The sequence below is a fragment of the Exiguobacterium sp. genome (assembly GCF_020832205.1).
In the GTDB taxonomy this organism is placed as follows: domain Bacteria; phylum Bacillota; class Bacilli; order Exiguobacteriales; family Exiguobacteriaceae; genus Exiguobacterium.
In genome coordinates this window covers 56,761-113,353 of record NZ_JAFIFD010000042.1, presented here as the reverse complement: position 1 = coordinate 113,353, position 56,593 = coordinate 56,761, and the positions used below count along the sequence as shown (strand labels likewise).

General features: G+C 54.7%; 61 protein-coding genes (2 of these 61 running past the window's edge). 11 read left to right on the top strand and 50 right to left on the bottom strand.

What is annotated here, in order from left to right:
• From JJU47_RS11610 to JJU47_RS11595, 4 genes are all read right to left on the bottom strand, one after another.
• A protein-coding gene (locus tag JJU47_RS11610; protein ID WP_228619551.1) for an ABC transporter substrate-binding protein crosses the window boundary here: on the bottom strand, nt 1-405 show its 5' end (the start). It extends 771 nt beyond the left edge of the window; only the first 405 of its 1,176 coding nucleotides appear in the window; the start codon lies at nt 403-405; the stop codon falls past the left edge of the window.
• An 18-nt stretch (nt 406-423) separates the two neighbouring features.
• Nucleotides 424-1,170, bottom strand: a complete 747-nt coding sequence (locus JJU47_RS11605; RefSeq protein ID WP_228619548.1) for an SDR family NAD(P)-dependent oxidoreductase — start codon at nt 1,168-1,170, stop codon at nt 424-426.
• Complete coding sequence (locus tag JJU47_RS11600) at nt 1,167-2,144, bottom strand: MBL fold metallo-hydrolase (protein WP_228619545.1); 978 nt, start codon at nt 2,142-2,144, stop codon at nt 1,167-1,169. Before JJU47_RS11600 ends, JJU47_RS11605 begins: the two co-directional genes overlap by 4 nt.
• Nucleotides 2,145-2,246: 102 nt before the next feature.
• Nucleotides 2,247-3,683 (bottom strand): NADP-dependent glyceraldehyde-3-phosphate dehydrogenase, encoded by a 1,437-nt coding sequence (locus tag JJU47_RS11595; protein ID WP_228619576.1) that lies wholly within the window; start codon nt 3,681-3,683, stop codon nt 2,247-2,249.
• Between the two features lie 228 nt (nt 3,684-3,911).
• Between JJU47_RS11595 and JJU47_RS11590 the strand changes: the two genes are divergently transcribed.
• The gene (locus JJU47_RS11590) at nt 3,912-4,787 is read left to right on the top strand and encodes a chemotaxis protein CheV (RefSeq protein WP_029334835.1); all 876 of its coding nucleotides are present in this window, start codon (nt 3,912-3,914) and stop codon (nt 4,785-4,787) included.
• Nucleotides 4,788-4,829: 42 nt separating this feature from the next.
• Here the strand turns inward: JJU47_RS11590 and JJU47_RS11585 are convergent, their stop codons facing one another.
• Nucleotides 4,830-5,207, bottom strand: a complete 378-nt coding sequence (locus tag JJU47_RS11585) for an Hpt domain-containing protein (RefSeq protein ID WP_029334834.1) — start codon at nt 5,205-5,207, stop codon at nt 4,830-4,832.
• A 140-nt stretch (nt 5,208-5,347) separates the two neighbouring features.
• Between JJU47_RS11585 and JJU47_RS11580 the strand changes: the two genes are divergently transcribed.
• Nucleotides 5,348-6,283, top strand: a complete 936-nt coding sequence (locus JJU47_RS11580) for a magnesium transporter CorA family protein (RefSeq protein WP_029334833.1) — start codon at nt 5,348-5,350, stop codon at nt 6,281-6,283.
• A gap of 70 nt (nt 6,284-6,353) precedes the next feature.
• Here JJU47_RS11580 and JJU47_RS11575 read toward each other — a convergent pair whose 3' ends face one another.
• Nucleotides 6,354-7,466, bottom strand: coding sequence for a PP2C family protein-serine/threonine phosphatase (locus JJU47_RS11575; protein WP_029334832.1), 1,113 nt, complete (start codon nt 7,464-7,466; stop codon nt 6,354-6,356).
• Nucleotides 7,467-7,627: 161 nt separating this feature from the next.
• Between JJU47_RS11575 and ytzI the strand changes: the two genes are divergently transcribed.
• Entirely contained in the window at nt 7,628-7,807 is a 180-nt protein-coding gene (gene ytzI / locus JJU47_RS11570; RefSeq protein ID WP_228619542.1) for a YtzI protein, read from the top strand.
• A 14-nt stretch (nt 7,808-7,821) separates the two neighbouring features.
• Here ytzI and JJU47_RS11565 read toward each other — a convergent pair whose 3' ends face one another.
• A complete protein-coding gene (locus JJU47_RS11565) occupies nt 7,822-9,948 on the bottom strand; it encodes a DNA topoisomerase III (RefSeq protein WP_228619540.1) in 2,127 nt (708 codons plus the stop codon).
• 124 nt (nt 9,949-10,072) lie between these two features.
• Here JJU47_RS11565 and JJU47_RS11560 point away from each other — a divergent pair, with 124 nt between their 5' ends.
• A complete protein-coding gene (locus tag JJU47_RS11560) occupies nt 10,073-10,942 on the top strand; it encodes a DMT family transporter (protein ID WP_029334829.1) in 870 nt (289 codons plus the stop codon).
• Here JJU47_RS11560 and JJU47_RS11555 read toward each other — a convergent pair.
• From JJU47_RS11555 to JJU47_RS11545, 3 genes are all read right to left on the bottom strand, one after another.
• Complete coding sequence (locus JJU47_RS11555) at nt 10,937-12,316, bottom strand: MATE family efflux transporter (protein ID WP_228619539.1); 1,380 nt, start codon at nt 12,314-12,316, stop codon at nt 10,937-10,939. The genes JJU47_RS11560 and JJU47_RS11555 overlap by 6 nt on opposite strands.
• An 81-nt stretch (nt 12,317-12,397) precedes the next feature.
• Nucleotides 12,398-13,648 (bottom strand): peptidase U32 family protein, encoded by a 1,251-nt coding sequence (locus JJU47_RS11550; protein ID WP_228619537.1) that lies wholly within the window; start codon nt 13,646-13,648, stop codon nt 12,398-12,400.
• A gap of 10 nt (nt 13,649-13,658) precedes the next feature.
• Nucleotides 13,659-14,561, bottom strand: a complete 903-nt coding sequence (locus JJU47_RS11545) for a peptidase U32 family protein (RefSeq protein WP_081828294.1) — start codon at nt 14,559-14,561, stop codon at nt 13,659-13,661.
• Nucleotides 14,562-14,711: 150 nt separating this feature from the next.
• On the opposite strand from JJU47_RS11545, the gene JJU47_RS11540 reads away from it, so the two are divergent.
• Entirely contained in the window at nt 14,712-15,506 is a 795-nt protein-coding gene (locus tag JJU47_RS11540; RefSeq protein WP_228619535.1) for an SDR family NAD(P)-dependent oxidoreductase, read from the top strand.
• Between the two features lie 40 nt (nt 15,507-15,546).
• Here the strand turns inward: JJU47_RS11540 and JJU47_RS11535 are convergent, their stop codons facing one another.
• From JJU47_RS11535 to rnz, 7 genes are read right to left on the bottom strand one after another with little or no spacing between them, the layout of a single operon-like run.
• Nucleotides 15,547-15,870, bottom strand: coding sequence for a hypothetical protein (locus JJU47_RS11535; RefSeq protein ID WP_029334824.1), 324 nt, complete (start codon nt 15,868-15,870; stop codon nt 15,547-15,549).
• Nucleotides 15,871-15,898: 28 nt separating this feature from the next.
• Nucleotides 15,899-16,444, bottom strand: a complete 546-nt coding sequence (locus tag JJU47_RS11530; protein WP_029334823.1) for a hypothetical protein — start codon at nt 16,442-16,444, stop codon at nt 15,899-15,901.
• A complete protein-coding gene (locus tag JJU47_RS11525; RefSeq protein WP_228619533.1) occupies nt 16,417-17,376 on the bottom strand; it encodes an ATP-binding cassette domain-containing protein in 960 nt (319 codons plus the stop codon). The genes JJU47_RS11530 and JJU47_RS11525 overlap by 28 nt, the downstream gene beginning before the upstream one ends.
• Nucleotides 17,339-18,013, bottom strand: coding sequence for a hypothetical protein (locus tag JJU47_RS11520; RefSeq protein ID WP_029334821.1), 675 nt, complete (start codon nt 18,011-18,013; stop codon nt 17,339-17,341). Before JJU47_RS11520 ends, JJU47_RS11525 begins: the two co-directional genes overlap by 38 nt.
• The gene (locus tag JJU47_RS11515) at nt 17,991-18,401 is read right to left on the bottom strand and encodes a DUF4430 domain-containing protein (protein ID WP_029334820.1); all 411 of its coding nucleotides are present in this window, start codon (nt 18,399-18,401) and stop codon (nt 17,991-17,993) included. The genes JJU47_RS11520 and JJU47_RS11515 overlap by 23 nt, the downstream gene beginning before the upstream one ends.
• Nucleotides 18,398-19,312 carry a hypothetical protein gene (locus JJU47_RS11510; protein ID WP_228619530.1) on the bottom strand — a complete coding sequence of 305 codons (915 nt, stop codon included), beginning with the start codon at nt 19,310-19,312 and terminating at the stop codon, nt 18,398-18,400. Before JJU47_RS11510 ends, JJU47_RS11515 begins: the two co-directional genes overlap by 4 nt.
• Complete coding sequence (rnz, locus tag JJU47_RS11505) at nt 19,290-20,195, bottom strand: ribonuclease Z (protein WP_228619528.1); 906 nt, start codon at nt 20,193-20,195, stop codon at nt 19,290-19,292. Before rnz ends, JJU47_RS11510 begins: the two co-directional genes overlap by 23 nt.
• Nucleotides 20,196-20,270: 75 nt before the next feature.
• Here rnz and JJU47_RS11500 point away from each other — a divergent pair, with 75 nt between their 5' ends.
• The gene (locus JJU47_RS11500) at nt 20,271-20,444 is read left to right on the top strand and encodes a hypothetical protein (protein ID WP_228619526.1); all 174 of its coding nucleotides are present in this window, start codon (nt 20,271-20,273) and stop codon (nt 20,442-20,444) included.
• Nucleotides 20,445-20,489: 45 nt separating this feature from the next.
• Here the strand turns inward: JJU47_RS11500 and JJU47_RS11495 are convergent, their stop codons facing one another.
• Together JJU47_RS11495 and JJU47_RS11490 are read right to left on the bottom strand one after the other, a co-directional pair.
• Nucleotides 20,490-21,620, bottom strand: coding sequence for a M20/M25/M40 family metallo-hydrolase (locus JJU47_RS11495; RefSeq protein WP_029334818.1), 1,131 nt, complete (start codon nt 21,618-21,620; stop codon nt 20,490-20,492).
• A 171-nt stretch (nt 21,621-21,791) separates the two neighbouring features.
• Entirely contained in the window at nt 21,792-22,790 is a 999-nt protein-coding gene (locus JJU47_RS11490) for an aromatic acid exporter family protein (RefSeq protein ID WP_228619524.1), read from the bottom strand.
• Between the two features lie 79 nt (nt 22,791-22,869).
• On the opposite strand from JJU47_RS11490, the gene JJU47_RS11485 reads away from it, so the two are divergent.
• Nucleotides 22,870-23,943, top strand: a complete 1,074-nt coding sequence (locus JJU47_RS11485; RefSeq protein WP_228619521.1) for an N-acetylglucosaminidase — start codon at nt 22,870-22,872, stop codon at nt 23,941-23,943.
• Between the two features lie 92 nt (nt 23,944-24,035).
• Nucleotides 24,036-24,806 (top strand): 2,4-dienoyl-CoA reductase, encoded by a 771-nt coding sequence (fadH, locus tag JJU47_RS11480; RefSeq protein ID WP_228619573.1) that lies wholly within the window; start codon nt 24,036-24,038, stop codon nt 24,804-24,806.
• A 37-nt stretch (nt 24,807-24,843) separates the two neighbouring features.
• On the opposite strand, the gene JJU47_RS11475 is transcribed toward fadH, so the two are convergent.
• The 8 genes from JJU47_RS11475 to JJU47_RS11440 all read right to left on the bottom strand — a co-directional run bounded on the left by JJU47_RS11475 (nt 24,844) and on the right by JJU47_RS11440 (nt 30,594).
• Nucleotides 24,844-25,422: an HD domain-containing protein gene (locus JJU47_RS11475; protein ID WP_228619518.1), complete on the bottom strand. Its 579-nt coding sequence runs from the start codon at nt 25,420-25,422 to the stop codon at nt 24,844-24,846.
• A gap of 2 nt (nt 25,423-25,424) precedes the next feature.
• Complete coding sequence (locus JJU47_RS11470; RefSeq protein WP_029334813.1) at nt 25,425-26,099, bottom strand: metal-dependent hydrolase; 675 nt, start codon at nt 26,097-26,099, stop codon at nt 25,425-25,427.
• 39 nt (nt 26,100-26,138) lie between these two features.
• On the bottom strand, nt 26,139-26,861 hold the full coding sequence (locus tag JJU47_RS11465; RefSeq protein ID WP_228619516.1) for an amino acid ABC transporter ATP-binding protein: 723 nt from the start codon (nt 26,859-26,861) through the stop codon (nt 26,139-26,141).
• Nucleotides 26,858-27,517: an amino acid ABC transporter permease gene (locus JJU47_RS11460; RefSeq protein WP_029334811.1), complete on the bottom strand. Its 660-nt coding sequence runs from the start codon at nt 27,515-27,517 to the stop codon at nt 26,858-26,860. Before JJU47_RS11460 ends, JJU47_RS11465 begins: the two co-directional genes overlap by 4 nt.
• 56 nt (nt 27,518-27,573) lie before the next feature.
• Nucleotides 27,574-28,365 carry a transporter substrate-binding domain-containing protein gene (locus tag JJU47_RS11455; RefSeq protein WP_029334810.1) on the bottom strand — a complete coding sequence of 264 codons (792 nt, stop codon included), beginning with the start codon at nt 28,363-28,365 and terminating at the stop codon, nt 27,574-27,576.
• A 183-nt stretch (nt 28,366-28,548) separates the two neighbouring features.
• Entirely contained in the window at nt 28,549-28,890 is a 342-nt protein-coding gene (locus JJU47_RS11450) for a DUF952 domain-containing protein (protein ID WP_228619513.1), read from the bottom strand.
• A 56-nt stretch (nt 28,891-28,946) separates the two neighbouring features.
• The gene (locus tag JJU47_RS11445; protein ID WP_228619511.1) at nt 28,947-29,375 is read right to left on the bottom strand and encodes a BrxA/BrxB family bacilliredoxin; all 429 of its coding nucleotides are present in this window, start codon (nt 29,373-29,375) and stop codon (nt 28,947-28,949) included.
• Between the two features lie 34 nt (nt 29,376-29,409).
• Nucleotides 29,410-30,594 (bottom strand): class I SAM-dependent methyltransferase, encoded by a 1,185-nt coding sequence (locus JJU47_RS11440; protein ID WP_409630264.1) that lies wholly within the window; start codon nt 30,592-30,594, stop codon nt 29,410-29,412.
• Between the two features lie 97 nt (nt 30,595-30,691).
• Between JJU47_RS11440 and JJU47_RS11435 the strand changes: the two genes are divergently transcribed.
• Entirely contained in the window at nt 30,692-31,465 is a 774-nt protein-coding gene (locus tag JJU47_RS11435) for a sporulation protein (protein ID WP_228619506.1), read from the top strand.
• A gap of 376 nt (nt 31,466-31,841) precedes the next feature.
• On the opposite strand, the gene JJU47_RS11430 is transcribed toward JJU47_RS11435, so the two are convergent.
• The 8 genes from JJU47_RS11430 to JJU47_RS11395 form a co-directional block, all read right to left on the bottom strand.
• The gene (locus tag JJU47_RS11430) at nt 31,842-33,155 is read right to left on the bottom strand and encodes a dihydrolipoamide acetyltransferase family protein (RefSeq protein ID WP_228619503.1); all 1,314 of its coding nucleotides are present in this window, start codon (nt 33,153-33,155) and stop codon (nt 31,842-31,844) included.
• Nucleotides 33,156-33,166: 11 nt separating this feature from the next.
• Nucleotides 33,167-34,144, bottom strand: a complete 978-nt coding sequence (locus JJU47_RS11425) for an alpha-ketoacid dehydrogenase subunit beta (protein ID WP_228619501.1) — start codon at nt 34,142-34,144, stop codon at nt 33,167-33,169.
• On the bottom strand, nt 34,144-35,142 hold the full coding sequence (locus JJU47_RS11420; protein ID WP_228619571.1) for a thiamine pyrophosphate-dependent dehydrogenase E1 component subunit alpha: 999 nt from the start codon (nt 35,140-35,142) through the stop codon (nt 34,144-34,146). The genes JJU47_RS11425 and JJU47_RS11420 overlap by 1 nt, the downstream gene beginning before the upstream one ends.
• A gap of 22 nt (nt 35,143-35,164) precedes the next feature.
• Nucleotides 35,165-36,574: a dihydrolipoyl dehydrogenase gene (gene lpdA / locus JJU47_RS11415; protein WP_228619498.1), complete on the bottom strand. Its 1,410-nt coding sequence runs from the start codon at nt 36,572-36,574 to the stop codon at nt 35,165-35,167.
• The gene (gene buk, locus JJU47_RS11410; RefSeq protein WP_228619496.1) at nt 36,558-37,649 is read right to left on the bottom strand and encodes a butyrate kinase; all 1,092 of its coding nucleotides are present in this window, start codon (nt 37,647-37,649) and stop codon (nt 36,558-36,560) included. The genes lpdA and buk overlap by 17 nt, the downstream gene beginning before the upstream one ends.
• Before the next feature lies 1 nt (nt 37,650).
• Nucleotides 37,651-38,772, bottom strand: coding sequence for a Glu/Leu/Phe/Val family dehydrogenase (locus JJU47_RS11405; protein WP_228619494.1), 1,122 nt, complete (start codon nt 38,770-38,772; stop codon nt 37,651-37,653).
• 23 nt (nt 38,773-38,795) lie between these two features.
• A complete protein-coding gene (gene yqiS, locus JJU47_RS11400; RefSeq protein WP_228619568.1) occupies nt 38,796-39,728 on the bottom strand; it encodes a phosphate butyryltransferase in 933 nt (310 codons plus the stop codon).
• 86 nt (nt 39,729-39,814) lie between these two features.
• Complete coding sequence (locus tag JJU47_RS11395) at nt 39,815-41,452, bottom strand: sigma 54-interacting transcriptional regulator (RefSeq protein ID WP_228619492.1); 1,638 nt, start codon at nt 41,450-41,452, stop codon at nt 39,815-39,817.
• A 130-nt stretch (nt 41,453-41,582) separates the two neighbouring features.
• On the opposite strand from JJU47_RS11395, the gene JJU47_RS11390 reads away from it, so the two are divergent.
• On the top strand, nt 41,583-41,831 hold the full coding sequence (locus JJU47_RS11390) for a DUF2627 family protein (protein WP_228619490.1): 249 nt from the start codon (nt 41,583-41,585) through the stop codon (nt 41,829-41,831).
• 630 nt (nt 41,832-42,461) lie between these two features.
• Here the strand turns inward: JJU47_RS11390 and spo0A are convergent.
• The 15 genes from spo0A to aroQ all read right to left on the bottom strand — a co-directional run bounded on the left by spo0A (nt 42,462) and on the right by aroQ (nt 56,166).
• Nucleotides 42,462-43,193: a sporulation transcription factor Spo0A gene (gene spo0A / locus JJU47_RS11385; RefSeq protein ID WP_228619488.1), complete on the bottom strand. Its 732-nt coding sequence runs from the start codon at nt 43,191-43,193 to the stop codon at nt 42,462-42,464.
• A complete protein-coding gene (recN, locus tag JJU47_RS11380) occupies nt 43,194-44,891 on the bottom strand; it encodes a DNA repair protein RecN (protein WP_228619485.1) in 1,698 nt (565 codons plus the stop codon).
• Between the two features lie 13 nt (nt 44,892-44,904).
• Complete coding sequence (gene ahrC, locus JJU47_RS11375; RefSeq protein WP_024371524.1) at nt 44,905-45,354, bottom strand: transcriptional regulator AhrC/ArgR; 450 nt, start codon at nt 45,352-45,354, stop codon at nt 44,905-44,907.
• A gap of 144 nt (nt 45,355-45,498) precedes the next feature.
• Complete coding sequence (locus JJU47_RS11370; protein ID WP_228619481.1) at nt 45,499-46,320, bottom strand: TlyA family RNA methyltransferase; 822 nt, start codon at nt 46,318-46,320, stop codon at nt 45,499-45,501.
• 6 nt (nt 46,321-46,326) lie between these two features.
• Nucleotides 46,327-48,216 (bottom strand): 1-deoxy-D-xylulose-5-phosphate synthase, encoded by a 1,890-nt coding sequence (dxs, locus tag JJU47_RS11365; RefSeq protein ID WP_228619479.1) that lies wholly within the window; start codon nt 48,214-48,216, stop codon nt 46,327-46,329.
• Nucleotides 48,217-48,338: 122 nt separating this feature from the next.
• Nucleotides 48,339-49,217, bottom strand: coding sequence for a polyprenyl synthetase family protein (locus JJU47_RS11360; protein WP_228619476.1), 879 nt, complete (start codon nt 49,215-49,217; stop codon nt 48,339-48,341).
• On the bottom strand, nt 49,214-49,447 hold the full coding sequence (gene xseB / locus JJU47_RS11355; protein ID WP_483298128.1) for an exodeoxyribonuclease VII small subunit: 234 nt from the start codon (nt 49,445-49,447) through the stop codon (nt 49,214-49,216). Before xseB ends, JJU47_RS11360 begins: the two co-directional genes overlap by 4 nt.
• Entirely contained in the window at nt 49,413-50,762 is a 1,350-nt protein-coding gene (gene xseA, locus JJU47_RS11350; RefSeq protein WP_228619471.1) for an exodeoxyribonuclease VII large subunit, read from the bottom strand. Before xseA ends, xseB begins: the two co-directional genes overlap by 35 nt.
• Entirely contained in the window at nt 50,755-51,591 is an 837-nt protein-coding gene (locus tag JJU47_RS11345) for a bifunctional 5,10-methylenetetrahydrofolate dehydrogenase/5,10-methenyltetrahydrofolate cyclohydrolase (protein ID WP_228619469.1), read from the bottom strand. Before JJU47_RS11345 ends, xseA begins: the two co-directional genes overlap by 8 nt.
• Before the next feature lie 63 nt (nt 51,592-51,654).
• Nucleotides 51,655-52,038 (bottom strand): transcription antitermination factor NusB, encoded by a 384-nt coding sequence (nusB, locus tag JJU47_RS11340; protein WP_228619466.1) that lies wholly within the window; start codon nt 52,036-52,038, stop codon nt 51,655-51,657.
• A 113-nt stretch (nt 52,039-52,151) separates the two neighbouring features.
• A complete protein-coding gene (gene accC, locus JJU47_RS11335) occupies nt 52,152-53,495 on the bottom strand; it encodes an acetyl-CoA carboxylase biotin carboxylase subunit (protein WP_228619464.1) in 1,344 nt (447 codons plus the stop codon).
• A 7-nt stretch (nt 53,496-53,502) separates the two neighbouring features.
• Complete coding sequence (gene accB / locus JJU47_RS11330; RefSeq protein ID WP_228619461.1) at nt 53,503-53,955, bottom strand: acetyl-CoA carboxylase biotin carboxyl carrier protein; 453 nt, start codon at nt 53,953-53,955, stop codon at nt 53,503-53,505.
• A 114-nt stretch (nt 53,956-54,069) separates the two neighbouring features.
• On the bottom strand, nt 54,070-54,636 hold the full coding sequence (gene efp / locus JJU47_RS11325; protein ID WP_024371514.1) for an elongation factor P: 567 nt from the start codon (nt 54,634-54,636) through the stop codon (nt 54,070-54,072).
• Between the two features lie 29 nt (nt 54,637-54,665).
• Nucleotides 54,666-55,733 (bottom strand): M24 family metallopeptidase, encoded by a 1,068-nt coding sequence (locus JJU47_RS11320; RefSeq protein WP_366511961.1) that lies wholly within the window; start codon nt 55,731-55,733, stop codon nt 54,666-54,668.
• On the bottom strand, nt 55,729-56,166 hold the full coding sequence (gene aroQ, locus JJU47_RS11315) for a type II 3-dehydroquinate dehydratase (RefSeq protein ID WP_228619456.1): 438 nt from the start codon (nt 56,164-56,166) through the stop codon (nt 55,729-55,731). Before aroQ ends, JJU47_RS11320 begins: the two co-directional genes overlap by 5 nt.
• A gap of 139 nt (nt 56,167-56,305) precedes the next feature.
• On the opposite strand from aroQ, the gene JJU47_RS11310 reads away from it, so the two are divergent.
• Nucleotides 56,306-56,593: the start of a DUF1385 domain-containing protein gene (locus tag JJU47_RS11310; RefSeq protein ID WP_228619454.1), read on the top strand. It continues 654 nt past the right edge of the window; the window shows 288 of its 942 coding nt (coding positions 1-288); its start codon is at nt 56,306-56,308; the stop codon falls past the right edge of the window.

Here is a 56,593-nt window from a genome sequence, read left to right as displayed (position 1 = left end):
ATTCAACAAAGCGGCGTTCGGGATGGCGTCGAGAATATCTTCTCGTAACAAGTCCGCCTCGGCCGCGTTTCGGAAGTTATCCCCGTTGATCCACATGAGGTCGATCGTTCCGTTCGCCCGCTCCGCACGCTTGTCGAGTGACACTTGACGGACGAATTCGGCCGTGTCCATCGGCACTCGGTTCAATTCAATATCGTATGCCGCCTCGAGCCGAGGTGCGACGAATTCATCGAGATATCGATTGATCCCGTCATCGCCTCCCCATAAGTAAAAGTTCACGGTCGTCTGTGCCGCTTCTTCAGCCGCCTGTTCGAACGTCGGCGCCAGTTCGGCCCGTTCCGTCCCGCATGCGGCTAACATGAGTAACGCCGTCAGCCAAGCACAGCGTTTCACTATTCGAATCATACGTCTCCCCCTTGCCGTTTACTTTTTATCAAATCCCCGTTTTGCCAGCCGCTCGAACCAGACCGGGCACATTGCGTACACCTTTCCGCCGAGATTCATCCACCACGGGGCGTTCACTTCCCGTTCCGACCGTTCGTACGCTGTCACGACGCGACGGGCCAATCGTTCCGGAGACAACATGATTCGTTTGACGCTCTGCTCGTACCGTCCGCTCTTGTCGGCCCGCTCGAAGAACGGCGTCGCGATCGGGCCAGGATTGACCGTCAATACGTGGACGCCTTTCGGTTTCAACTCGAGCCGGAGCGCGTTCGAGAATTGAAGGAGGGCGGCTTTCGACCCGGCATAGACGGCCGACTTCGGGGTCGGTACTTTCGCCGCCTGCGAACAGACGTTGATAATCGTCCCGCCTTGCCTCATCCGTCTCGCGCAGTCACGTGACACAATCATCGGCGCGACGGCGTTCAATCGCATCATTTCTTCGATGACGTCTGTCGATTGGTCGATGACCTGGTCGAACTCTCCGACGCCGGCGTTGTTCACCCATCCATCGATCGGACCGAAAGAACGTTCGACACAATCGACGAGCGTCTCTGCTTCAACCGTGACATCGGCGACGATCCAGTCAGCGGACAATCTCGTCCCGAGTTCTCGCAACCGCTCCTCGCTTCGCGCCACTAACGTCAACTTGTACCCTCGTTCATAAAAAGAATGCGCCAAGGCGGCACCAAAGCCGCTCGACGCACCTGTGATCACGATATGTTTCATTGCACCACTTCCTCCGTCCGTTCGTATACCCATTTTCGATCCACGAGCTGTCGTTTAATATGTCCCCGTTCTTCTAACAATGTCAGACGGGCGAATACTTCGCTGAAGACGAGCGGCATCGCCCGGCGCATCTTGCGGCCGTACAACCGCATCGACCAGTCAAACACGCTCAAACCGTCGACCCAATCGTCAAGCAGTTGCTCACTGCGGTCGTACCGCTGCCCGATTCGGTCCTCGATGAGCGGGTGCGGATGCAGGATCGGGTCGCCGTGACCGCTGACGACGAGCTTCAAGTCGAGCGCCTTTAGTTTTCTGAGCGAGTCGAGATAGAGGAGCACCGGTGAGGCGAATCCTTCCCCTTCATATGGCTGTTCGATGAGCGGGTTCGGTTCCACCCCATCAATCAAATGATCCCCGGCGATGAGGACGTTTCCCGGACCAATCAGCCCGAGTTGGTCACTCGCATGGCCCGGCAGATGAATTGTTTTCCACGCCCCGTCCGAAGTTAACGCCTGTCCGTCTTCAAACGTCATCGACACGGTCGTCGGGCCGATCCAGCGCAACGCCTCCCGGTAGTCAGGCAATTTGGCGACGATCGACTCAGGCGTCCCGAACCAATGCGCCAAGTCGTGCAAAAATTGATTGCCTCGTTTAATGAAGTTCGGTGTCTGCTCCAAATAGCGGACGAGCTTTTCGTGACCGTACACCGGGATCGAGGCGTCACGCAATCGCCATGCTTGGCCGGCGTGGTCCGCATGGTGGTGTGTCAAAAATAAAAAATCGATATCGTCGAGCGACAACTCGAGTTCGTGCAATTGCGCGTTCAGCGATGCCCACGCTTCTTCCGTGTCCGGCCCGCAATCGACCATGAAAAAACGATTCATATGTTCGACGATATATACGTTTACATTTCCGACCTCAAACGGTGTCGGAAGATCAATTCTTGCCAATTGGCTTGAAATCCAGTTCGCCACGTCCCCACAACCCCTTCCACCTATCTTCACTCATTATACCTGTCTGAAAGAACGGATTTCAATGACACAAAAAAAGGAGAGGATTTCTCCTCTCCGAACAGATTATAAGTTGATGACGGTCACTTTATCACGCGTCATCGTCTCAAGGCTGCGTCCAATCCCTTGAACGCCTAGGCCTGATTGCTTCACGCCGATGAACGGGAAGTGGTCTGGCCCGCGCTCGGTGCGGCCATTCACTTGGACCGTTCCGACTTCGAGTTTGTCGGCGACCGTGAAGGCGCTGTTCACGTTTTGTGTGAACACGCTCGCTTGGAGACCGAATTCAGACTCGTTCGTCAGCTCGATCATCTCATCGATTGACTTGACGCGGATGACCGGCAAGACCGGTCCGAACGGCTCCTCCCATGCCACACGCATCTCACGTGTCACATGGTCGAGCAATGTCGGGTGAAGCAGGTTGCCGTCGCGTTCGTTGCCGTGCACGACCGTCGCCCGCTTATTGACCGCATCGTCGATCAGTCCTTGGACGTAATCCGCTGATTTTTCATCGATGAGCGGCACGATGAAGCTGTTATCAGTCGGTGAACCGACCGAAAGCTTCTCAACGCGCTCTTTCAACATGGCGACGAGTTCGTCGGCCTGATGCTCGAGCACGAACACCCGCTTGATCGCCGTACAACGTTGTCCCGAGTACGAGAACGCACCGCTGACGATTTGATCGGCCGCGAGCGTGAGGTCCGCGTCTTCTAAGACGAGCGCCGGATCTTTCCCGCCGAGCTCGAGGACGACCGGTACCATCGACGCCTGTTGCGACAAGTGTTGCCCCGTGCCCGTCCCACCAGTGAACGTGATCATGTCAATGCCCGGGTGTGACGTCAAGTAGTCTCCGATGACAGAGCCGCGTCCTGTGACGAGGTTCAAGAGACCGCTCGGAAGGCCGGCGTCTTGGAGCGCCTCGACCATCTTGACGCCACTGATCGCGCCTTGAGTCGCCGGTTTAAAGACGACCGCGTTACCAGTGATGAGCGCCGGAGCGATCTTAGCAGCTGCCAAGTTGACCGGATAGTTGAACGGGGAGATGGCAAGAACGACACCAAGTGCCTCTTTTTTAATGATCGCCATCTTGTTCTTCGAACCGCCAGGGAACGAATCTCCTTGCATGAAGCCACCTGTGAAGCGTAGACCTTCTTCAGCCGTGTAGCGGATGATCTCAGCCGTCCGGATGACTTCTTTTTTTGCGTCAGCCAAGTTTTTCCCGACTTCGCGCATGATGATCTGACCAATCTCATCGACACGCTCTTCGAGTTTATCGGCCCATGCGTACAAGAGTTCGGCGCGCTTGTTGACCGGAAGCGCTGCCCATTCTTGTTGTGCACGTTTGGCGCCGTGGATCGCCTCGTCAACTTCGTCCCGCGACATTGCCTGGACGTGTCCGACGACTTCGTTTGTATAAGGTGAAACGAGTTCAATCGTCTCGTTTGATGTAGATTCCTGCCATTGTCCATTGATTAAATATGGATACGTGTTCATACTCATAATTTCTATCTGCCTCCTGAGTAAGCTTTGATATCTCGTTGCCACCCCCATTGTATGCAAAATTAAAACCGATGAACAACTATAAAGATTCAGTTTATGTAATGTAAACGGTTACGTGATAACTTTTTGTGAATTCCGTCCCGAGATTGACACTTTTCAACTGAAGAGTTCGGGCACGTTGACCGATAGATAGGATGAGAGCACGTGAACTAGGAGGGACTACCATTGAGCATGGATCATAATATTTTACTTGAGGCAGGCACGAACGAACTCGAGATCGTCATTTTCCAATCGGGACCGTTCATTTTCGGAATCAATGTCATGAAAGTACGTGAGATCATCACGATGCTTCCGCTCACCCCGCTCCCGGGAACGCCGGAAGCGATCATGGGGCTGATCGAACTCCGCGGCGAAGTGATGACGGTCATCGATCTTCCGATGGTCATCGGTCATCCGCGTGAAGTCGGAGAAGGCGATCGGTTGATCGTCTGCGAATTCAATGGAGAAAAATCAGTGCTGCGCGTCGACCAAGTGACCGAGATCAAACGCATCTCATGGGAACAGATCGATACGCCGTCCGATCTCGCCCGCGGTGTACAAGGCATCACGAACGGTGTCGTCAAGACAGGCGACCAGATGATCATCTTGCTCGACTACGAGCGCATCGCCCTCGAGTTGTCCCGAAAAGACATCATGGCGCGCGAGTCGGTGAAACGGCTCGGTGCCCGCGAGCGCTCGAACAAACAAATTTGGCTCGCTGAAGACTCGGAGATGCTCCGTTCGCTCATCATCGATACGCTCGATGAGGCCGGTTATTTCAATACGACCATCTTCAACAACGGGAAAGAGGCGTTCGATGCGTTCGAAGCAGCCGACGTCGACTGCGACTTGCTCATCACCGACATCGAGATGCCGCAAATGGACGGTCTTCACTTGACGAAACGGCTTCGGGACATGGACCGGTTTGCTGAATTGCCGATCGTCATTTTCTCTTCCCTTATTTCTGACGATTTGAAGCATAAAGGGGAAGCCGTCGGCGCCAACGCGCAAATCACGAAGCCCGAGATCGGGAAGTTGATCGCGACGCTCGACGAGTTTTTCGCATAATCGACAAAGGGTTCCGCAACTGAAATGCGGAACCCTTTTGCGTTATGCCATTTGATCGAAGTGGGCATCCCACTCCATCGTGAATCGATCCATTTGCTGTTCGATCGTCTCGAGCACCGGACCGAGTCCAGTCGCATCGCCTGCTTCTCCTGCTTGTTCAAGCGTATGGAACTGTTCAGCTGTTTGGTCGAGGCCGACCGAATAGGACGCGCCTTTCAACAGATGGGCGAGCTGCTCGACTTGGACGTGGTCCTCGTTGCGGACGGCACGTTTCAACTCGGGAAACTTGTCCTCAAATTGGACGACATACGTTTGGGCGATTTTTTTCAAGAAATCTTTATTCCCACCAGCGATTTGATGGAGCTCCGCCAACTTTTCTTCGTTAAACAGAGCGTGTTTGGGCGTTTGTGACAACTCCATCCCTCCTTTGTCAGCGTGTCATAACCATTCTTCCCCACTGTAGCACGTTTTCGATAGAAAACAAAAAATCTCCTCCTTACCGATTGCGCTCACCTACGCGCCTACCTATAATAAGGTTGAGCTAAGGTAGGAGGAGAACTATGCTAACGATTTACCGGACCGACGCGTCAGGACATGTCGACGAGATTGAAGACTTTGACAAAGGAAGTTGGATCCAACTCGTCAATCCGACGAAAGACGAGGCCGATCAAGTGATTGCCGCCTCGGGCATCCCGGAAGACTTCGTCTATGACCCGCTCGATAGTGAAGAGAAACCACGGTTTGAAAAAGATGATGAAGGACTCCTCATGATCATCGACGTGCCGTACGTTGAAGAAGACGATACAGGAAGAGCCTATAATACGATCCCGCTCGGTATCATCGTGACGGGGAGACATTTCATCACCGTCTGTTCGCGCGACCTTGACGTGCTGAACTTGTTTGCCAACGGAAAGGCTCGCTTGTTCCGAACGAACTATCGCAGCCGGTTCGTGTTTCAAATTTTACACCGCGTCAGTATGACGTACTTGCGGTTCTTACGGCAAATTGACCGCCGGATGGATGAACTCGAGCAAGAGTTGCAACGGTCGATGCGAAATCAAGAGATTTTCCAACTGATGAACTTGCAAAAATCCCTCGTCTACTTCATGACGTCGCTCAAAGCAAACGATAGCGTCCTCGACCGCATCGTCAAGACGCCGAGCCTTGAAAAGCATGAAGAAGACGAGGAACTGCTCGACGACGTCTTCGTCGAACACCGTCAAGCGATGGAGATGGCGTCGATTTATAACGACATCATCAGCATCAAGATGGAAGCGTTCGGTTCGATCATCTCTAACAACGTCAACTTCGTCATGAAGTTTTTGGCGTCGATCACGATTGTCTTGAGCATCCCGACGATGATTTCCGGAATTTTCGGGATGAACGTCGAAGTGCCGTTCGAAGGACAAGAAGTCGGCTTCATCTTCGCCATCGCGCTCATGCTCGGCTTTTCGAGTCTCGCGTTTTATATTTTATGGCGGAAACGATATTTCTAGCCCGTCGCCAGACAGCAAAAAAGACAAGTGGAACGCCGCGGCGTTCCACTTGTCTTTTTTGGCGGCTCGATCACATTAACTTGACCGTGACGAGACAAAGGTCGTCATCGATCTCGATTTTTGGCACGAGACGCTCCGCGACGTGATCGGCATAACCGAGTCCGTACGTGGCGATATCTTTCTCTAACCAGCGAATCCCGTCATCGATGTCTTTGCTGTAGCATTCCATCAAGCCGTCCGTATACATGTGCATCACCATGCCGGGCTCGATATCGATTTCTTTCGCTTCATAGTTCGGTTCTTCGAACATACCGACCGGGACGCCGGTCGTCTCGAGACGACAGACCCCGGCCGGTGACGTGACGATGACCGGCGGATGTCCGGCATTGACGTACTCGATGCGGCCGTTCGTCGTATCGATATAGCAGTAGACGGCTGTGAAATAACTCTGCATGTCGTCACCTGAGAACAAGAACGTCATCTGTCGGTTCAATTCCGTCATGACATCGACCGGGTATTGAACGTTTCCGACGAGCCCCGGCAAGATGGAGCGGATTCCCATCGTGATCAACGCCGACGACACCCCGTGTCCCATCACGTCAAAGATGATGACGCCGTAACGGTCCGGCGCGACCTGGAACCACGCGTACATATCCCCCGCCAATTTTTTAGACGGCAAATAGAGCGCGCGCATATCGATCTCAGCGTTTTGAATCGGCGGCGTCAACGCACTTTGTTGAATTTTTTGCGCCAAATCGAGATCGTACTGTAACCGCGCCTCATACTTCTTCCGTTCGTCAACTGCCGCCTTGTAGCGGAGGGCTGAACGGATTCGGGCGAGCAGTTCCGTGATCTTAATCGGTTTTGTCGTATAGTCTGACGCCTCGGCGTCGAGTCCTTCCGCGATCTGTTTCTCCTCGGTGCGCCCGGACACCATGATGACCGGCAACTCTTCATAGCCCGCCATATGGCGAATCCGCTTGCACGTCTCGATACCTGAAATACCTGGCATCTCGACATCGAGCAGGACGAGGTCATACAGCGACGGTGCTTGCGGATCCATGAGGAGTTCGAGAGCATCTTCCCCGCTCGAGACCACAACTGTCTCGTAATCGTGTTGATGCAGGAGCTGTTCGAGAACCATCGTATTGACCGGTTCGTCATCCACAATCATAATCGCCATCGTCATCCCTACCTTCTCAGTCAATGTTTATCTGCATATTATTGTATCATATCTAATCCACGGACCGCGTATTTCAAACTTGTGACAGTATGGCGAGCATCGACTGTAGAGATGCGGTCCTATTTTTGGCATACTAAGAGTATGAAAGCGAGGGATGCGTGATGGGTTGGTTGTTCGCCGTGAGCGGGTTGATCATATTGCTCGTCTTAATCGCCTCGGTCGTCGTCATTCAAAAAGGGTATGCCTATAAGGACAATAAAGACGACATCGTCCTCGATTATGATGAGATCAATCGCCAGATTTTTGAAAGAGAGCAAGCAGACAAACAAGACCGCCCATGAGGACGGTCTTGTTTTCATTTGAATTCGAATCGGAGCGCACCTTCCTCGAGATAGAGGGCGGCATTGAACGTCTTTTCACCTTTTGTAAACGTATGGATGTTCGAGCGGCCCCCGCCAATCATTTGTGTCAACTCATCTTTCGATAAGCCGACACCGAGCACTTGTTTCGACATCGTGAATTTGCACCCTTCCCGATAGCCGCTGCATCCGATGAACTTCGGATGCTCGACAAGTCCTTTCCCGCAGCTCGGGCAGACGCCAAACGATGGTTTTGGGCGACTCGGTCCTTTCTTCGACCCACGTCTTGGCTCGATCGTGTACCCTTCCGGATTCGCCGACGTGACACGTGTTTTCGCTTCGTCGACGAGATGGACTGCCATCTTCTTCGCTTGGTCGATGAACTCGGCGGCCGAGGCCGACCCTTGTCCGATCTCATGGAGCCGTTTCTCCCACTTCGCCGTCATCGCTGGTGAAGCGAGGATACTGTCCCCTAATACATCAACGAGCAGCCGGCCTTTATCGGTCGGGACGAGCTCTTTCTTTTGAAGCATGACGTACCCGCGCTTTTTCAAGCCGTCGATGATATTGGCGCGCGTCGCTTCCGTCCCAAGCCCTTCGACTTCTTTCATGATATGGATCAACTCATCGTCGTCGAGCTTACGCCCCGCCACTTTCATCGCCAAGATGAGGGCGCCTTCCGTATAACGTTTCGGCGGCTCGGTCTGTTTCGAAAGCACTTCCACGTTTCGTTCGGTCAGCGTCTCGCCTCTCTCAAGCAGCGGCAATTCGACGTCTTTTGACTTCATTTCCACGACTTGACGATAACCGGGAGTGACGACGACCGTCCCTTTCGCCCGGTACAAGTCTTTTCCGTCCAACAAATCAACCGTCGTCTTTTGCAGTTTGGCCGGAGGGGCGAACGCGGCGAGGAACCGGCGCGTGATCAAATCATACAATTTCGCCTCGTCCCCGCTCAACCGCATCACGTCACCGCATGCCTCCGTCGGGATGATCGCATAGTGGTCACTCACTTTTTTGGCGTTGACGTAACGTTTGTTCGACGCCGGATTCTCGGTCAATACGGGAGCGAGTTCCGCATACGCCGAAGACTTTAAGAGACGGGCTTTTGTCACCGGGAACAACGACGCCTCATCTGGCGTCACGAATCCTGAGTCCGTCCGAGGATAGCTGATCCAGCCTTTCGTATACAATTTTTGGGCCACATCGAGCGTCTTTTTCGCACCGAATCCGAACCGTTTTCCGGCTTCGGCTTGCAGCCCCGATAAACTGAACCAAAACGGTGGCTGCTCGATTTTTTCTTCGGTATCAATCGATTGAACGACAGCTTGACCCGACGCGCGTTTGACGACGTCGTCCGCTTCTTGCCGGGTTTTTAATTTCGTCGTTTTCCCGACCGTGTATTTCGCCTTGAACGTCGACCGCGACTTTTGGAACGTCGCTTCGACTTCAAAATACGGTTCTGGGACGAACTGTTTGATTTCACGCTCACGCTCGACGATGAGAGCGAGTGTCGGCGTCTGGACACGTCCGAGCGAGAAGACGTCTTCGATTCCAATCGTCTTAAGTAACGTCGTATAAGCGCGTGAGGCGTTCATCCCGACGAGCCAATCGGCGCACGCCCGGCTCATTGCCTCGTAATAGTACGGTACCGTCTCTTCTCCCGGCAGCAGGTTGGCGAAGCCACGGTCGACCGCCTGTTCGGTCAAACTTGAGATCCATAGGCGTGTGAGCGGTTTTTTATTCCCGGCCAAACGCAAGATGAGCCGGACAATCGCCTCACCTTCGCGTTCGGCATCCGATGCGATGATGATGTCGGTGATTGATTTGTCGTGCAGCCACCGCTTGATCGTTTGGAACGGCTTCGACTTCCCTTTGGAAATCCGGTAGTCAAACCGGTCCGGCACAATCGGTAACGCCTCGTATTTCCATGACTTCCATTCCGGACGATAATAAGCCGGTTCTTGTAGCTCACACAAGTGCCCGACCGCCCAAACGACGATCGCGCCCTCTGGAAAACGTGAACATGGCGAGATTTCAATTTCTTCTTTCCGTTTTTTGGACGGATATGGGGCCGCAAGCTTTTGCGCCTGTGATGGTTTCTCGGCAATGATTAGTCTCATATCGTTCCTTTCTTGTGTGACGCCTCCGCAATTCTTCGCGTCACGATCCGAGTTTTTGTTGGTCGCTCTGTCATTTTACTATATCATTAGGAGGATTACATACATACAAAAGGGGGACCATCGTTTGTCTTATTTGATTCTTTTCGCTGCTGTCTTCTTCTTGTCGACGAGCGTCCTCTTCGTCAAATGGACGTCCGCTCCGGCTGAGACGGCCGCTTTTTACCGCATGCTCTTCTCAAGCCTCATGTTGTTGCCGTTTCTCGACTATCGCTCGCTCATCTCGTTACGGACGAACACGCGGTACGCCATCGGGCTCAGCGGTATATTGCTCGCTTTCCACTTTTGGTTATGGTTTTTATCGCTCGACTATACGACCGTCGCCAGTTCAACGTTGTTCGTCACGTCGAGTCCAATCTTCGTGTTGATCGGGAACGCCCTGTTCTTTAAAAAACGACCTACCCCAAGAGGGCTCACGTTCGCACTCATCGCCGTTCTCGGCGGCATGCTCGTCGCGGCCGGCGATTTCCAGCTCGGTCGGGACGCGCTCATCGGTGACGCCCTCGCCTTGGCGGCCGCCATCTTGATTGCCGGCTATTGGCTCGTCGGTCAACACGTGCGGACCGAGATGAAGACGAACGACTATTCGTTTAGCGTCTACATCGTCGCAACGTTCGTCCTCGGTTTCATGTTGCTCGTTCGCGACACGACGTTTGTGGCTTTCGAAACGGTCAACTGGTGGTACTTTATCGCCCTCGCCTTTTTCCCGACGCTTCTCGGGCATAACTTGTTCAACTATGCGCTCGCCCGCGTGAGCGCGACCGTCGTCAGCATCACCATTCTCGGAGAAGCGCTCTGGGGGATGTTGTTTGGCTTCGTCTTCTTCGAAGAACGTCTCGGCCCGTTCCAATGGATCGGAGCGGCCGTCCTGCTCGGCGGGATTTATTTGTTCCTAAAAGAAGACGCCCGTTCAGCCAGAACGGACGCCGCTTCATAAATTGGTTGCTTGTTTGACTTCTTCTTCGGCCGGCCGGAATAAAAGTTTCCGGTCCCAAATCGCCATGCCGACCGCCGTCAAAAACGTCATGGCGTCAGCGATCGGGAAAGCGAGCCAGACGCCGAACACACCGAAGAACGACGGCAAGATGAAGACGAGCGGAATCGTGTAGAGCGTCTGCCGCGACAGCGACAAGAACATCGCCACTCGGGCTTTCCCGAGCGATTGGTAAATGCCGTTGACGAGCATTTGCACGCTCGGCAAGAACGAGACGGCGAACAAGACATGAATCGCCGTCACACCGCCGGCAATGAGCTGTTGGTCGGTCGTGAACATGCGCATGAGCGGGTTCGGGAACAGCTGGAGCGTCAGCCAAATCAAGACGGCGATGGCGAGTCCGGCTCGAAGCGCCGTCCAAATCGTCTCGCGCATCCGCTCGAACTGTCTCGCCCCATAGTTGTAGCCGACGATCGGCTGCATCCCTTGGACGATGCCCATGATCGGCATACCGACGAGCGCCATGAACTTATTGATGATCGCAAAGATGGCGAGCTCTTCGGTGCCGCCATACGTCCCGAGCATGACGTTGACACAAACGAATAAAATCGATTGGGACACCATCATGATGAACGAGGACGAACCGATGGCCATGATCTCTTTTAATTCGCCGACCCGCAACCGAAACTTCCGCCACTGGAAGTCGAGCGCGGTTCGGCGATTTTTTGAAAAGAAGAAGCGCAACATGAGAATCGAACCGACGACTTGGGCGAGCGCCGTCGACCAGGCTGCCCCGTAAATCCCCCATCCGAACGTGAAGATGAAGAGCGGCGTGGTGACCAAGTTGACGACGACCGTCGTCAGCATGACTTTCATCTGGTACGGCGCCTGACCTTCAGCCCGCACCATCGCGCTCGCCGCAAGCGTGAACATGAAGAACGGGGAACTGATGAGCACGACCGATAAGTATTGTTGACTCAGTTCCATGATGGCTGACGTCGCCCCGAAGACGGTCAGAATCGAGTCGAGCATGAAGAAGGCAGAGCTGACCGCAAATGCGGCGAACACGCCGACTAAGACGAGGACGTTCATGAACGTGACGGCCGCGCCGGCGTCGTCGCCTTTCCCGAGCTTCCGTGAGCTGATCGACGCGCCCCCTAACCCGACCGCACTCGAGACCGCCATCAAGATCATTTGAATCGGAAAGGCGATACCGATTGCCGCGACTGCTGACGCCCCGATGCCCCGTGCGACGAATATCGTATCGATGATGTTGTAGAGCGCCGTCACGAGCATCCCGACCATCGCCGGGAGAGACAGTTTGAACAACAACCGTCCAATCGGCTCGGTCCGAAGCTGCTCTGTATTTTGGTTCATCTTTCCATCCCCTCCATCTCTTATGCTAATAGGGTAGCAAGATTGAATGGAACGGTCGACTATGTTGTCTTACGGGATGTGTCAGCTCCCGCTTCGGACGAGCTCGCCTGCGGCCACTTTCCGTTTCCGCATAATATAATCAGTCGCGACCGGTTTGTCGACTTTGATGTTGACCGTCATCATCGCTTGATGTGCCGTCTCGATCGGTGTGCCTTCTTCATCCCATATCTCTTCGACACGCTGGGTGAAGCGAACGAAGCCTGGACCGAAAAACTCGACCTCTTCGCCGCGACGGAAATAGTTTCGCTGCTCAAGTGTCGCCATTTGCGTCGTCGGGTCGTACGCGATGACGCGTGCCGCAAACGCATATTGCGGGATGGCGCGCGGTTTTCCGAACAATTGCTCGTTCTCCGTTGGCACGCCGTAATAAAATCCGGTCGCGAGTTCTCGTTGTGCCGCTTTCCAGATTTCTTCCTCCCACGCCGGATCGAACACGAACCCGGCAGGATCCTCGCAATACGCGTCGATGACTTGACGATAGACGTTACAAACGGTCGCCACGTAGTGGATCGACTTCATCCGTCCTTCCACTTTCAAACTGTCGACACCGGCGTCGACAAGGTCAGGAATGTGGCGTACCATCGCCAAATCGACCGAACTCATCGAGAACGGTTCCTCGTCGCGTGCCGCCATCTCGTCGGTCAACAGCTCGTCCGCTTCAAAAAAGCCATATTTCCAGCGACACGACTGAGCGCAGCCGCCTCGGTTCGCATCGCGGAGCGCCATATGGTTCGATAACGTGCAACGGCCCGAGTAGGAGATGCACATCGCCCCATGGACGAACGTCTCGATTTCGACGTCGACTTGCCGTTTCATCTCTTTGATCTCTTCCATCGATACTTCGCGCGCGAGGACGATCCGCTCTAGTCCTTCCTCTTGCCAAAAACGGAGCGTCTCATAGTTCGTCGCCGATGCCTGTGTCGACAAGTGCACCGGGAGACCCGGCGCGTCCGTGAGACAGACCTCAATCATGGCCGGATCGGAGACGATGACGGCATCGATGCCGATGTCACGAAGTTTACAAAAGAACTCGCCGGCTCCTTCGATGTCCCCTTCATGCGTCACCATGTTCGCGGCGACATATACTTTTGCCCCACGTTCATGAGCGAACGCGACTCCTTCGGCCATCTCTTCGTAACCGAAGTTACCGGCGCGGGAACGGAGTCCGAACTGTTGACCCCCGATAAAGACCGCATCGGCCCCATATAGAATGGCCATTTTTAATTTTTCTAAGTTCCCGGCTGGTGCTAATAATTCTGGACGTTTTCTCATCTCAGTTCCCTCACTTGATCTCTTCTGGATTTCGTAACAACAGTCCGGTCCCGAGCCGGAATTGTTCAGGTTGAAGTTCGGCAAGACGTCGTTCCATGACGTGACGATCGAACCGACCGTTTAATAGATCTGACCGGGCCTTGTCGAACAGGTGGACGATATCGACGAACGCCTCTCCTGCATGCCATCCTTCGAGTTTCCATGTGTGCAACCCGCCTTTTAAGAGCGTAGGCAGTTGACCCATGAGCGTCAAATCTTCAGAGAAGACGTGCGTTCCGTTCTCATCTTGATAGACGGGGTAGCGACTGTCGGCATCCGTCGGTTCGCTCACATAATACTCGCGCGCCTCGGCTGCCGGATTCGACCGCCCGATCTCATTGAAATAGTTCGTCAAGAGCGGGCGTTTCGAATGATGAATGCACGTCGGACCATACACTTGCACCTCGACCGGCAACCCAATCTGCTGTTGAATCATCCCGAGCTCGGTCAACGTCACTTCACGAGCCGCTACCGCCCCGATGGCGTCACGCTTGCCCCAAAACTGAATGTGACGCGCCGACGTGACGAGCGTTTGAGCGTCATACCAATAGGGGATATTGGCATTACGGATCATGCGGATTGCGCCCGGATCACCGGCCGTGACACTGTCGATTCCGATCGCCTTGAGTTCCTGTAAATAATCAGGCAACGTCTCGATTTGCTCGTTATGCATCAAATTATTGACGGCGACCGTCACTTCCTTGCCATATCGATGGGCGATGGCTGTGACTTCTCGCACAGCCGGGAGCGACCAGTCACCTTTGTGACGTAACCCGTATTTCGATTCTCCGATATAGAGGCGGTCGGAGCCCGCCATGATTAACGCCTCTGCTTGCTCGACGCTTTGTGCCGTAGTCACTAGCTGAATCATCATCTGGTTTCTTCTCCTCACTTTGTGAGTCTAATCACATATTCTTGCTATACTCTAGCATACGTTTCGATGTGGCGACCGGGCAGGAATTTAACAACTCGTGAAGAAATCAGTAACAATGTATGACTTTTTATTTCGAAGGAGTGGACGATTTTGACAAAAACCGCCTTAATCACTGGAGCCTCGACCGGAATCGGGCTCGACCTTGCCGTCTTGGCGGCACGGGACGGATTCGACTGTATTCTCGTTTCTCGCAATGAGCCCCGTTTGCACGAATTGAAAAAAGTACTCGAAAAAAGATATCGCGTCAACGTGCATGTCTTCGCCCTCGACTTGTCCGAACATAACGCCGCCACACGCCTGACAAGCGCCATCGAAGACGCCGGCCTGACCGTCGACTTTTTAATCAACAACGCCGGGTTCGGCACCGCGGGAGAGTTTATCGACCTTGATCCGGAAGTCGAGGCCGAACAGGTCCGCTTGAACGTGAACGCGTTGACTGAATTGACGAAAGCCTATTTGCCGGACATGGTCCGCCGCAACTATGGGTATGTGTTAAACGTTGCTTCGGTCGCGGCGTTCCAACCTGGCCCTTATATGGCGGTCTATTACGCGACGAAAGCGTACGTCCTCTCTCTCACCGAAGCGCTGCATGCCGAAGTGAAAGATACAGGCGTCCACGTCAGCGTCCTCTGTCCCGGACCGACCGACACGGGGTTCTTCAACCGGGCCGGCAGCGAGATGATGGTCTCGAAGATGCCATCGCACCTCGTCGCCTTCTTCGGCTACAAAGGCGTCATGAACAACAAGCGCGTCGTCATTCCAGGCGTATCGAATCAGCTGCTCGTCGCTGCTGCGAAACTGATGCCGCGCGCGATCAGCCTTGAGATTTTACGACGTTTCCAAAAACCGACCGACGCAGCGGTCGAACAAGTACCGACCCCATAAAAAAAACGTAAAGCGCACAACCGTTGCGCTTTACGTTTTTTTATGTCTCGCGTGACAACCGATACATCCGGACGAGGAAGACGCCGGCCGGGATCAAGAGCATGAACGCCGTCGACAAGGCGATCGACCAGGCGATCACCGCTTCGGCCGTCACACGTTCTGACGTCAATGCGGGGACGAGCTCAATATTTTGAACGGATAAGACGATCATGAGCGCCGGCCAGACACTTGACGCGAGCACGCCGACCATCGCATAGCGCGTCCGCAAGTATCGACGCACGATGAAAAAGATGTGGAGCCCCATGAACAACAGTCCGATAAACAAAAACATCCCGATTTCGACTAGATTGATGTATTCACCCACGACCGATCACCTCGCCCTTTTCATTCATTTACCCTTCGTCCCGCACAAATATGCGGACGAACAACTCACGTAAGACGATCAAGAAGAAAACGTTGCCGATTCCGTGTGCGAGATCAAACGGCACACTTAAGACGAGCAAGTTCAAAAAATCAGTGCCGATCACTTCCGCGTACGACAAGTTCGTCGTCCAACCGAATAAAAAACCTGAGCCGAGGCCGACGAGGCCAAGGAGGACTATAGACCGCCTCAACAAGGGACGCAACACGACGACGACCGTCACGACGAGCAACCATCCGAGAAACTGATACAACACGAACGGTCCAAGTCCGAGCAACAGGCCGGACAACACCGGGACGAACAACGCGAGCATCGCCGCACTCGTCCATCCGAAGTAAAGCGCGGTCATCATGATGAGCGCCGTCGTCGGCTGTACGTTCGGGATGGCGACGAACAACCAGCGCCCGATTACCGCTACGGCGAGCAACTGGGTCAACACCGCGATCGGTGTCTTCGTCCGTTCAAATTTTGACATGAGCAGATATGCCGTCAAGACAGCGACGATGAATGTGACCATACCATACTCCGTTCTAAAAACAGTTCATACGTGCCATAAAACACGACCCTGCCGTTCGACAAGGCGACGATCCGGTCAGCGGCAGCGAGTATCGCCGCGTCGTGGGTCGCACAGATGAGACACGCTGTTCGGCTTTTCTCGACCAAGGCGTTGAGGAAACCCGCTCGCTCCTGGTCGGTCAGGCCGACGGTCGGCTCATCGAGAAGAAAGAGCGGGGCTTCAGAAACGAGCACCGCCTTCAACTGCTCGACACGTCGCTTCGGTGCTTCCGGGAACGGTCCGTATTCTTCTTCGGGCGGAAGATAGACGGGACGCGACGACAGCTTCAGTTTCCCTTGAAGCGGTCTTACGCTTTTCGCCATCAGTTCAAGAAGCGTCGACTTGCCGCTGCCATTCGAACCGATGAACGCTGTCAAACCCGGGCCGTCCGACGCGAACGTGACGTGTTCGACGGCATAGACCGGTTGCAGCGGGTGACGATAGGAGACGTCGCGAACGTCGATCGTACCTTCCCCCCGCGACGAGATGACCGAAAACGAAGGGGGCGTCCCCGTCTCCCGGGCCCGCTCGGTAAAAGCGATTTTTACGTTGAGCTTTGCAAGCCGCTCTAACAACATCGTCAAATGTTCCCGTCGATAGCGATCGAGATGACGGAACGGTTCGAACAGCACAAGCGCTTGCGGTCGATTCGTCAACGCATGGGCAATGCGGACGAGTTGCCGCTCTCCGCTCGAACACTCATCAAAACGTTTGTTCATCAAGTGATCGATTTGGAGCAGCGCTACGACTTCGGACCCCTGGAGTGCATCGTCTCCGATGACGAGCGAGGCGACCCGTCCGGCGAGCGGCTCATCGAGTCGCACGGCTTTCGCTCCGACCGATGCCATCCACTCCTCAACGTCTCGTGTATCCTCGGATGATAACCAGTGCATCTCGCATCCCTCCTTTCGTCAAATATGGATAGAGGAGCCATAGCAGCGGCCAACCTCCGTACGTCGCCCCGAAACAGCCGGTCAAGACGGCGAGCGGGACGAGGTCATGCTGTTCGAATCGCCGTGACCGCGGGACGCGGTAGACCGGTTCTTGACGCTGACTGTCAATGCCGACGACGATCGCCTCTTGCCAATCGTTACGCGCATGGCTCTTCATGGACAAACGGATGGCCCGTTCCATCGTCGGGATGAGCGCCCACGCCCCGAACAGCAGCTGCGTCGACCGCGGCCACCCGGCAAGGAGCGGCAAAAACCGATCCAGTTTCAAAAAACGGCTCACCCATACCATCCCGAACAAGAACGTCGCCAATTGGACGAGTTGACGAATAATCCGATTGAACGAGACGTCCCAACCGATTAACATCGGCGCCATTGAAATGACCAAAAACGCCAACAGTACACCGGTCAATCCGAGCGGGAATCTGCGCTCGAGAACGAGGAGGCCGACCAACCCGATGAGCAGCCAAACCGACCCGTTCATATACACGAGGACATACAAGTGGGCGATGAGAAAGAAAAGGAGCGTGACAGGATGTCTGCGCTCCCAATCAGCCTCATTCGAAGAAAGAAATTGCATCTTCTTCAAACCGCCATTGAATGATATCTTCTGACTCGACTTCTTTCGCGCCGGCCCCTTCGTCCCCTGGGCTGCCGTTAAAGGCGTACACCCAACCTGACGACTGACCGGCCGATTTTTCTTCAACGCCGTCGATTGCCGTGACGTACGTCATATCCCCGCTGCCCACCGACTCGATGTCCAACTCCGTCGCTTGCAAGGCGTCAAGGACCGTGGCACCTGCTTCAAGACAGACGCTCTTTTCGTGGAACAGCGTCTCTTCTGTCGCCGCATTGTAGACGGAGACGGTCGGTTCGACGGCACAGTCGCCGTCCGTGCCGGTCGATGTCGAATCAGCACAGCCTGTCAGAAGTGGAATGAGTAAACTGAACGTGAGTAATCGCTTCATTGGTCTGTCAAATCCTCTCGTTGGTGAATGGAATAGTTATATAAAATGATGTAGCGCTCTCCTGTCGTCCGCCCTTCTCGGGTGAGACCTGACAGTTGGATGCTGTTGGCGAGCACCGGGTCACGCTGGAGCCAGAACTTGACGATCCGGCCTTCTCGGTTGATCATGAGCATCACCTCGTTCTCATACGTATACATGTCATACAGCCCATCGAACGACAGTTGGATGAGCGGCGCGTTCACCCGGTCGGCGAAGTCTTCCCATGCCGTGTCTTGGACTGCGCTCAACACCCGGTCGAAATCGACGAGCTTCTCAAAGAACGCCCGACCCGACTCTTTATTCAACTCATCGACTTGTTGATAAGACAGTTCCCCGGTCTCGTCATACGTGATCCGGATTTGTTGGAACGAACCGCTCCGCTCGACGAGCAGCAAATACTCCAGTGACTGCAGTTCTCCGTCACGCGTTAACACCATCTTGCTCCGATCAAGTTTGATCGCCTCACCGTTGACGCGACGCATAATATGGTTCGTCATCCGGTCGAATGATTCGTCTTGAATCGACACCGCCCCGATCTGTTGCGACTCGGCCCGGAACCCCGACTGGTCGAAGAGCGGTACGAACAGCAACACGATGAAAAAGAAGAACCCGACGAGAGCCCCGTACCATTTATAGCGGCTGTTGCGCTTCGGAAAGAATAAGAAAGATAGTAAAAAACCGATCGGGATATGGAATCCGCCGATGGGGAACGAGACGATGCCGAGCAACGAATAAAATAAGAACTTCAAGAAAAATCTCGGTTCCGGTTCTTTCAACTGGTTCAATCGTACACCGAGCAGCACGCTGATGATGACAAAACCGAGCCAAACGTAAAGTTGTATGGTCACATCAATCCCCCACTGTGAATTCATAGAAGTCGACTGCTACTTGACTGTTCGGAAACGCGGTCTCGACTTCTGCCGCAAACTCCGACTCCCGTCCTTGATACCGGGCCGAGATGTGTGTGACGATCAATTGACCGACACGAGCCGCCTCGGCGAGCGCCGCAGCCTCGATCGTCGTCGAATGCCCGTATTGACGGGCAAGCTTCGACTCGGCGTCCATGAACGTCGCCTCATGGACGAGCACGTCCGCGTCACGGGCGAGCAGCTCGGCGTTGGCACATGGCACCGTGTCACCGAGCACGGCGACGACTGCGCCTCGGACCGGTTCTGTGACGTATTCTTTAGCGTTGTACGTTTTCCCTTCAAACTCGAACGTTTCAACCTGTTTGATTTGACCGTAAATCGGTCCGTTCGGAATCCCGAGCGCCCTCACCTTGTCGACGAGGAGCGTCCCTGGGCGAATCGGCGCCTCGATTCGAAACCCGTACGACGGAAAACGGTGCTCGAGTTTCTTCACTATGACGCGATGTCCGTCTTGGAGAAACTCGTCTCCATCCTCATACTCGATAATCGTCAACGTATACCCTAAGTAAGACCCAGTCATCTTGAGCGTCACGTCGAGCCATTTTTTGATGCCTTTCGGACCATAGAGCGTGAGCGGTTCCGTCCCATCGAGCGCCGATCGCGTCGACAAGAAACCAGGCAATCCAAAGACGTGGTCGCCGTGAAGGTGGGTGACCCAGACAGCCGACACTTTGCGCGGTTTCAGCGGTGTATGCAGGATTTGGTGCTGGGTCGCTTCGCCACAATCGATCAGCCACGTCTGTTTCGGTAACGAGAGTGCGAGACCGGAAACGTTGCGTTGTTTCGAGGGCATTCCAGAGCCAGTTCCTAAAAAATGTAACTTCATAAATAATATTGTCCTTTCTTGTAGACCATTCCATGCTATACTTAACGTAATCGTTGAAAAAGGATGTGATCCGTGATGAATAGAGTTGACCATTCCGACACTTTATATAAAGTGATCCGTGAACGAGCGACTTCCCTCAATCGCAAACACCAACAAGAAGAAGGCACCTCGATCCGAATTCACGACATAGCGCAAGAACTCCACTGCACCGATGAACTCGTCCTCGAGTCATTGGAGTTCGCCGCCTGAACGTACGAACACATACGAAGAGCCGACGTCACGTCGGCTCTTTTTTTATGGCTTGTTCGGTGTGGCGACGTGCTTGACGATCTCGACGACGTACTCCACGATCTTATACAGTTCAACGAGTGGCATCCGTTCGTTCGTCGTATGAATCTCTTCATAGCCGACGCCCAAGTTGACGGTCGGAATGCCGCCTCCGGCGATGACGTTCGCGTCAGATCCGCCGCCCGAGTGAAGGATGCGCGTCGGACGACCGATCGAAGCGGCAGCCGCTTTTGCGACCTCGACGACCTCGTCGCCTTCTTCGAACTTGAAACCTGGGTACATGATGTCGATCTCGACTTCGGCACGTCCCCCTAGTGCAGCCGCCGTCTCGACGTACGCTTGTTTCATCGCTTCCGCTTGAGCTTCCATCTTGTCGTGAAGAAGAGAGCGCGCCTCGGCGAGCACCTCGACGTAATCACAGACGATATTCGTCGCGCGTCCCCCTTCGAAACGGCCGATGTTCGCTGTCGTCTCGTCGTCGATGCGCCCGAGTTTCATCTTGGCGATCGCTTTCGCTGCGATTTGGATAGCCGAGACACCTTTTTCCGGTGCGACGCCGGCGTGGGCTGTTTTCCCATAAATTTTTGCGTTCACTTTCGCTTGGGTTGGAGCCGCCACAATAATATCGCCGACCGGTCCGTCCGAATCGAGTGCGAAACCGAATTTCGCCTCGATTTTTGAGAGGTCGAGCACTTTGGCACCGACGAGTCCTGACTCTTCACCGACCGTGATGACGAATTGGATTTGACCGTGCGGGATCATCTCTTCTTTCAAGACGCGCACGAGTTCGATCATCGCTGTGAGCCCGGTCTTGTCATCCGCTCCAAGGATCGTTGTCCCGTCCGTGACGACATAGCCGTCCTTGATGCTCGTTTTGATGCCTTTCCCTGGCGTGACCGTGTCCATGTGGGCCGTGAAATAGATCGGGTCCACGCCTTCTTTCGTCGCTGGCAAAGTGACGATCAAGTTGTTCCCCGCATGACTCGTCTTCGACGACGCGTCATCTTCATATACGTCACAACCGAGGTCAGTGAACACGGCTTTCAAATGCTCACAGATGACCGCTTCTTCTTTCGTCTCTGAATCGATGCCGACCAATCCTAAAAAGGTGTCGAGCACCCGTGTCTCGTTTACCATACAAACATCCCTCCATCCAAACATTTCTTGGTCATTATACCAAACTCATGACGTTTGCACGAACGTTTTCCATTCTGTACAATGGGGACAAACACGTTATGGAGGATCGTCATGAGAAACAAACAAAAGAAACGACAACGCATCATTCAGATCGGCGTTGTCGTCATCGTATCAATCTTTTTGCTCAGCACGGTGTTGTCGAGCATGGCCATGTTCTTTTAAGAGCAGAATGTAACGCTCTTTTAAAATCAAGTAGCTTTTTACGTCTGACAAAATGTTCAACAGCGACGAACGTACCTCAAATTCCTCACGTGACGTGGGGAGAGGTACGTTTTTTCGATAGTGCTCGATCGTCGCTTCTAGCTCCCGCAGGAACGCAGAAGCGTCAGCCCGCTCGTTGACGTTGTCTCCGACGAGCCGAAGGAACGTCGCGACCGGTTTCGCCTCATCGACGACGAGCGTGATCTCGCGGGCGTTGTCGACGATTCGTTTCAAAATGTCGTATTGCCGTTCGCGCATCCGGAAGTATAAGTAGTCCATATCTTCATTTCGTTTGCCGATCGAATTGCCCATCCGCCGAAGTGCGAGGTCTTTCCCTTGCTTCAAGTAATCGCGTGTCTTCAATAGCATCATCGCATGGTCGTTGTAGATCCCGGTCTCGACACAGGCGGCGATGTCATAGAAATAAACGGCGAGCGCCCGATCGATGTTGTCTTTGATGCGCTCGATTTCTTTGTCGAGCGTCGGCATATACATGTTGACGACTAGACCGACCCCGACCCCGATCGTGATCAACAACAGTTCGTTGATGAACAAGTTAATCGAGAATCGGCCTTCCGTGTACAGATGGGTCAAGATGACGACGCTCGTGATCATCCCGTCCTGCAGTTTGAGCTGTTGTACGAGCGGGATAAACATGACAAAATAAAGTGTAAGCGTGGCTGGTGAATAGCCGAGCAGTGTGAACATGAGCGCTCCCATCCCGATGGCGAGCAGACTCGCCATGACTCGTTCATAAGACGCACGGAAGGACTTCTTCCTCGTCTCTTGAATACTGAGAATGGCGATGATCGCCGCGAACACGTAGTAGTCGAGATGAATCGTCTCGGCGATGAGCATCGCGATGCCGGCGGCGACCGCCGTCTTTAGCGTGCGTGACCCGATTTTCATAGCAATCCCCCTTCTCTCTTACAAAATTGTTGACTAGAATTTCCCGTTTGGCAATCCTTATGTTTGGAAGTGATTGAAAGTGACGACAAAAAAGAATAAACGCCTCCTCCCCTCACTCCTCATCGTATTGATCGCTGTCCTCGGCTTCCTCTGGCTCGAGCAGCACTCGAGCGGCACATATACGGTCGAGACGTTCCGAGACGGGCAGACCGAGACGCGTCAGTTCGAGTCGCTCGCCGAAGCGAGAGCGTACATGGAGCGCGGCGAGCATCGGGCTTTGATCGGACCGGACGGCGAGGTCATCGACTTCACCGGCGCCGGGATCGCCGTCACCCCGACAGACAGTATCACGTATCTGTTTAAAGACGAGGCCTTGTCCGAGCGTCAGTCATACGTCGCCGGCGGTACGCGGCTAAGGCTACTCGAGCGTGGGCATGATCACTTGCGCGTCAACATCTCAGGTGCGGTCGTGTTCGTGCCGCTCGCGAACATGACGTTGTATCCGGACGCACTCGTGAAGAAACGAGGATTTTATGAAGTGCGTGACGGAGACGTGTACCATACGGTCGAGGCGAATGACAACCTCGCCGGCACGTTCCTCGTCGGCCCGGCGGACGAAGAGAGGTCCGATCGGTTCTATACCGAGAACGTCCGGGACGTGTTCGCTTCACCGTACCAGTTCGCCTCCATCGCCTCGACGTCGCCATACTCGGCCTCGGAGTTGGACCGTTTCCTCGAGACACGGTCGGATTCTCCGCTGATAGGAAAAGGTGCGGCGTTTAAAGACGCCGAGTCGAAGCACGGGATCAACGCGTTATTCCTCCTCGCCGTCGCGGGCCATGAATCCAGTTACGGCACGTCTGCCATCGCCAGAGACAAGTTCAACTTGTTCGGCTTCAAAGCGACCGATGACGACCCGAGCGGAAACGCCGCGACGTTCGCATCTTTTGAGGCGAGCGTTGACGCAGCGGCCCGACTGTTCGCTGAAAAATACGTGACCGGTTCTTATGCGAGAGGTCCTTTTCCAGGCAACAAACAAGAAGGCATCAACATCTTTTATGCGTCGGACCCGTACTGGGGTGAAAAAGTTGCCGGGACGATGTATCTCATCGACCGTACACTCGGCTCAGCATACTACGAACAAATCAAGTGATGGCCGTCATGGTCATCACTTTTTTATGCAGGATTCCCGAAACGGAGAAGCGAATACATAAATGAACGACCATTCACTTTTCGAAGGGGGATATTTACATGAAGACGATTTGGATCACAGGCGGCTCATCCGGGATGGGGAAAGCGATGGCCCTCAAATTTAAACAAGAAGGCTGGAACGTCGCCATCAGTGGACGGAACACGGAACGGCTCGAAGAAACGATGCGTGAGTTGGACGCGATCGAAGCCGGACGCGCGATGAGCGTCCAGCATGACGTCCGTGACTATGACGGTTGCGCCCAAGCGCTAGAGACTATCTCGTCCGCTTACGGGCCGGTGCATGCGCTCGTCAATAACGCGGCCGGTAATTTCGTCTGTCCGACGCTCGACTTGACACCGAACGGTTGGACGAGTGTCATCGATATCGTCTTGAACGGCACGTTCAACTGTACGCACGCGCTCGGGAAACATTGGGAAACCGAACAAGTACGCGGCGGTTCGATCTTGAACATGGTCGCTTCGTACGCCTGGCAAGCCGGTCCGGGCGTCGCCCCTAGCGCGGCGGCGAAAGCGGGCGTCCTCAACTTGACGCGGACGCTCGCCGTCGAATGGGGCTATCAGTTCGGAGCACGTGTCAACGCGATCAGTCCCGGGCCGATTGAACGGACGGGCGGCGCCGAAAAACTCGCGGTCCATGTGAAAGAAGTCGAACGGATTCGCCGCAACGTGCCGCTCGGACGGTTCGGGACACCAGAAGAGATCGCCGACTTGGCATACTGGATGCTATCGGATGAGATGCGTTATTTAAACGGGGAATGCATCTCCCTCGACGGCGGGCATTGGCTCAATAAGCATCCGTTTTAACCCAAAACGGCCGAGGAATCGATCTCCTCGGCCGTTTTCATATGTCTTCGCCCGTCCATTCCGCCTTGAACCGGTCGTGGAACGAGACGAGGAAAGCGTGGCGTTTGGCCGCGATTTGCTTCGCCCGGGGCGTATGCATCCTGTCCGCCAGTTTGAGCAACTTCTCATCGAAGTGAGCGAGCGCGCTCGCGTCCCCATACAGAGCGGTGCCGCGCGAACCCGCAAACTGAAATGTGCGGGCGATGCCGATCGCCCCGATCGCGTCGAGCCGGTCCGCATCTTGGATGATGGCACTTTCTAACGAAGACGGGTCGCACCCTTTCGAGAACGACGTCTCAGAAACGACGGTCATCACGTGCCGCCGTTGCAAAGCGGAGATGTCGAACGTCTCGAGATGACGCTCGACGAGACCGGACGGACGCCCGAGTTTCGCATCTTCCACATCGTGGAGAAGGGCAGACAGCGTCACGACGAGCGGGTCGACCGCTTCCCTTTCGGCAAGTGTCTCCGCGAGCCGCCGCACGCGTTCAAGGTGCGCGACATCATGGCCGGTGCGATCGTCAGCGTGGAGCGACCCGACGTAACGTTCGGTCGCCGCGACGGCTTCTTTTGACATAATCAAATCTCAATCGTGCTGTTCGGTTCGATCAGCAGCCCGCGTTGATGTAGTTGATCACAAAACGCACGTGCGTCTTGCTTGATCGGCGGGAACGTATCGAAATGGATTGGGACGACACGTTTCGCCTGTAGCCAATGGGCGGCATCTAGCGCATCTGCCGGTCCCATCGTGAAATTGTCACCGATCGGGAGGAAAGCGACATCAATTTCAAATCGTTCTCCGTATAACTTCATGTCCGAGAACAGCGCCGTGTCTCCAGCATGATAGACGGTGAGCGCGTTCGTCTCGACGATGAAACCGCCCGGCATGCCCATATAAACGGGGACGTCTCCCATGTCGAGACTCGAACTATGAAACGCCTGTGTCATCGTCACACGGCCGAACGGGAAGGAATGCCCGCCCCCGATGTTCATGCCGTGGACCGAATAACCTTTTTTCTCATAGTAGGTCGCGAGCTCATGGGTGGCCACGATCGTCGCCCCGGTCGTCTTCGCGATCAGCTCGACGTCTTCGATATGGTCGAAATGGGCGTGCGTCAACAAGATGTAGTCCGCTTTCACCGTCGCCGGATCGACGTCCGTATGCGGATTGCTCGTCAAAAACGGATCGATCAAGACGCTCGTCCCGTCGATGTCTAGTTGGACTGTCGCATGACCATAATACGTGATCTTCATGTGAATCCTCCCTTTCTCATGTCAGCTCGAACGTTTCAATCACAACACTTTTTCTAAGAATCGTTTCGCACGGTCGGTCTGCGGGTTGAGGAGCAGGTCGGCCGGCTTGCCTTCTTCCATCAAAATGCCTTCGTCGAGGAACAGGACGCGGTCGGCCACTTCACGGGCAAAGCCCATCTCGTGCGTGACGACGACCATCGTCATCCCTGTCTCAGCGAGCCCTTTCATGACGTCGAGTACTTCATTGACCATCTCAGGGTCGAGCGCTGACGTCGGTTCGTCGAACAACATGACGTTCGGTTCCATGGCGAGGGCCCGGGCGATGGCGACACGCTGTTTTTGCCCGCCCGACAGTTGACTTGGATAGGCGTTGATCTTTTCAGACAAACCGACCCGTTCGAGCAACTTCTTCGCCCGTTCGACTGCTTCAGTCTTACTGATTTTCAACACGTTGATCGGGGCGTACGTCAAGTTATCGAGTACGCTCATGTGCGGGAACAAATTGAACTGTTGGAACACCATCCCGATCTGTTGACGGGCTTTTGAGACGTTCGCTCCTTTTTTCGTTAATTCGTAACCGTCGACGGTCACCGTACCGCCCGTCGGAACTTCGAGCATATTGAGGCAACGAAGGAACGTCGATTTGCCTGAACCCGAAGGCCCGATGACAGCGACGACCTCCCCGCGCTCGATCGTCGTCGTAATTCCTTTCAACACTTCTAATTCACCGAACTGCTTGTATAAATCGTTAACTTGTATCATCTGCCATCACTCTTTCTAAGCCGTTTTTCAAGACGCTGACCAAAGTATGTCAACACCATTACTATCGTAAAGTATATCACACCCGCGAACAGGAGCGGTTCGAAGTAGATCGCCTTTTGCCCGCCGACGATTTGAGCCCGGCGCATAATATCCAGCACGCCGACCGTGGAAACGAGCGCCGACTCTTTCGTGAGCGTGATCATCTCGTTGACGAGTGCCGGGAGAATATTTTTGAACGCCTGCGGCAAGATGATCGACCGCAGTTGTTTGACATATGGGACACCGAGTGCGTCGGACGCTTCCCACTGTCCTTTGTCGACCGCTTGAATCCCGGCCCGGATAATCTCTGAGATATACGCTGCCGAGTTGAGTGAGAAAGCGATGACCGCCGATTGATACGGCGTCGTGATGAAACCTGTCAGTTGCGGCAAGCCGAAGTGAATGATGGCGAGCTGCAAAATGAGCGGCGTACCCCGGAATACGGCCGTATAGGCGTGACCGATAAAGTTGACGAACCGGTTCGGGATGATTTTGAACGTGGCGATGACGATCCCGAGCGTGATCCCGAACAATGCCGAGACGAGCACGACTTGAAACATGACCGGGATCCCTTCGAGAATATAAGGGATAGAATCATAAATCCGACTAAACTCCATTGTAAGTTCCTCCTAAAAAAGGCTGACTGATACATCCAGTCAGCCTCGTGCATGAATTATTCCGCCGGTGCGGCTTCTTCTTCGAACCATTTTTGAGCTAACTTCTCGATTTCGCCGCTCTCAATCAACTTGTTCAACTCTTCGTTGAATTGATTGCGGAGCTCATCGTCTTTACGGAAGGCTGCGGCCGAGCCGGCTTCTTCCTCATCAACGATTTCGAATGTCGAAAGTTCACTGTCTTGGTCGAGATATTTTTTCGCGACCGTATCTTCGATGACCATCGCATCGATGCGGCCCGTCTTGATTTCTTGAATGATCTCTGGAATTTTGTTCAAGGCGACGATTTCAGCGCCATCGATTTGGTCTTTGGCGATCCCTTCTTGAATCGAACCGAGCTGGACACCGACTTGCTTGCCGTTCAAGTCTTCAAGCGACTGGATGGCGTCCCCTTTTGACAAAATCAAGTTTTTCGCAGTGAAGTAGATGTCCGAGAAGTCGGCGTTTTCTTTCCGTTCTTCCGTCGGTGTCATCCCGGCCATGACGAAGTCGACGCGGCCGGCGTTCAACGCCCCGAGGAGGCTTCCGAAGTCCATATCTTCAATCTTTAATTCATATCCCATGTTTTCAGCGACTTGCTTGGCGATGTCGATATCAAATCCGACGATCTCATCCCCGTTCGCCGTATCGACGAACTCATACGGGAAGTAGTCCGCGCTCGTCCCCATGACGATGACTTTATCGTCTTCACTCCCTGAAGAAGAAGATCCTCCTTCGTTGACGTCGGCGCCGCATGCGGCCGAGAAGGCGGCGAGGCCCGCGATACATAATGCTAGAAAACCTTTTTTCATGATCATCGTTCCTTTCTCCAGTTGGATGAAATAATCAGAACATTAACAAAATTATGACATATATGTGAAAATGACTCAATCGCTTTTCGACTCATCACATGTCTGACTTGTTCTTCAACCACTATATACACATAATTATTACTTGTAAAGTATATTCATGCATAAAATATAAAAAAAATACGGTCACATCCGCTCGTAAGCGAAATAAGTGACCGTACCGTTATCGCGCGAGCCGTACGGTTGGACCCGTTTGACCGACGTGATGGGGATGGCGCTGTAGACGTGCGGGTAACGTTCGCCGTCCTCATCGAACTCGTAATGGAGAAGGCTTCCGAGACGAGCGACATGGAACGACACGAGGACGACCCGTTCGTCTCGATAGTGGCGTCGCACGAACTTTCCGATTTGTTGCGGCGTACAGCAACGGACGTACCCTTCCGTCTGAAGCGACGGCTCGTTGATTTCACCGCGTGACAAGGCGATCGTATATTCCGCCTCGCTCATGATTTTGACGACTGGTTCCATCGAATCGATCCTTTCTTAGCGAAAAGCGCAAAGGCGAAAGCCTCTGCGCTTCTTTCTTATGCGTAGTAAATGTCGAATAACGTCTGTAACTGATCGACGAGCTCTTCGGCTGTCGACGACTCGATCGTGCTCCGTTCGACCATCGTGACGATATTGCCGTCTTCAAGCAATGCGATCGAAGGTGATGACGGAGCGTATCCTTCAAAGTATTCACGGGCCCGGTCTGTCGCCTCACGGTCTTGTCCAGCAAAGACAGTGACGAAGTGATCCGGTTTCGTCCCTTCCATCTTGTTGACGTAAGCCGCAGCCGGACGGGCGATCCCGCCGGCACATCCACATACCGAGTTGACGAGAACGAGCGTCTTGCCTTCTTTTTTGAGGGCGGCGTCAACTTCTTCAGGCGTCGTCAATTCTGTATATCCTGCGGCGCGAACCTCATTGCGTGCTTGTTCGACTACATCTTGGAAGTATAATTGAAAATCCATATCGTTTCCCCTTTCGACTTGCGTCTGTACTTTCTCATTTTACGTCTTCTCGTGCGTTGAAAACAAGTCTATCGCTCAATTCACGCTCAAGGAACGGGTCGGCACCGAGCAACGCTTTGAACGCCAAGTAGCGGTCACGTTCTTCTATAGATGCTTCCCGATTCGTCAAAAAGGCCCGAATCAATATATTTTTCGGCGTATGTTCCATATCGATGAACTCGAGCAGTTGCGCCTCATAGCCGACGAACCCGAGCAGTTCGGCGCGAATCGAGTCGGTCGCGAGTGAGGCGAACCGCTCTTTAATGAGGCCGTGCTGCAACATGACGTCGAGCGCCGAGGCGTCGAGCTGGCGATTCAGCTCTTTTTGGCAACATGGTACGCTCAAGATGACTTTCGCCCCCCAACGGACGGCACGGGCGAGCGCCATGTCGGTCGCGACGTCACAAGCGTGGAGCGTGACAACCATATCGACCGCAGACTCACCTTCATATTCGTTGATGTCACCGACGAGAAACTCGAGCCGCTCATATCCTAAATCACGGGCGATGCCGGCACATTCCTCGATGACTTCCTTCTTCAAGTCGAGTCCGGTGATGTGGACGTCGTATCCTTTCATCTCATGCAAGAAATGGTAGAGGGCGAACGTGAGATACGATTTCCCCGATCCAAAATCGAGGATCCGAATCGTGCGGTCTGTCGGTAAATGTTTGATCGAGTCCTCGATAAACTCGAGGAAGCGATTGATTTGTTTGAACTTGTCATATTTTTGCCGTTTCACTTTCCCGTCTTCGGACTGGACGCCGAGACGAATCAAGAACGGGACCGGTTCATCGAGCGGCAACACGTATTGTTTCTCACGGTTGTGCGTCAGTTTCACTTGTTTGGCCGCTGTCTGTCGCTCTTTAAACACCACTTTGAACTTCTTCGAGAGCTGAAACTGAAGATCTGACAATTTCAACTGAAACTGTCCTTGCCGGAACGTCTCGAGCAACGATTCGAGCTCAGCGACTGCTTCGTCCGCAGGCAAATTTTTATGTTTCATCACGCGCTCATATTGGTACTCAAACTGTATATGGTACGCCTCTTTCAATAAGACCGGTTTCAGTTTGACGCGCCGGAGATCGCTTGATTTTTGGCGCGGTTGGCTGATCGTCGCCGTGACGAGTTGTTCGTTGTCGACGACTTCCTTCAAGCGCGCCACTAATTGTGTATAGTCCAATTCGTTCATTCCTTTTCACTAGTTTCGAAACTTTTTAATTCGTTCATCCGTACATACTATTACACGAAGCCGTGCAAACGTCAAAGGAGGAAGAACCATGTTCAAAAAACTACTCTCGTCGATCGGGGTCGGCGCCGCGACGGTCGATACACGTCTCGCCGACAGCCACTGTGAACCAGGCGGCACGTTAGAAGGCGTCGTCCACGTCAAAGGGGGAAACGTCGAGCAATCGGTCGACCGCATCTACATCTTCTTCAACACGCTATATAAACACGAAGTGAACGACAAGGCGACGTACTCGACGTTCACAATCGAGAAGATTTCATTAAACGAGGCCCCGTTCTTGATCGGACCGGACGAAGTGAAGGAAATCCCGTTCACGATCGATGTTCCGTTCAACACGCCCCTCTCGGTCAGCCAATCGAAGTCATGGATCGAGACCGGTCTCGACATCGCCCAGGCCGTCGACCCGAAAGACGAGGATGCGATCGTCGTCAAGCCGAACACGACGCAACAAGTCGTTCTCGATGCGTTGGACGCCATCGGTTTCCGCTTGAAAAAAGCCGACACCGAGATGTTGCCGGCACGACACCGTTCAGGCCGCCTGCCAATCGCCCAAGAGCTTGAATATTCACCGAACGGCACGCGCTTTGACCGCAAACTTGACGAAATCGAAGTCGTGTTGCTGCAGGATGAGTCAAGCCTCGACTTGCTCATTCAAGTCGACAAGAGCGTCCACAACCTCGGCAGCCTGTTCGCCGACTTGTCGGGTACGGACGAATCGACGCATCGGCTCAGCTATGGCAACGACGAACTTACGATCGACCACGTCCGTCGCGACGTCGAGTCGTTGATCGAGCGCTCCATTTAAACAGACAGCCTTGTCCTGCTGTCAGTCTATAGACGAACGAGATCGCATAACGCGACCTCGTTCGTCTTTTTTATGTATAAAGTACGAGCGTCTCTTCCTTTCCTGTTTTGAGCGATATGAAGTAAGGCCGGGCTTTTCTTTTCTAGTCGAGGCCTAAAAAAGAGAAATGGCCGCCAGAGGGGCGACCATTCGTATAGCTCGTCAACGGCGCCCCGACTCCTGCAGGAAAGCAATCCAACGGAGACCGAGCAGCGACGCGAGTCGCGATGCGGCTCCGGGATTGCCTGCGGAAAGCGTGGGCGCCGGAAGGACAAGCTAAACTCATTCTCTTTGGCAACGAGCTGACAGCCAATCGTGACCGTCTTTTCGATGCGTATCAGTACAGTGTGTACGTGTTCGGGTCGATCGCTTCGAGCGATTGCTTGATCGACTGCAAGAACTGACCGGCGACGAGCCCGTCGAGGACGCGGTGGTCGACCGACATGCACAAGTTGACGATATCCCGCGCCGCGAACATCCCGTTCACCCATACCGGGCGTTTGACGATCGATTCGACCGATAAAATCGCGGCTTGTGGATAGTTCAAAATCGGCGCTGATTGAATCGATCCAAACGCGCCTGTGTTGTTGATCGTGAACGTACCCCCTCGCATCTCATTCGCGCTCAGGCGGTTGGCACGGGCACGTGATGCGACGTCTTGGAGCGCGACGGCGAGTCCTTTGATATTCTTCTCGTCAGCGTGCTTTATGACCGGCACGTAAAGCGCATCGTTCGCCGCCACGGCGACCGACAGATGGATATCTTTATGCACTTTAATATGGTCGCCGGCCCACTCTGAGTTCATCATCGGATGCTGTTTCAAAGCTTCGACGGCCGCTTTCATAAAGAACGGCATGAACGTCAACTTGACGCCTTCACGATTGAAGAACTCCTCTTTCAGCTTGGCACGCGTCAAGACGAGGTTCGTCACATCGACTTCGATCATGAGCCATGCGTGCGGGGCTTCATGTTTCGAGCGGACCATGTTGTTGGCGATCGCTTGACGGACTCCTGCCGTCGGAATCAGCTCGACGCGGTCTGAAGACGGTTCACTCGATGTTGAAGCAGGGAGCGGCGCTTGGACTGGCTTCGCAGCTTCTGCCGGAACATCGAGCTTCACTTGCGTCATCGTTTCTTGAACCGGTGCTTGCGTCGCCGCTTCCGGTTTGACCGGACGTCCTTCCGACAAGTAGCGGAGGACGTCTTTCCGAGTGATACGCCCCCCGAGCCCTGAGCCATCGAGTTCATTCAAATCGATCTCGTTCTCGTTCGCCAAACGGATGACCGCAGGCGAGTAACGTCCGTTTCCGCTCTGTTTGCGCGGGGTCGATGCCGGCGCAGCCGATGCGACTTCGGCGACAGGGGATTGCACCGTTTCTTCGGAAGCTGCTTCAGGCGCTTCTTTCGACGCCCCTTCGACTTCCATCGTCAGCACTGGCGTTCCGACTGCGACCGTGTCCCCTTCCCCGATGAGAATTTCTTTGACGACACCGGCGCTCGTCGCCGGAATCTCCGCTGTCACTTTGTCCGTCATCACTTCCGCGAGCGGCTCATATTCTTCGACCCGGTCGCCCGGCTTGACGAGGAACGTCGTGATCGTCCCTTCTGTCACACTTTCACCGAGCTGCGGCATTTTAATCGTCTGTTCCATGAAGGCCCTCCTCAAAACGCAGCGAGCTGGCGTGCCCGCTCCGCGATTTTTTCAGGCGAGACGATGAAGAACTTCTCCATCGGCGGCGCATAAGGCATCGACGGCACGTCCGGACCTGCCAACCGTTCGATCGGCGCGTCGAGCTCGAACAGCGCCTTCTCGGCGATGATGGCCGCGACTTCACCGATGACGCTTCCTTCTTTGTTGTCCTCGGTGACGAGGAGCACTTTACCCGTCTTCTTGACGGCTTCGATAATGGAGGCTTGGTCGAGCGGGTAGACGGTGCGAAGGTCGAGAATGTGTGTGCTGATTCCTTCCGCCTCAAGTGTCTTCGCCGCTTCCTGCGCCATGTGGACGCAAAGTCCGTACGTGATGATCGTAATGTCGTCACCGTCTCGTTTGACGGCCGCTTTGCCGATCTCGACCGTGTAGTCTTCGGTCGGAAGTTCCGACTTCAATAACCGGTACGCACGCTTATGCTCGAAAAACAAGACAGGATCGTTCGACCGAATCGCCGCCTTGAGCAACCCTTTCGCATCGACCGGATCAGACGGGATGACGACTTTCAGCCCAGGTGTCGAGTTGAACATCGCCTCGACGGACTGCGAGTGATAGAGGGCGCCGTGAATGCCGCCGCCGAACGGGGCACGGATTACCATCGGGCACGTCCAGTCGTTGTTCGAGCGGTAACGAATCTTTGCCGCCTCCGACACGATCTGGTTGACGGCCGGCATGATGAAGTCGGCAAACTGCATCTCGGCAATCGGACGCATCCCGTACATGGCCGCCCCGATGCCGACCCCTGCGATCGCACTCTCCGCGAGCGGCGCGTCGATGACACGGTCTTCTCCGTACTTCTCAATCAATCCTTGCGTGGCGCGGAATACGCCGCCGCGCACCCCGACGTCTTCGCCGAGCACGAAGACGTTCTCGTCACGTTCCATCTCTTCATGAATCGCTTCATTGATCGCTTCAATAAACGTTTTCATCAGTTATCCCCCTCGTACACGTGATCCATCGTCGATTCCGGTGACGCGTAAGGTGCTTTGTCCGCGTACGCCGTCGCCTCGTTCACTTCTGTATCAACGCTCGATTCGATGGACGCGAGTTCTTCTTCTGTCGCGACGCCATCTTCGATTAAACGCGCACGGAACAGTTGGTTCCCGTCCCGATGTTTCAAATCGGCCAACTCTTCGACCGAACGATACGCTTTGTCGTCGTCATCAGACGAATGCGGGACGAGACGCTCGACTTCCGCTTCAATCAACGTCGGTCCTTCACCGCGTAAAGCACGGGCCCGCGCCTCTTTCACGGCCGCATAGACGGCAATCGGGTCGGTCCCGTCGACCGTCACACCCGGCATGCCGTATCCTTTCGCCCGGTCCGAGACCCGCTCACAGGCGAGCTGTTTTGAGAGCGGGACGGAGATGGCATATTTGTTGTTCTCGCAGAATAAAATGACCGGCAGTTTGTGGACACCGGCAAAGTTGGCGCCTTCGTGGAAGTCGCCTTGGTTCGAGGATCCTTCCCCGAACGAGACGAACGTCACGAGCTCTTCTTTTTTCAGCTTCGCGGCCAATGCGACGCCGACCGCGTGCGGCACTTGCGTCGTGACCGGCGACGATCCTGTCACGATCCGATGTTGTTTCGAACCGAAGTGACCAGGCATTTGCCGTCCCCCTGAGTTCGGATCTTCCGCTTTTGCGAACGCCGACAACATCAAATCACGGGCCGTCTGGCCGAAATGCAGGACGACGGCGACATCGCGATAGTACGGGAGGATATAGTCCGTCCCTTTCTCGAGGGCGAACGCCGCCCCGACTTGGGCCGCCTCTTGTCCTTGACATGAGACGACGAACGGAATTTTACCGGCCCGGTTCAACTTCCACATCCGTTCATCAATTTTACGAGCCCGCACCATCGTCTCGAACATCGCCATCAAGTCTTGTTTCGAGAGACCGAGCTCTTCATATGAATTCACTGTCATTTGTTCCATTTCCGTTTCCTCCTTAGGCGTGAATCGGTAAGCCGTCTACGGCGAGTGCCGCTTCTTGGAAAGCCTCGCTCAGTGCCGGGTGTGGATGGACGAGTTGTCCCATCTCCCATGCCGTCGCGTTCAAGACGAGGGCGAGCCCGCCTTCTGTGATCAACTCCGTCGCTTTCGGACCGACGATGTGAACCCCGAGAAGGTCGTCGGTCTCTTTGTCGGAGACGAGTTTGACGAACCCGTCCGCCTGACCTTCGATCCGGGCTTTACCGAGTCCGTTGAAGCGGTAAGTGCCTGTTTTGACGTCACGTCCGGATGCTTTCGCCGCTTCTTCCGTCAATCCAACCGATGCCACTTCCGGCACACCGTACACGCAGCGTGGAATCAAGTTGTAGTCGAGCGGGGTCGGTTCGTGACCGAGGATCGTCTCGACCGCCTTGACCCCTTCGGCAGAGGCGACGTGGGCGAGTTGGAGTTTGCCGATGCAGTCACCGATCGCAAAGATGTGGCGTTCTTTCGTTCGATACTGTTCATCGACTTGAATGACACCGTTCTCGACGACGATCGACGTGTTTTGCAAACCGAGGTGTTCCGTGTTGGCGACACGCCCGACGGAGACGAGGACACAATCGACCGAGATCGTCTCTTCCCCGACTTTCAGTTCGACCGCGTCTTTTGAAACGCTCGTCTGTTCCGGGTCGACCGTCACATTTTTCTTCACACGGACGCCACGTTTTTTGAGCAAGCGTTCGACTTCTCGTGAGACGGCTTTGTCCTCGAGCGGGAGAAGCCGTTCCCCGACTTCGATCAACGTCACGTCGACGTCAAGGTCGATGAGCATCGAGGCCCATTCGACACCGATGACACCTCCGCCTACGATGGCGATGGCTTTCGGCAACTGTTCAAACTGGAGTAAGTCGTCAGAGTTCAAGATGCGTTCATGGTCGAACGGCAAGCCGGGCAGTTCACGCGGAATCGATCCTGTCGCGATGATCAACTGGTTTGGCAAGAGCAGTTCGGATTCGCCTGATTCGTCCTCGACGGCGACCGTGCCTGGTTGCGGAGAGAATATGCTCGGCCCGAGAATCGAGGCTTTCCCGCGAAACACTTCGATCTTCCCATGCTTCATCAAATGCTCGATACCTTTCTCGAGTCCTGCCACGAGTTCACGTTTGAACGTTTGGGCCCGTCCAAGGTTGAACGAGACGGTCCCTGTTTCGACGCCATACATCTCTCCGTGTTTAGCCGTCTGGTAGACGTGCGCCGCCTTCAACAGTGCTTTCGTCGGGATGCACCCTTTATGTAGGCATGTCCCTCCGAGCTTGGATGCTTCCACGATCGCTACTTGTTTTCCGGCTTGGGCCGCCTTGATCGCGGCCACGTATCCGCCAGGACCGCCGCCGATGACGACGATGTCAAATTCTCGTGCCATGTGTATCCCCCTCATAGTGTCGAACTGTTTCTTGTTGGCCGATGACGCGGAGTGCTCCTTCGGCGAGCGCTTTCAGTTCATCTTCGCCAGGATAGACGTGAACTGGCGCCAAGTAACTGACCCGCTGTTTAATGTAGTCGGTCAACCATTCTGAATAAGCGATGCCGCCTGTCAACAGAATGGCATCAACTTGTCCCGAGAGCGTGGCACCGTGCTTGGCAATTTCTTGAGCGACCCGGTACGCCATCGTTTCATAAAGACGGGATGCCTGTTCATCACCGCCGGTCATCCGCTCTTCGATCTCGATGGCGTCATACGTGCCGAGATGGGCGTAGAGCCCTCCGCGTCCGACGATTTTCTGTTTCATCTCCGATTCTTTATACCTGGTACTATAACATAGTTCTACTACCTGTCCAACTGGAATCGAGCCGGCCCGTTCTGGAGCGAGCGGCCCGTCTCCGTCGAGTCCATTGTTCACATCGATGACTTGTCCTTTTTCATGCGCCCCGACGGTGATGCCGCCCCCGAGATGGGCGATGATCAAGTTCAAATCCGTGTAATCGCTTCCATTTTCAGCCGCGAACCGCTTCCCGACCGCTTTTTGGTTCAAGGCGTGGAAAATGCTGCGTCGATTGATTTCCGGCATCCCCGTCGGTCGGGCGACCGGTTGGAGCTCGTCGACAACGACCGGGTCCACGATAAAATTCGGTACTTGAAATAATTCACCGAGCCGATATGCGATCAGTCCCCCTAAGTTCGAGGCGTGGACACCGAAGCGTCCGCTCGCTAAATCTTCACGCATCTGGGCGTTGACGGCGTACGTGCCCGAAGGCATCGGGGCGAGCAGTCCGCCCCGACCGACGATGGCTGACAACGACTCGCCCGCGATATTTGATTCGGTCAACAAGTCGCGCACTTCTTGCTCCCGATAAGGCAGTTGTTCCGGAAGTGACAATCCTGTGACGTCTTGTCCGTGCCGCACCGTTTTCGTCAACATCTCGTCGGCCCCGTCGAACAGACCGACTTTTGTCGACGTCGAGCCTGGATTGATGGCGAGGATGAGTTGTCGTGACATCTTATCGCCCACCTAGCAAGCTTTTTTCAACTTTCAAGAACTGGCTGCGCGACCGGGACATCATCGCGATCCGCTCTTCGGCCATCTTCTCGGCGGCGACGTGCGTCGGCACCCCGTCACGCTCGGCGATCTCGAAGACACGCAACATGTTGTCATAGATGAGTTCGACTTTCTTCATGGCGCGTTCGCGGTTGTAACCTTCGAGTTCGTCGGCCACGTTGATGACGCCGCCGGCATTGATGACGAAGTCCGGCGCGTACAAGATGCCCCGGTCTTCTAGCACGTCACCGTGGCGGTCTTCCGCGAGCTGGTTGTTCGCCGCTCCGGCGACGATCTGTGCTTTCAGTTGCGGGATCGTCGAGTCATTGATGACTGCGCCGAGGGCACACGGTGCGAAAATATCGCAATCGACCGCGTAAATCTCGTCCGGTTTGACGACCGTTGCCCCAAAGTCCGTCTCGGCCCGTTTGAGCGCTTCTTCGTTAATATCCGTCACGACCAAGTGTGCCCCTTCCTCGTGCAAATGGCGGCACAAGTTATAAGCGACGTTACCGACTCCTTGGACGGCGACTGTCTTGCCGGCGAGTGAGTCCGACCCAAACTTCCATTTCGCCGCCGCCTTCATCCCGCGATATACCCCGTATGCTGTCACCGGGGACGGGTTGCCGCTCGAACCGAACGCCGGACTGACACCGGTGACATAGTCTGTCTCCATATGGATGAAATCCATGTCCGCCACCGATGTGTTGACGTCTTCAGCCGTGATATAGCGACCGCTCAGTGATTGGACGTAACGACCGAACGCACGGAAGAGCGCCTCTGACTTGTCCGTCTTGGCGTTGCCGATAATGACCGCCTTCCCGCCTCCGAGGTTGAGTCCGGCAGCGGCATTTTTATACGTCATGCCTTTGGCGAGACGCAGGACGTCCGTGAGCGCCGCCTCTTCTGACTCGTAATTCCACATCCGCAGTCCCCCGAGTGCTGGTCCTAGCGTCGTATCATGGATCGCGATGATCGCCTTCAAGCCCGACGCTTGATCTTGGCAAAATACGATCTGTTCGTAGTCTTCTGCCTGCAATACGTCAAAAATGCGAAAGCGTGGTTCCATGTTAGTCTCCATCATTGATAATTCCTCCTAGGAAATGTTTAGTTTTTGGCATGTAACAATGCGAAAGCGAGCGAATATAGTTTTGCCTCGGCCGTGTCGGCCCGGCTCGTCAATACGACCGGTGCACTCGCACCGACGACGATTGCCGCGACACTTGCCTCGGCGAAGTACATGATTGACTTATAAAGGACGTTGCCGACCTCTATGTATGGGACGAGCAGTAAGTCGGCTTGTCCGGCAACGTCACTGTCAATTCCTTTTTGCTTGGCAGCGGCCATGTCGACAGCATTGTCGAGAGCGAGCGGCCCGTCGACGACACACCCTTTGATTTGTCCGCGCCGGTTCATTTGGGTCAGGAGCGCGGCATCCGTCGTCGCGGCCATTTGTGGATTGACGACTTCGACGGCCCCAATCGCGGCCACTTTCGGCAACTCGTAACCGATGTCTCGCATCGCTCCGACCGCGTTATGAATGATTTCGACTTTCTCCTCGAGTGACGGCGCGATGTGGATCGCTGCGTCGGTCACACCGATGAGACGGTCTCGGTTCGGGATTTGGAACAAGGCGACGTGACTGAGCGTGCGGCTCGTCCGGAGACCCGACTCCCGGCTGAGCACCGCCTTCATGAACGTCGACGTCGCGACCATTCCTTTCATGAGCACATCCGCCTCCCCGTTACGGACGGCCATCGTCGCCCGTTTGGCGATCTCGGCCTCCCCTTTCACGTGGAGGATGTCGATATCCGTCTCGGCGATCGCCTCGGCATCACAGAGACGCTTGATTTCTCGAGCATCCCCGATCAAGATGAAACGTGACAGGCCGTGGTCGGTCGCGAGCTTGACCGCTCGAATCACTTCCACGTCCGCCGCCCCGGCGATGGAGACGGTACATCCCTCCAGTTGTGTCGCCTTCGCGAGCATCTGTTCAAAATTCATATGTGTCCCCCCTAACGATGCTTCACTTACTAATATGCAAGTTTGTTTCCATTATTGAAAGCGCTTCATCACGACGTTCACCATGTATTTTTCTTCACGTCATGTAATTAATTGCATGCATATTATTGCATACGCTCAAGTTTATTATACAACGTCCGAATCGAGATGTGTAAGCGTCGTGCCGCTTCCGACTTATTGCCGTCCGCTTCGGCGATGGCGCGTTCAATCAAATCTCGCTCGTATCGGGCGACGGCATCTTGAAGGGAGAGCGCCTCAGCCGCTCGCGCCGTCGTGACGCGAGGCGACAATTGGAGGTGATGCGGTGCGATTTCTTGTTCCGTGCTCGCCATATAGATCATCGCCCGGCCGAGCACGTTCTCAAGCTCCCGCACGTTCCCTTTCCAATGCTGGGTCTTGAGCAGTTCGACCGCCTCCGCCTCGATGCCGCGGACGCTGCGACCATACTCTTGGTTCAGTTTCCGGATGATGCGTTCGGATAGGGGCTCGATTTCTTCGAGCCGGTCACGGAGCGGCGGGATGTAAATCGGCATCCGGTTGATTCGATAATATAAGTCTTCCCGGAACGTCCCGTCAGCGACTTTTTGTTCGAGGTCCGCGTTCGTGGCCGCGATGATTCGGACGTCGACCGGAATGGCGTTCGTCCCGCCGACACGGACGATCTCATGCTCCTGGAGAACTCGGAGCAGCTTGACTTGCACGTCGAGCGGCAACTCCCCGATCTCGTCTAAAAACAATGAGCCGCCGTCCGCTTCCTCAAAGTATCCGACTTTCCCGCCTCGCTTCGCTCCGCTGAACGCCCCGTCCTCATAACCGAACAACTCGCTCTCTAACAACGTCGGTGAGATGGCCGCGCAGTTGACACGGACAAACTTCTTATACTTGCGAGGCGATTCGCCATGAATCGCGTGGGCGAACAGCTCTTTCCCGGTACCGGATTCCCCGCGAATGAGCACCGTCACCGGTGTGAGTGCGGCCAGACGCGCCTGTTCGATGACGAAACGCATCGCTTCGCTCGTCGCGATGATGTCGGCGAACTGGTACTTCGCCTCCAAGTTGCGGATCCGCGTCTTTGCTTCTTGCAGTTCGTCACGGAGCGCCCTGATCTGGGAGACGTCGCGAATGACCCCGACCGACCCGCGCAATTTTCCCTCGACGATGATCGGCTCGGCGTTGACGAGGATGTCGCGCCGTGTCGCGCCGATTTGCATGCGGATGTCCCGCACGCCTTTGCCTGTAGACAGCACTTTCAAATGAACGCTCTCTTGCATGCCGATGTCGGCCGTCGCCGGTTTGTCGACGACGTCTTCTTTTTTAAACCCGGTCAGTCGCGTGTAAGACGGGTTGATCAAAATCGTGTTCCCGTTATGATCGGCCACTGAGATCGCTTCGCTCGTGCAGTCGATGATCGCTTCGAGCATTTGCTGGTTTTGCTTTAAGCGCTCGACGACGACCCGGATGAACTCGCCCGGTAAGACGACCGCCTCCGTGAAGTGGTTCCTCAGTTCATGGAACGTCTCGGATTTCCCCGTCGTCTCGATGACGAAATCAATTTTCTTATCGGCACAGACGCGCCAGTCCCCGGCGACTTCGATCCCCCGTCCCCGTGCGAGTTTCAACCCTTCGGCATTTGCGTCCGAATCGACGACGGCGACGACCGTGACGAGCGGCGAATCGAGGAGCATCTTCAGCACCTCGGTGCCGCCTCTTCCCGCACCGACAATGAGCAGACGTTTATTCATTCATCATTCCCCCATTTCTGTATCTGCATTCATGCTACTGAAACGAGCCGGCTTTCGCAACCATCTGAAAAAGACCGTGTCGGCCTTCTCGTTTTCTGGTAAAATAATGAGTGGAAAAGGAGGAGATTTTATGCGTGTCATCGCGCTTCTGATCCTAATCGTCCCCGGCCTACTCGGTGTTTACGGCATTAAACTGTTACGTGACAGTTTCTTCTTGAAGACGAGCGCCCCGTTCTCTTGGATCGAGTCGGTCGCTGCCGCGTCGATGCTCCAAGGGACGTTCGGATTGTTGATCGCCATGGGCGGAATCGGTTTCGTCGCAGGCTACATCTTCAACCGAGACAAGAAAACAGGCAAAGTACCTCGAATAGACTCATAATGAAAATTCGGTGCACACAAAAAAAAGGTTCCCTAACTTGACTTCATTTCAAGTGCGGAACCTTTTTATTCATATTGAATTGTGATCACTACGGATGATCTCCTCTCCTACTTGCTATACTACTCGTGACATGATGACCAACGGTCTTCTTAATGAAGAAGTTTGAAAGAAACTAGTAACTGCCGTCTTGCGTGAACGGAAACGTACCCATTCGAGTTACTAACGTAAATTCATCGGGTCATGTCAAACCATCCATCGTGAAGTCGAACGCTTGCCATAAACTGTTCAACGGTTGACAACACTCCTTTTGGTCAACTGAACGATTCGTTTTCCCTGGCGCGGTCCCTAGCTTCGAACCGTGACCAGAACCGTCTCGCGAATGAGCGAACGTCGCGACCTCTCGTCGGGACGTTGTGACGATTTGAGATGTCGTTCCCACCTCTGAGCCATTGACGGATGGCGAACCGAGATGATTTCTTGCTCTACCCTGTTCCGGAACAGACTAGAAAGCGCTCATCTGACGCTCGTCCAAGTAACTTGGTACACCTTTATTATAACAAGTAACGAGAAAATTGCAAGCGCTTTCCTTCACAATGTAAAAGAAAATCAGGGGTGCCCCTGATTCCCTCATTATTGATGCTTGAACGATTGGTACGTAACGAAATAAGAAATAAATTCTGAGTTTTTCGGACTGCGCTCGCGTTCCGGGCGTCCATTGAACATTTCATGATCACGCATGCCGTTCTCCCACGCCGTCTTGATGGCATGACGCATCGCCCGCTCGACACGAGACGACGTCGTCTCATGTTCTTTGGCGATCATCGGGTACAGCTCTTTCGTGATCAGACCGAGCAATTCTTGGCGTTCCCGGACGTAAATGACCGCTTGACGGATATACTTGAATCCTTTGATGCGCGGCGAGATGCCGAGCTGTTGCAACAAGAGCGAAATGTCGAGTTCTTCCGGCGACATCGCTTCGAACTCACGGTTCGAGCCGGCAGCGAGTTCCCGGATTTTGGCGATCAATTGTTGGATGTTGAACGGTTTGACGAGAAAGTAGGAAGCACCGAGTTGAACGGCTTGCTTCGTGACTTCGTCTTTCCCGAACGCGCTGAGCATGATGACTTCCGGCTTCGCCTTGTCCATTTCGTCCTGGAGCCGTTCGAGCACCCCGATGCCGTCGAGATGAGGCATGATGATGTCTAGCAACAACACGTCTGGTTGGTGTGTCTTGACGACGTCTAAGCACGCCTCGCCGTCAAAGGCAGTCCCGACGACCTTCAAATCGGTCTCGGTCTCTAGTTGGCGGGTCAACAAATCGACGATTTCTCGATTGTCGTCCGCGATGCATAATGTAATCAATTAAGACACTCCTTCGATGAACTTCCGTTTTAGTTGGAGGGACATATCGAGCAGTTCCTCCACATGCTGCTTCGTCAACTCCGTCATTTGCGCCCCGGCAATCATCCGGCCGAGTTCGTCGATGCGCTCAGACCGGTCGAGCGTGCTGACGTTCGTCTTCGTGCGCTCGTCGGTCTCTGACTTCGTGATATACAAATGCTGGTCGGCCATTGCGGCCACTTGCGCCAAATGCGTGATACAGAGCACTTGTGAGCCGACCGACAGACGGAAAATCTTCTCGCCCATCGCTTGCGCGACGCGGCCGGATACACCCGTATCGACTTCATCAAAGATGATTGAGGCGACTCCGACCGTCCGTGAAAAGATCGATTTCAAGGCGAGCATGACTCGTGACAATTCTCCACCCGAGGCAACTTTCGCCAGTGGCTTGAACGGCTCACCGACGTTCGTCATCATGTAAAACTCGACTTGGTCAAGTCCGTCCGCCCTGTATCCGCTCTCTTTGAAACGGACTTCAAACCGCGTCTTTTCCATATACAGTTCCTGCAACTCACGATGAATCGCTTCCTCAAGACCAGTGGCGGCACGCTTCCGGGCCGCCGAGAGGGCGAGTCCCGTCTCGCGTACGCTCGTCTCGAGCGTTGCGAGCCGGTCGGTTAGTTCTTGAAGATGTTCTTCCCGATTCGTCATCGATTTTAACTCGTCCGCCACTTTTTCACCGTAGGCGATGACTTCATCGATTGTCGCCCCGTATTTCCGTTTCAACTGTTGGAACAAAGCGAGGCGCGTCTCGATCTCGTCGAGACGGACCGGATCGAACTCGAGCGAATCGAGCTGGTCCCTGAGCTGAAATTTGGCGTCTTCCAACATGAAGTAAGCATTTGAGATCGTCTCACTCATCGGCTGCAGCGAAGACGATAACGTCGACGCCTCTTCCATCTCCCGCATCGCCATGCCGATTTGGTCGAGACCTCTCGACTCGTCGGCGACGGCCTCGTACGACAGACGGACGTGTTGGTGAATCCGTTCAAAGTTCGCGAGTTCATCCCGCTCTTCCGTGAGCGCTTGCTCTTCCCCGATATTCAGTGCCGCCGCCTCGATCTCATTCGTTTGAAACGCCAACAAGTCCATCCGTTGCGCCAACTCTTGTTCGCTTTGGCTGAGCCGTTTCAATTCGGTCGCGACGGCGTTGTAAGCGGCGTACGCTTGCCGGTACTGTTCAAGGAGCGGCGTCACTTCAGCCTCGGCAAAGTTATCCAAAATGCCGAGATGATATTCGGCGTCCATCAAATGTTGATGCTCATGTTGCCCGTGGATGTCGACGAGAAGACGCCCTAGCTCTCGCAACGTCGAGAGCGGCATCATCTTTCCGTTGACGCGACAGACACTTTTACCGCTGCTATGTAGATCACGGCGCAAGATGACCGTCCCTTCCTCGATGTCGATGCCGTACTGTTGCGCCGCCTCAAGAATCGGGTGTCCGGCTTCGACGATGAACAGTCCCTCGATCTCCGCCTTGTCTTGACCGTAGCGGACGAACTCGCTCGAGCCTCGTCCACCGACGAGAAGGCCGATCGCGTCGAGCAAAATCGACTTCCCGGCGCCCGTTTCCCCGGTAAGCACCGTCATCCCTCGATTGAATCCGATGTTCAACTCATCGATGATCGCAAATTGTTTGATCGACAGTTCTGCTAACATACGTTCATTCACCTCATAACATTCCGAGTAGTCGTTCGATGATTTGCTTCGCTTGCCGCTCATCGCGGGCGATCATCAAGATCGTATCGTCCCCACATACCGTGCCGATCAATTCGTCCCACGACAAGTGGTCGATCAAGACGCCGATCGCATCGGCATTGCCAGGCAACACTTTCATGACGACCAAGTTTTGGGCCGAGTCGACCGAGACGAAGCTGTCCCCCAAGATCCGCTTCATCTTTCCGTACGGATTGAAGCGTTGGTCGGCTGGGAGACTGTATTTATACCGTCCGTCGTTGAGCGGTACTTTCACGAGATGCAGTTCTTTAATGTCTCGCGACACGGTCGCCTGCGTCACCGGATATCCGGCGCGATGCAGTTCGTCCACGAGTTCATCTTGCGTCTCGACCTCACGATTTGTGACAATCTCACGAATTTTAATCAAGCGCTGTCCTTTGTTCATCCTCGCTGACACCTCTTTTTCCGTTTCACATACTCATGTTCATTCTAAAGTATTGTCGAAAAAAGGTCTAGCTTTCGAAAGATGAATTCAATCATCCTGTCCTTCGTTCGTCTATCAAAAAACCTGCAGACGAATGTCTGCAGGTCATGCGTTCTTTTTCAATTGCGTATGAGCCGCTTCGATGACCGCGGACACGTCGAGCGCTGGGTCGACCCCACCGACACCGGTGAAGCGGGCGAACAACAGAAATTCGATGTTCCCGTCCCCGCCGGTAATCGGCGAGAAGTCGAGTCCTTCGACGTGGAAGCCTTCTGAGGCAAAATAGCGCACCATGTCAGCGACGACCCGTTCATGGACAGCCCGGTCACGGACGATGCCTTTTTTGCCGACGTCCGCTTTACCGGCCTCGAACTGTGGTTTGACGAGGGCCATGACGACGCCATCCGGTTTCAAGATGTGCTTGAGCGGCGGAATCATCAACCGAAGCGAGATGAACGAGACGTCAATCGTCGCAAAATCCGGGGCGACCGCGAATTGGTCTGCCGTCGCATGACGGAAGTTCACCCGTTCCATGACGACGACGCGTTCGTCGCTCCGAAGTTTCCAAGCGAGTTGGTTATAGCCGACATCGACCGCATACATCTGACGGGCGCCATTTTGAAGGGCACAGTCAGTGAAACCGCCGGTCGAGGAACCGATGTCGATCCCGACTTTGTCAGTCACATCGAGCGGAAACACGGCGAGCGCTTTTTCAAGCTTGAGCCCGCCCCGTCCGACGTATGGGATGACTTGCCCTTTCACTTCGAGCGGGATGTCATCGAACACTTTATCGCCCGCCTTGTCGAGCCGTTCTGTCCCGCTGTAGACGAGTCCAGCCATGACGGACCGTTTCGCTTTCTCTCTCGTCTCCGCTAATCCGCGGTCGACGAGTAATACGTCTAATCTAGTTTTCTTTCGTTTTTCCATAGTTCCTCACACATTCTGTCGATTTGTCACTTGGACGAATTGTTGTACCGATTCGGCGATTTGTGACGGTCTGAGCCCGATCTCTTCAAGTAGTTGGTTGACGCCGCCGTGCTCGATATAACGATCCGGGATGCCGAGTCGCAGGACACGCGGGAACTGTCTCGCATCGCTGGCGTGTTCGAGGACGCTGCTGCCGAACCCTCCGGCTAGCACCGCCTCTTCGAGTGTCACGAGCGGGATGCCTTCTTCATAGAGCGATGTGAGCATGACGTCGTCGAGCGGTTTGATCGTCCGACAGTTGATGACACGGACGCTCACTTGTCCTTCTAACAATGCTCGTACTTCGAGCGCGTCTTGCACTTGCGGACCGAACGTCAAGATGGCGACGTCCGTTCCTTCGGCCTCGACTTCCCAAACGTCTAGCGGGAGCTCTTGAAGCGTATCGCTCATCGGGACACCGATGCCTTCTCCGCGCGGGAAGCGGATCGCGATCGGACCGTCATCGTAACGGAGCGCCGAATAGACGAGTCGTTGCAGCTCGGCTTCATCTTTCGCCATCAAGATGCGGATGTTCGGCACATGGCGCATGAAGGCGATATCGAACACGCCTTGGTGCGTCTCCCCGTCCGCACCGACGAGACCGGAACGGTCAATCGTGAAGACAACGTTCAAGTTTTGACGGCAAATATCGTGCACGAGTTGATCGTAGGCGCGTTGGAAGAAAGTCGAATAAATCGAGACGACCGGTTTCAACCCTTGCGTCGCCTGACCGCCTGCGAGTGTCACCGCATGCTGTTCGGCGATGCCGACGTCAAACATGCGTTCAGGGAACTTGGCATTGAAGCAGTCGAGCTTCGATCCGACGCTCATCGCTGGCGTGATCAGTGTCACACGGTCGTCCGTCTCCGCCACTTTCGTGATCGTCTCGGCGACGACTTTCGAATAACTCGGACCTTTCACTTTGCCTTTAATGACTTCCCCTGATTCGATCTTATACGGTCCGAGGCCATGCCACGTCCCGACACCGTCGAGTTCGGCCGGACGGTATCCTTTGCCTTTTTTCGTGATGACGTGGACGAGTACTGGTCCGTCAATCTTTTTCGCATACTCGAGCGTCTCGAGAAGATCTTTCAAATCATGGCCGTCCGTCGGTCCGAAGTATGTGAAACCGAGTTCTTCAAAAAACGTTCCTGGGATGAGCGCCGACTTGAGCATATCTTTGACGCGTTCCCCGCTTCGTTCAAGCGGTCCACCGACGATCGGGATGTGTTTGATGAGCGACTCGATCTCCTCGCGGGCATGCTTCAACTTGCGCGAGGCACGCATTCGTCCGAGCATGTTGTGCATCGCCCCGACGTTCGGGGCGATTGACATCTCATTATCGTTCAAGATGACGATCACGTTTTGTTTCTCGGCGCCGATATGGTTGAGCGCTTCGAGCGCCATCCCTCCGGTGAGTGCCCCGTCCCCGATAATAGCGATGGCACGGTCTTGTGACCCTTTCAATTCGTTGGCGATGGCGATTCCCATCGCCGCCGAGAGCGAAGTCGAGCTATGCCCGGTCTCCCAGACGTCATGGTCGCTCTCGCAACGTTTCGGGAAGCCGCACAAGCCGTTGTATTGACGGAGCGTATCGAACTGTTTCGTCCGTCCCGTCAAAATTTTGTGGACGTACGCTTGATGCCCTACGTCCCATACGAGCTGGTCGTTCGGACTGTCGAATACACGGTGCAAGGCAAGCGTCAACTCGACGACGCCAAGGTTCGGCGCCAGATGCCCTCCCGTTTCTGCCAATTTTTCAATCAAGAACCGTCGGATGTCGGCGCTGAGCGCTTCCATCTCAGTTACCGACATTCGTTTCAGGAATGACGGGTCTTGAATGGATGTCAAGTCCATGATGACCATCCTTTCTCCTATCTTATTACTGATTCGTACCTTACATTTTACAAGAATGTGTCCAAGGATGCCATACATTCACAAAAACAAAGGTGACACGATGTGTTATCGTGTCACCACTGTCAATGATTGCGTCCGACGACAAAGGCGAGAAGTGCCCGCAACAGCGGGGCCTCGACGGACAATGAGGCAAGTTCAGCCTCTGCCATCGTCACCTCTCGGTCGAGCGCCGCTTTGGCTCCGTCCAAGCCGAGAAGCTTCGGATACGTCGTCTTATCATTTTGTTCGTCTGAGCCGACACGCTTGCCGATGAGCGCCTCGTCCCCTTCGACGTCCAAAATGTCGTCTTGGATTTGGAAAGCGATTCCGAGGTGCTGACCGAACGCTTTGAGCGCTTCCCGGTCTGACTCGGACGCATCGGCGAGGATGGCGCCCGCTTCGAGCGCATAGACGAGAAGAGCGCCCGTCTTTCGCTCATGGATTGATTGGAGCGTCTCGAGCGGGACCCCGCTCTGTTTTTCAGCGAGCATGTCGTCAAGCTGACCGCCGACCATGCCACGGCTCCCGGCCGCACGACCGAACGAGGCGACCAAAGCGACGACTTTCTCAGGAGACGTGTTCGTAGAGGCAAGGAGCGCGAACGCGTCGGTCAACAAGGCGTCTCCGGCGAGAATCGCGGTCGCCTCATCGAACTGGCGATGATTCGTCGGCCGGCCGCGCCGGACGTCGTCGTCATCCATCGCCGGCAAATCGTCATGGATGAGTGAGTATGTATGGACCATCTCGAGTGATGCCGCTACTTCATGGCCGAGCGAAAGCGGCCTTCCGTACGTCTCGAGGACGGCGTAGACGAGCGCGGGCCGAATTCGTTTTCCGCCCGCCTCGAGTGAATACGTCATGGCGTCGTGGAGACGCGACGGCATCGCCGAACGCTCGTTGAACGTCGAGAGCGCTCGTTCGACTTCTTGTTTCCATCGGCTAAGGGAGACTTGTCGAGTCATGACGCGCCTCCTTTATCCCGGAGCGTCCCGTCGAGTTCAAGAATCTCATCCATCTTTTTCTCGGCTGCCGCGAGCTTCGATTGGCACAGGGCCGATAAACGAACCCCTTCCTCATAGAGCGTCATCGCCTCTTCGAGCGCGACGTCGCCGGCCTCGAGCTGAGCGACGATTTCTTCGAGTCGGGCTAGTGCGGCTTCAAACGTCTGTTGTTCTTGTTTCTTCGCCATCATGTCTCTCCTTCACTTCCGCGACAGCGTGACCATCCCGAAAGCGGATCGTCACCAAGCCGTCATGTAGTTGTTTGACATCTTTCACGTACGTGCCGTCTTGCTCGATGAACGTGTAGCCACGGGCGAGGACGGCGAGCGGACTGACTGCTTGCAGTCGTCCCGCGGCGCGGGCCAACTGATCGGTCGGTCCCTCGAGCGGTTTGATGCGGTCGAACCGTCCTTCGTATTGTCGGAACCGGTCCTCATGCGTTCGAAACACTTGCATCAAGTTCTTGACGTCAAGCCGGTGGGCCGAGGCGTCAAGACGATGCTTGACGCTCGTCACTTGTTTGACGACGCCTTGCTCGAGCCGGATCTCGGCCTGGGCGAACCGCTCGCGTTTTTGCATGATCGTATAGCGAGGTGACTTCAAGCCGTAACTGTTTTTCATACGTTCGACCCGTTCCCGGAGCGTTGTCATTTGCGTCGTCACGACACGCGTGAGCGCCGCACTCAATCGCTCCACATCTTTTCGCTGCGCCTCGATCGTCGCCGTCGCGAGCTCCGCGGCCGCTGTCGGGGTCGCTGCCCGGACGTCGGCGACAAAGTCGGACAGCGTGAAGTCCGTCTCATGCCCGACAGCAGAGATGACGGGAATCGTCGAATCGTATATCGCTTCGACGACCGCATCTTCATTGAACGCCCATAACTCTTCGATCGAGCCGCCGCCGCGGCCGATGATCAACACGTCACAGTCAGTCCGTTCGTTCATCCACCGGATCGCATTCGCCACTTGCACGGACGAGGTGTCTCCTTGGACCGCGACCGGCGCGAACGTGATCGCGACGTGCGGGGCACGTCGTCTGAGCGTTGTCGCGATATCGTGAAGCGCCGCCCCTTTCGGCGAGGTGACGATTCCGATTCGCTCAGGGAAAGCTGGGAGCGGTCGTTTGCGCTCCTCGGCGAACCACCCTTTCGCCTCGAGTTCACGTTTTCGGGCTTCGTAGCGTTCATATAAGAGACCAACACCTTCTTGACGCATCAACTCGACGTACAACTGCACGTCTCCGGTCGATTCATACATCGTCACACGGGCGACGACGATGACGCTCATACCGTCGGTCGGGTCAAACGTCAACGTCCTCGCATCTCGGGAAAACATGATCGCCTTCATTCGTGACGACTCATCTTTGAGCGTGAAATAACAGTGCCCGGAAGCGTAGCGCTTAAAGTTAGAGATTTCGCCGATCACAGCGACTTGTTGCAACACCGGATCACCGTCGAGCTGTCGTTTCACATAACGGACGACCTCGGATACCGGAAGCGGATTAGCCACGCGACGCGACCTCGACCGTATTGTGCATGAGCATCGTGATCGTCATCGGACCGACACCGCCCGGAACAGGCGTGATGGCCCCGGCCACGTCTTTGACATGTTCATAATCCACATCTCCGACGAGACGGTTATCGACGCGATTGACCCCGACATCGATGACGATGGCGCCCGGTTTGACCATGTCTTTTGTGACGAGACCGGCCCGTCCGACCGCGACGATCAAAATATCGGCTTGACGGGTCATCGCCCCGAGGTCGACCGTCTTCGAATGACAATACGTGACGGTCGCCGACTCGTTCAAAAACAGCATCCCGACCGGCTTACCGACGATTTGGCTGCGGCCAACGACGACGACGTGCTTCCCGACGAGGTCTGTCTGCAGTTTCGCGAGATGAAGAATCCCGTGCGGCGTGCAAGGCAGTAACGTCTCGAGACCGAGCATCATCTTCCCGACGTTCTCCGGGTGGAACCCGTCGACGTCTTTCTCAGGAGAAATGCGCATGATGACGCGGTTCTCATCGATATGTTTCGGCAGCGGCAGTTGCACGAGAATCCCGTGCAGGTCGTCGTCTTCGTTCATTGAATCGATCAAGGCGAGAATTTCACGCTCCGTGACCGTCTCGTCGAAACGAAGCACTTGAGAATCAATGCCGATTTCGGCCGCCGCCCGCTCTTTGCCACGGACATAACTATGACTGGCCGGGTCGTCCCCGATTAACACGACTTTCAATTTCGGGACGATTCCTTTAGCCCGAAGTTCCGCTACCCGTTCTTTCAACGTTTGCCGATACGATGTTGCGATTTGTTTCCCGTCGATCACTACTGCCATCTCTCTCATCCCCCGTTATGTTAGGTTTCTCTGTAGTTGGTGTGGTGTCTTCTCTCTGTTCGTTTACGCTTTGATGATATTGCCGAGTACGCCGTTGACGAGCTTCGCCGCTTCTTCGTCAGCGAACGACTTCGCGAGTTCAACCGCCTCGTTGATCGTGACACTTTCAGGGATTGTCTCGACATAGAGCAACTCGTACGTCGCCATACGGAGAATCGTCCGCTCGACGTTTCCGAGCCGGTCGAGGCGCCAGTTTTTCAAGTTTTCGATGAGCAGTGCGTCGATCTCATCTTTTTTCTCAAGCGTCTCCGTGACGAGTTGCTCATAAAATGGATCAGATTCCGTACCGTCGAGGGCGAACTCGATCGCGTCCTCTACCTCAAGGTTTGATACTTCGATTTGAAAAAGCGTTTGAATCGCTTTCTCTCGTGCTTCATGACGTTTCATTCAGATACTCTCCTTTTGCTTGCTTTCATTGTGATAGTTTAGCATAAAGCACTCATAAATTCAGTACAAAAAACCAGGAAACCCGAAATAATGTTCGGGCTTCCTGGTCGTTGTCATTTGGAGAGCGTCATTTCTTTTTCGACAAATTTCGTGTCGAACGTACCTGTCCGGAAGCGCTCGTGCGCCATGACTTGTTGATGGAACGGAATCGTCGTATGGATCCCTGACACCGTGAACTCGTCGAGCGCGCGAAGCATCTTCGCAATCGCTTCCTCTCGCGTCGGAGCGTGAACGATCAGCTTCGCGACCATCGAATCATAAAACGGCGGAATGACCGCTCCGGCATAGAGCCCGCTGTCGACGCGCACGCCCATCCCACCCGGAACGATATACTGGTCGATTCTTCCTGCCATCGGCCGGAAGTCTGCGAACGGGTCTTCCGCATTGATGCGACATTCGATCGAATGACCCGAGAAGACGATATCGTCTTGCGAGATCGCGAGCGGATGACCGAGCGCGACTTCGAGCTGGGCTTGGACGAGGTCGAAGCCGGTGATCATCTCGGTGACCGGATGTTCGACTTGGATACGCGTGTTCATCTCCATGAAATAAAACTCGTTCACTTCAGGGACGTAGATGAACTCGATCGTCCCCGCGCCCGAATATTGGATCGCTTTCGCCGCTTTCACGGCCGCATCTCCCATCGCCCGACGCGTCGTCTCATCGATCGCCGGGGACGGCGCTTCTTCCACGAGTTTTTGCATCCGACGTTGAATCGTGCAGTCGCGCTCTCCGAGATGGATGACGTTGCCGTACTGGTCAGCGAGCACTTGCACTTCGACGTGGCGGAACGATTCGATATATTTCTCTAAATAGACGTCCCCGTTTCCGAACGCTTGCTTCGCTTCTTTACGTGTGGCAACGAGTCCTTTGATGAGTTCCTCTTCATCGAACGCGACACGGATGCCGCGCCCGCCGCCGCCCGCCGTCGCTTTGATGATGACCGGATAGCCGATTTCACGGGCGAGCTCGATCGCTTCCCCATCTGTGACGACGCCACTCGATCCGGGAACAACCGGGACACCTGACTCGATCATCGTCCGCTTCGCCTCATCCTTGATGCCCATCTTCCGAATCGCGTAACTGCTCGGTCCGACGAACTGGATGCCGCACGCCTCGCTCATCTCGGCGAACTCGGCATTTTCCGCCAAAAAGCCATATCCCGGATGAATCATCGTCGCATCGACCGCGCATGCGACCGACAAAATGTTCGGAATGTTCAAATACGAGTCTTTTGACGGATTCGGACCGATGCAGTACGCCTCGTCGGCGAGCTTGACATGGAGCGCTTCCCGGTCAGCCTCGGAGAAGACGGCGACGGTCGGGATGTTCAGTTCTTTAGCCGCACGGATGATTCGTACCGCGATTTCCCCGCGGTTTGCTATTAGTAGTTTCATGCCGACCTCACTTCACGCTGAAGAGCGCTTGCCCATATTCGACCAAGTCACCATCGGCCACGAGCATCTCGACGATTTCCCCGCCGATTTCCGCTTCGACGTCGTTAAACAGTTTCATCGCCTCTAAAATACAGACGACTTGACCGGCCTCGACCCGGTCTCCGACTTTGACGAACGCTTCTTTGTCAGGCGCAGGACGTGAATAAAACGTGCCGACCATCGGCGATGTGATCGTCCGATAATCGTTGGCCGGCGTGACAGCCGCCTCTTCGTCCGGTGCTGCAATCGGCGTCGGAGCCGAGATCGGGTTTACCGGTGCGAGCGGTGCAGTCGCCTGGACGACTTGCGGGGCCGCCTCTTTTTTCAATGATAACTTGAACTCGGACGTCTCGAGCTCCATCTCGTGGATTGACGTCTGGTCGAGCAGTTCCATCAGCTCTTTAATGTGATCGATTTGCATGAATATACCCCCTGTTTATACCTGGTACTAATCTCTACTCTACTATAACTGGTCAGACCAGTGAATGCAACGACAAAAAAGAGTGCCCATTCCGCAGAATGGACACTCTCGATATTACCCGTTATAACGTCCCGTGAACTCACCTGTACGTGTGTCGACCGTGACTTTTTCACCTGGCTCGATGAAGAGTGGGACTTGAATGATATGTCCCGTTTCGACTGTCGCGTTCTTCTTCACGTTCGAAGCCGTGTCCCCTTTGACGCCAGGGTCGGCTTCCACGATTGTTAAGACGACCGTCGTCGGAAGTTCGATTCCGAGAATCTCGCCGTTGTAATCTGCGATGCTCACTTCCATGTTCTCAAGCATGTAAGGGAGAGCCGCTTTCACTTGTTCGCTCGTCAATTCGAGTTGCTCGTACGACTCGTTGTCCATGAACACGTACGTGTCCCCCATCGGATACAAGTACTGCATCCGTTTACGTTCGATATGGGCACGCTCGATGCGTTCGCCGCCGCGGAACGTCGTCTCCTGGATAGCACCCGTGCGCAAGTTGCGCATCTTCGTCCGGACGAACGCAGCGCCCTTACCTGGTTTGACGTGTTGGAACTCGATAACTTGCCAAATCGATCCGTCCGACGTCTTCACCGTTAAACCTGTTTTTAAATCGTTAACTGATACCATATTGATTTCCTCCTAGTTTCAGACGAGACTTATGCCTCGATCGTGATTAACTCTTTTGGCGATTGCGTGAGACGAACACATCCGTCTTCTGTGATCACGACGTCATCCTCGATGCGGCAACCGCCGACACCGGCGATGTAGATACCCGGCTCGATCGTGACGACCATACCTGGTTCCAAAATCGTCTCGGAGCGGAATGAGAGTCCTGGCGCCTCATGGACTTCCATGCCGAGTCCATGTCCGGTCGAGTGTCCGAAGTATTCACCGTATCCGGCTTCTTTGATGACGTCACGCGTCAACGCGTCCGCCTCGATACCTGAAATACCGGCCTTCGTGCCGGCTACACCGGCGAGTTGGGCCCGGAGCACCGTATCGTAAATGTTTTGCAACTCGTCAGAGATCGGTCCGATCGCGAGCGTGCGCGTAATATCTGAGCAGTATCCTTTATAGTATGCTCCGAAGTCGAGCGTCACGAGCTCTCCCGCTTCGATTACTTTCTCACTGGCCACGCCGTGCGGAAGTGCCGAACGCCATCCCGAGGCGACGATCATATCGAACGAAGACGAGTCTGCCCCTTGAGCGCGCATGAACATCTCGAGTTCGTTCGCGACTTCTTTCTCGGTACGGCCCGGACGGATGAACGTTTGGATATGTTCGAAAGCCGCATCAGCAATCGCCGCAGCTTCCTTCATTATCTTAAGCTCTGCCTCATCCTTAATCAAGCGTAGCTTTTCAACGATTCCCGACGTCTCGACGAGTTCGGCCGTCACTTCTTTTTCATACGTGCGATATAGGCCGACGGTCATGTCGTCTTGTTCGATCCCGAGGCGCTTCACCGCTTCACGTGTCACGATGTCACCCACCGATTTGACGAGCGACGTGTCAAGCTCGACGATTGTATAGCCTTTCACTTGGCTCGCCGCTTGCTCGGTGTAGCGGAAATCGGTAATGAAGCTCGCCGTCTCGGCCGTGATGAGTACGACACCGCTCGATCCAGTAAAGCCAGATAAATAGCGGATGTTCTCCCGTTTCGTCACGAGAAGTCCGTCGATCCCGTTAGCTGCTAGTGCATGTTGTAACTTACTGACGCGTTCAATCATGTCGATTCCTCCAATGTTCGATCAGTGCCTGGAGCGCAAGCGTATAACTCGTCAAGCCAAACCCGCTGATGACGCCGAGACAGACGCCGGCAAGAATAGATTCATGACGGAACGGCTCACGCGCGTGCACGTTCGAGATATGTACTTCGACGACAGGGGCGGTGATGGCCGCGATCGCGTCACGAAGCGCGATCGACGTGTGCGTGTAGGCACCGGCATTGAAGATGACGCCTTCATAATCGAACGCATCGTGCAACGCATCGATCAACTCACCTTCATGGTTTGATTGGATGAACGTGAGCTCCACTTCTTCCGGCGCCGCAAGCAACAACGTGCTCGCCAGCCCTTTTAGCGACACGTTTCCATACACGTCCGGCTCCCGTAATCCGAGCAAATTCAAGTTCGGTCCGTTCAATACAAGAATACGCAACCTTCATTCCCCCTTCGTCAAGTCGCTTCTATTGTAACAAATTTATGTAGAGCGCGTGAATCGTGTCGCCTGAGGTTTCGTTTTTCTCCCGAATCACGGTATAATTCAACTATACTACTGGTAGAATCGAGGAAAACGTATGACAACTAAACCATCCACCCCCGTCGGCGGGCAAGCGCTCGTCGAAGGGGTGATGTTTCAAGGGCGGACCGAGAGCGCATCGGCGATTCGACGCAAAGACGGGTCGATTGAAACGTTCAACCAACCCCGCATCCTCGTCCCGTGGGTCCAATCCCTTAAAAAAGTCCCGTTCTTGCGCGGGATCGTCGCACTGTACGAATCGTTAAAGAACGGATCGGCCCATATGACGTTCGCGAGCGACCGTTATGACGTCGACCCGAGTGAAGATGTAGTCGAGAAACCGGAA

Excerpts from the sequence above, each read along its gene's own strand:
- JJU47_RS11555 (WP_228619539.1), bottom strand. The coding sequence starts at position 12,316 with ATGAACCAAAATACAGAGCAGCTTCGGACCGAGCCGATTGGACGGTTG.
- efp (WP_024371514.1), bottom strand. The coding sequence starts at position 54,636 with ATGGTATCAGTTAACGATTTAAAAACAGGTTTAACGGTGAAGACGTCG.
- buk (WP_228619496.1), bottom strand. The coding sequence starts at position 37,649 with ATGTCACGACAACTCATCCTCGCCATCAATCCAGGCTCGACGTCGACA.
- JJU47_RS11550 (WP_228619537.1), bottom strand. The coding sequence starts at position 13,648 with ATGAGAAAACGTCCAGAATTATTAGCACCAGCCGGGAACTTAGAAAAA.
- JJU47_RS11405 (WP_228619494.1), bottom strand. The coding sequence starts at position 38,772 with ATGATGGAGACTAACATGGAACCACGCTTTCGCATTTTTGACGTATTG.
- accB (WP_228619461.1), bottom strand. The coding sequence starts at position 53,955 with ATGCAAATCGATCACATTAAAGAGCTGATGGAACTGCTCGACCAGACG.
- dxs (WP_228619479.1), bottom strand. The coding sequence starts at position 48,216 with ATGGACTTGACATCCATTCAAGACCCGTCATTCCTGAAACGAATGTCG.
- JJU47_RS11390 (WP_228619490.1), top strand. The coding sequence starts at position 41,583 with ATGCGTGTCATCGCGCTTCTGATCCTAATCGTCCCCGGCCTACTCGGT.
- JJU47_RS11530 (WP_029334823.1), bottom strand. The coding sequence starts at position 16,444 with ATGGTCACATTCATCGTCGCTGTCTTGACGGCATATCTGCTCATGTCA.
- JJU47_RS11565 (WP_228619540.1), bottom strand. The coding sequence starts at position 9,948 with ATGAGACTAATCATTGCCGAGAAACCATCACAGGCGCAAAAGCTTGCG.
- JJU47_RS11490 (WP_228619524.1), bottom strand. The coding sequence starts at position 22,790 with ATGAAAATCGGGTCACGCACGCTAAAGACGGCGGTCGCCGCCGGCATC.
- JJU47_RS11465 (WP_228619516.1), bottom strand. The coding sequence starts at position 26,861 with ATGATACAAGTTAACGATTTATACAAGCAGTTCGGTGAATTAGAAGTG.
- JJU47_RS11605 (WP_228619548.1), bottom strand. The coding sequence starts at position 1,170 with ATGAAACATATCGTGATCACAGGTGCGTCGAGCGGCTTTGGTGCCGCC.
- JJU47_RS11590 (WP_029334835.1), top strand. The coding sequence starts at position 3,912 with ATGGATCATAATATTTTACTTGAGGCAGGCACGAACGAACTCGAGATC.
- JJU47_RS11510 (WP_228619530.1), bottom strand. The coding sequence starts at position 19,312 with ATGAATTCACAGTGGGGGATTGATGTGACCATACAACTTTACGTTTGG.
- JJU47_RS11475 (WP_228619518.1), bottom strand. The coding sequence starts at position 25,422 with ATGTCAAAAGAAGCCGTCGCGGCGACCGAACGTTACGTCGGGTCGCTC.
- xseB (WP_483298128.1), bottom strand. The coding sequence starts at position 49,447 with ATGATGGCGAAGAAACAAGAACAACAGACGTTTGAAGCCGCACTAGCC.
- JJU47_RS11575 (WP_029334832.1), bottom strand. The coding sequence starts at position 7,466 with ATGGCGATTATGATTGTGGATGACGAACCGGTCAATACGATGGTTCTC.
- rnz (WP_228619528.1), bottom strand. The coding sequence starts at position 20,195 with ATGAAGTTACATTTTTTAGGAACTGGCTCTGGAATGCCCTCGAAACAA.
- JJU47_RS11470 (WP_029334813.1), bottom strand. The coding sequence starts at position 26,099 with ATGAAGATCACGTATTATGGTCATGCGACAGTCCAACTAGACATCGAC.
- JJU47_RS11585 (WP_029334834.1), bottom strand. The coding sequence starts at position 5,207 with ATGGAGTTGTCACAAACGCCCAAACACGCTCTGTTTAACGAAGAAAAG.
- JJU47_RS11500 (WP_228619526.1), top strand. The coding sequence starts at position 20,271 with ATGAATAGAGTTGACCATTCCGACACTTTATATAAAGTGATCCGTGAA.
- JJU47_RS11495 (WP_029334818.1), bottom strand. The coding sequence starts at position 21,620 with ATGGTAAACGAGACACGGGTGCTCGACACCTTTTTAGGATTGGTCGGC.
- JJU47_RS11525 (WP_228619533.1), bottom strand. The coding sequence starts at position 17,376 with ATGCACTGGTTATCATCCGAGGATACACGAGACGTTGAGGAGTGGATG.
- JJU47_RS11425 (WP_228619501.1), bottom strand. The coding sequence starts at position 34,144 with ATGAAAACGTTTATTGAAGCGATCAATGAAGCGATTCATGAAGAGATG.
- JJU47_RS11455 (WP_029334810.1), bottom strand. The coding sequence starts at position 28,365 with ATGAAAAAAGGTTTTCTAGCATTATGTATCGCGGGCCTCGCCGCCTTC.
- JJU47_RS11360 (WP_228619476.1), bottom strand. The coding sequence starts at position 49,217 with ATGACTCGACAAGTCTCCCTTAGCCGATGGAAACAAGAAGTCGAACGA.
- JJU47_RS11445 (WP_228619511.1), bottom strand. The coding sequence starts at position 29,375 with ATGGATTTTCAATTATACTTCCAAGATGTAGTCGAACAAGCACGCAAT.
- JJU47_RS11435 (WP_228619506.1), top strand. The coding sequence starts at position 30,692 with ATGTTCAAAAAACTACTCTCGTCGATCGGGGTCGGCGCCGCGACGGTC.
- JJU47_RS11460 (WP_029334811.1), bottom strand. The coding sequence starts at position 27,517 with ATGGAGTTTAGTCGGATTTATGATTCTATCCCTTATATTCTCGAAGGG.
- JJU47_RS11430 (WP_228619503.1), bottom strand. The coding sequence starts at position 33,155 with ATGGAACAGACGATTAAAATGCCGCAGCTCGGTGAAAGTGTGACAGAA.
- JJU47_RS11520 (WP_029334821.1), bottom strand. The coding sequence starts at position 18,013 with ATGCAATTTCTTTCTTCGAATGAGGCTGATTGGGAGCGCAGACATCCT.
- JJU47_RS11370 (WP_228619481.1), bottom strand. The coding sequence starts at position 46,320 with ATGGAAAAACGAAAGAAAACTAGATTAGACGTATTACTCGTCGACCGC.
- ytzI (WP_228619542.1), top strand. The coding sequence starts at position 7,628 with ATGGGTTGGTTGTTCGCCGTGAGCGGGTTGATCATATTGCTCGTCTTA.
- JJU47_RS11420 (WP_228619571.1), bottom strand. The coding sequence starts at position 35,142 with ATGACAGTGAATTCATATGAAGAGCTCGGTCTCTCGAAACAAGACTTG.
- recN (WP_228619485.1), bottom strand. The coding sequence starts at position 44,891 with ATGTTAGCAGAACTGTCGATCAAACAATTTGCGATCATCGATGAGTTG.
- JJU47_RS11450 (WP_228619513.1), bottom strand. The coding sequence starts at position 28,890 with ATGGAACCAGTCGTCAAAATCATGAGCGAGGCGGAATATACGATCGCC.
- JJU47_RS11580 (WP_029334833.1), top strand. The coding sequence starts at position 5,348 with ATGCTAACGATTTACCGGACCGACGCGTCAGGACATGTCGACGAGATT.
- JJU47_RS11545 (WP_081828294.1), bottom strand. The coding sequence starts at position 14,561 with ATGATGATTCAGCTAGTGACTACGGCACAAAGCGTCGAGCAAGCAGAG.
- ahrC (WP_024371524.1), bottom strand. The coding sequence starts at position 45,354 with ATGAACAAAGGACAGCGCTTGATTAAAATTCGTGAGATTGTCACAAAT.
- accC (WP_228619464.1), bottom strand. The coding sequence starts at position 53,495 with ATGAAACTACTAATAGCAAACCGCGGGGAAATCGCGGTACGAATCATC.
- JJU47_RS11395 (WP_228619492.1), bottom strand. The coding sequence starts at position 41,452 with ATGAATAAACGTCTGCTCATTGTCGGTGCGGGAAGAGGCGGCACCGAG.
- nusB (WP_228619466.1), bottom strand. The coding sequence starts at position 52,038 with ATGAAACGTCATGAAGCACGAGAGAAAGCGATTCAAACGCTTTTTCAA.
- JJU47_RS11515 (WP_029334820.1), bottom strand. The coding sequence starts at position 18,401 with ATGAAGCGATTACTCACGTTCAGTTTACTCATTCCACTTCTGACAGGC.
- lpdA (WP_228619498.1), bottom strand. The coding sequence starts at position 36,574 with ATGGCACGAGAATTTGACATCGTCGTCATCGGCGGCGGTCCTGGCGGA.
- JJU47_RS11345 (WP_228619469.1), bottom strand. The coding sequence starts at position 51,591 with ATGGCAGTAGTGATCGACGGGAAACAAATCGCAACATCGTATCGGCAA.